49 protein-coding genes and 4 pseudogenes (1 of these 53 cut by a window edge) are annotated in these 57,472 nt (G+C 62.5%); 29 read left to right on the top strand and 24 right to left on the bottom strand.

Annotated features, from left to right (window positions below; genetic code table 11):
- Positions 1-52: the 5' end (the start) of a class I SAM-dependent methyltransferase gene (locus QZ648_RS19645; RefSeq protein WP_248595220.1), read on the bottom strand. 512 nt of this gene lie to the left of the window's left edge; only the first 52 of its 564 coding nucleotides appear in the window; it begins with the start codon at positions 50-52; the stop codon falls past the left edge of the window.
- Between the two features lie 50 nt (positions 53-102).
- On the opposite strand from QZ648_RS19645, the gene QZ648_RS19650 reads away from it, so the two are divergent.
- Positions 103-552, top strand: coding sequence for an OsmC family protein (locus QZ648_RS19650; protein WP_169065399.1), 450 nt, complete (start codon positions 103-105; stop codon positions 550-552).
- A 210-nt stretch (positions 553-762) separates the two neighbouring features.
- Positions 763-3,453, top strand: a complete 2,691-nt coding sequence (locus QZ648_RS19655) for a bifunctional acetate--CoA ligase family protein/GNAT family N-acetyltransferase (RefSeq protein WP_169065398.1) — start codon at positions 763-765, stop codon at positions 3,451-3,453.
- Between the two features lie 134 nt (positions 3,454-3,587).
- On the opposite strand, the gene QZ648_RS19660 is transcribed toward QZ648_RS19655, so the two are convergent.
- The 3 genes from QZ648_RS19660 to QZ648_RS19670 form a co-directional block, all read right to left on the bottom strand.
- On the bottom strand, positions 3,588-3,785 hold the full coding sequence (locus tag QZ648_RS19660; RefSeq protein ID WP_169065397.1) for a DUF3460 family protein: 198 nt from the start codon (positions 3,783-3,785) through the stop codon (positions 3,588-3,590).
- A 216-nt stretch (positions 3,786-4,001) separates the two neighbouring features.
- Positions 4,002-5,489, bottom strand: coding sequence for a PIG-L family deacetylase (locus QZ648_RS19665; protein WP_291998049.1), 1,488 nt, complete (start codon positions 5,487-5,489; stop codon positions 4,002-4,004).
- Between the two features lie 14 nt (positions 5,490-5,503).
- Positions 5,504-6,400, bottom strand: a complete 897-nt coding sequence (locus QZ648_RS19670) for a GNAT family N-acetyltransferase (protein WP_169065395.1) — start codon at positions 6,398-6,400, stop codon at positions 5,504-5,506.
- A gap of 274 nt (positions 6,401-6,674) precedes the next feature.
- Between QZ648_RS19670 and QZ648_RS19675 the strand changes: the two genes are divergently transcribed.
- The gene (locus tag QZ648_RS19675) at positions 6,675-7,805 is read left to right on the top strand and encodes a glycosyltransferase (protein ID WP_291998050.1); all 1,131 of its coding nucleotides are present in this window, start codon (positions 6,675-6,677) and stop codon (positions 7,803-7,805) included.
- 57 nt (positions 7,806-7,862) lie between these two features.
- Here the strand turns inward: QZ648_RS19675 and QZ648_RS19680 are convergent.
- The 3 genes and pseudogenes from QZ648_RS19680 to QZ648_RS19690 form a co-directional block, all read right to left on the bottom strand.
- Positions 7,863-8,499, bottom strand: a pseudogene (locus tag QZ648_RS19680) (CatB-related O-acetyltransferase).
- 6 nt (positions 8,500-8,505) lie between these two features.
- Entirely contained in the window at positions 8,506-9,390 is an 885-nt protein-coding gene (locus QZ648_RS19685) for a glycosyltransferase (RefSeq protein WP_169065392.1), read from the bottom strand.
- On the bottom strand, positions 9,387-10,538 hold the full coding sequence (locus tag QZ648_RS19690) for a glycosyltransferase family 4 protein (protein WP_169065418.1): 1,152 nt from the start codon (positions 10,536-10,538) through the stop codon (positions 9,387-9,389). The genes QZ648_RS19685 and QZ648_RS19690 overlap by 4 nt, the downstream gene beginning before the upstream one ends.
- A 721-nt stretch (positions 10,539-11,259) precedes the next feature.
- Between QZ648_RS19690 and QZ648_RS19695 the strand changes: the two genes are divergently transcribed.
- Positions 11,260-12,447 (top strand): O-antigen ligase family protein, encoded by a 1,188-nt coding sequence (locus QZ648_RS19695; protein ID WP_291998051.1) that lies wholly within the window; start codon positions 11,260-11,262, stop codon positions 12,445-12,447.
- Between the two features lie 120 nt (positions 12,448-12,567).
- Here QZ648_RS19695 and QZ648_RS19700 read toward each other — a convergent pair whose 3' ends face one another.
- The 7 genes from QZ648_RS19700 to QZ648_RS19730 all read right to left on the bottom strand — a co-directional run bounded on the left by QZ648_RS19700 (position 12,568) and on the right by QZ648_RS19730 (position 17,215).
- Positions 12,568-13,689, bottom strand: a complete 1,122-nt coding sequence (locus QZ648_RS19700; protein ID WP_169065390.1) for an alkene reductase — start codon at positions 13,687-13,689, stop codon at positions 12,568-12,570.
- Positions 13,690-14,060: 371 nt separating this feature from the next.
- Entirely contained in the window at positions 14,061-15,050 is a 990-nt protein-coding gene (locus tag QZ648_RS19705; protein ID WP_291998052.1) for an NAD(P)H-dependent glycerol-3-phosphate dehydrogenase, read from the bottom strand.
- Between the two features lie 4 nt (positions 15,051-15,054).
- Positions 15,055-15,570: an SH3 domain-containing protein gene (locus QZ648_RS19710; RefSeq protein WP_248595219.1), complete on the bottom strand. Its 516-nt coding sequence runs from the start codon at positions 15,568-15,570 to the stop codon at positions 15,055-15,057.
- Complete coding sequence (gene secB, locus QZ648_RS19715; RefSeq protein ID WP_169065388.1) at positions 15,527-16,021, bottom strand: protein-export chaperone SecB; 495 nt, start codon at positions 16,019-16,021, stop codon at positions 15,527-15,529. The genes QZ648_RS19710 and secB overlap by 44 nt, the downstream gene beginning before the upstream one ends.
- A 72-nt stretch (positions 16,022-16,093) precedes the next feature.
- Positions 16,094-16,345: a glutaredoxin 3 gene (gene grxC / locus QZ648_RS19720; RefSeq protein WP_169065416.1), complete on the bottom strand. Its 252-nt coding sequence runs from the start codon at positions 16,343-16,345 to the stop codon at positions 16,094-16,096.
- Between the two features lie 20 nt (positions 16,346-16,365).
- Positions 16,366-16,785 (bottom strand): rhodanese-like domain-containing protein, encoded by a 420-nt coding sequence (locus tag QZ648_RS19725; protein WP_169065387.1) that lies wholly within the window; start codon positions 16,783-16,785, stop codon positions 16,366-16,368.
- A gap of 121 nt (positions 16,786-16,906) precedes the next feature.
- The gene (locus QZ648_RS19730; protein ID WP_042335199.1) at positions 16,907-17,215 is read right to left on the bottom strand and encodes a metalloregulator ArsR/SmtB family transcription factor; all 309 of its coding nucleotides are present in this window, start codon (positions 17,213-17,215) and stop codon (positions 16,907-16,909) included.
- 201 nt (positions 17,216-17,416) lie between these two features.
- Here QZ648_RS19730 and QZ648_RS19735 point away from each other — a divergent pair, with 201 nt between their 5' ends.
- The 4 genes from QZ648_RS19735 to moeB all read left to right on the top strand — a co-directional run bounded on the left by QZ648_RS19735 (position 17,417) and on the right by moeB (position 21,868).
- Positions 17,417-19,081 (top strand): peptidoglycan DD-metalloendopeptidase family protein, encoded by a 1,665-nt coding sequence (locus tag QZ648_RS19735; RefSeq protein ID WP_291998053.1) that lies wholly within the window; start codon positions 17,417-17,419, stop codon positions 19,079-19,081.
- Between the two features lie 20 nt (positions 19,082-19,101).
- The gene (locus QZ648_RS19740) at positions 19,102-20,535 is read left to right on the top strand and encodes a S41 family peptidase (RefSeq protein WP_291998054.1); all 1,434 of its coding nucleotides are present in this window, start codon (positions 19,102-19,104) and stop codon (positions 20,533-20,535) included.
- Positions 20,536-20,560: 25 nt separating this feature from the next.
- Positions 20,561-20,986 carry a hypothetical protein gene (locus QZ648_RS19745; protein WP_169065385.1) on the top strand — a complete coding sequence of 142 codons (426 nt, stop codon included), beginning with the start codon at positions 20,561-20,563 and terminating at the stop codon, positions 20,984-20,986.
- A gap of 72 nt (positions 20,987-21,058) precedes the next feature.
- A complete protein-coding gene (gene moeB / locus QZ648_RS19750; RefSeq protein WP_169065384.1) occupies positions 21,059-21,868 on the top strand; it encodes a molybdopterin-synthase adenylyltransferase MoeB in 810 nt (269 codons plus the stop codon).
- Here the strand turns inward: moeB and ribD are convergent.
- From ribD to QZ648_RS19775, 5 genes are all read right to left on the bottom strand, one after another.
- Positions 21,810-22,916 carry a bifunctional diaminohydroxyphosphoribosylaminopyrimidine deaminase/5-amino-6-(5-phosphoribosylamino)uracil reductase RibD gene (gene ribD / locus QZ648_RS19755; protein WP_291998055.1) on the bottom strand — a complete coding sequence of 369 codons (1,107 nt, stop codon included), beginning with the start codon at positions 22,914-22,916 and terminating at the stop codon, positions 21,810-21,812. The genes moeB and ribD overlap by 59 nt on opposite strands.
- Positions 22,916-23,386 (bottom strand): transcriptional regulator NrdR, encoded by a 471-nt coding sequence (nrdR, locus tag QZ648_RS19760; RefSeq protein WP_169065383.1) that lies wholly within the window; start codon positions 23,384-23,386, stop codon positions 22,916-22,918. Before nrdR ends, ribD begins: the two co-directional genes overlap by 1 nt.
- Positions 23,383-24,642: a serine hydroxymethyltransferase gene (gene glyA / locus QZ648_RS19765; protein ID WP_291998056.1), complete on the bottom strand. Its 1,260-nt coding sequence runs from the start codon at positions 24,640-24,642 to the stop codon at positions 23,383-23,385. The genes nrdR and glyA overlap by 4 nt, the downstream gene beginning before the upstream one ends.
- Before the next feature lie 70 nt (positions 24,643-24,712).
- Positions 24,713-25,903, bottom strand: a complete 1,191-nt coding sequence (locus tag QZ648_RS19770) for a cation diffusion facilitator family transporter (RefSeq protein ID WP_291998057.1) — start codon at positions 25,901-25,903, stop codon at positions 24,713-24,715.
- 448 nt (positions 25,904-26,351) lie between these two features.
- On the bottom strand, positions 26,352-26,951 hold the full coding sequence (locus QZ648_RS19775) for a CBS domain-containing protein (protein WP_291998058.1): 600 nt from the start codon (positions 26,949-26,951) through the stop codon (positions 26,352-26,354).
- Positions 26,952-27,345: 394 nt separating this feature from the next.
- Here QZ648_RS19775 and secA point away from each other — a divergent pair, with 394 nt between their 5' ends.
- Both secA and argJ read left to right on the top strand, forming a co-directional pair.
- Positions 27,346-30,060, top strand: a complete 2,715-nt coding sequence (gene secA / locus QZ648_RS19780; RefSeq protein ID WP_169065380.1) for a preprotein translocase subunit SecA — start codon at positions 27,346-27,348, stop codon at positions 30,058-30,060.
- Positions 30,061-30,199: 139 nt separating this feature from the next.
- Positions 30,200-31,447, top strand: a complete 1,248-nt coding sequence (gene argJ / locus QZ648_RS19785; protein ID WP_169065379.1) for a bifunctional glutamate N-acetyltransferase/amino-acid acetyltransferase ArgJ — start codon at positions 30,200-30,202, stop codon at positions 31,445-31,447.
- 92 nt (positions 31,448-31,539) lie between these two features.
- Here the strand turns inward: argJ and apaG are convergent, their stop codons facing one another.
- On the bottom strand, positions 31,540-31,923 hold the full coding sequence (gene apaG, locus QZ648_RS19790; protein ID WP_169065378.1) for a Co2+/Mg2+ efflux protein ApaG: 384 nt from the start codon (positions 31,921-31,923) through the stop codon (positions 31,540-31,542).
- 150 nt (positions 31,924-32,073) lie between these two features.
- Here apaG and rpe point away from each other — a divergent pair, with 150 nt between their 5' ends.
- From rpe to QZ648_RS19855, 13 genes are all read left to right on the top strand, one after another.
- A complete protein-coding gene (gene rpe / locus QZ648_RS19795) occupies positions 32,074-32,763 on the top strand; it encodes a ribulose-phosphate 3-epimerase (protein ID WP_169065377.1) in 690 nt (229 codons plus the stop codon).
- Complete coding sequence (locus tag QZ648_RS19800; RefSeq protein ID WP_169065376.1) at positions 32,760-33,446, top strand: phosphoglycolate phosphatase; 687 nt, start codon at positions 32,760-32,762, stop codon at positions 33,444-33,446. The genes rpe and QZ648_RS19800 overlap by 4 nt, the downstream gene beginning before the upstream one ends.
- A 171-nt stretch (positions 33,447-33,617) precedes the next feature.
- Positions 33,618-35,090 carry an anthranilate synthase component I gene (gene trpE, locus QZ648_RS19805; protein ID WP_169065375.1) on the top strand — a complete coding sequence of 491 codons (1,473 nt, stop codon included), beginning with the start codon at positions 33,618-33,620 and terminating at the stop codon, positions 35,088-35,090.
- A gap of 249 nt (positions 35,091-35,339) precedes the next feature.
- Complete coding sequence (locus tag QZ648_RS19810; RefSeq protein WP_169065374.1) at positions 35,340-35,912, top strand: aminodeoxychorismate/anthranilate synthase component II; 573 nt, start codon at positions 35,340-35,342, stop codon at positions 35,910-35,912.
- Complete coding sequence (gene trpD, locus QZ648_RS19815) at positions 35,909-36,934, top strand: anthranilate phosphoribosyltransferase (RefSeq protein WP_169065373.1); 1,026 nt, start codon at positions 35,909-35,911, stop codon at positions 36,932-36,934. Before QZ648_RS19810 ends, trpD begins: the two co-directional genes overlap by 4 nt.
- A gap of 26 nt (positions 36,935-36,960) precedes the next feature.
- A complete protein-coding gene (locus QZ648_RS19820; protein ID WP_169065372.1) occupies positions 36,961-37,560 on the top strand; it encodes a Uma2 family endonuclease in 600 nt (199 codons plus the stop codon).
- Positions 37,557-38,345 carry an indole-3-glycerol phosphate synthase TrpC gene (trpC, locus tag QZ648_RS19825; protein ID WP_291998059.1) on the top strand — a complete coding sequence of 263 codons (789 nt, stop codon included), beginning with the start codon at positions 37,557-37,559 and terminating at the stop codon, positions 38,343-38,345. Before QZ648_RS19820 ends, trpC begins: the two co-directional genes overlap by 4 nt.
- 298 nt (positions 38,346-38,643) lie before the next feature.
- Complete coding sequence (locus QZ648_RS19830) at positions 38,644-39,834, top strand: porin (RefSeq protein ID WP_291998060.1); 1,191 nt, start codon at positions 38,644-38,646, stop codon at positions 39,832-39,834.
- A 373-nt stretch (positions 39,835-40,207) separates the two neighbouring features.
- On the top strand, positions 40,208-41,335 hold the full coding sequence (locus tag QZ648_RS19835; RefSeq protein WP_291998061.1) for a porin: 1,128 nt from the start codon (positions 40,208-40,210) through the stop codon (positions 41,333-41,335).
- Positions 41,336-41,510: 175 nt separating this feature from the next.
- The gene (gene rpsT / locus QZ648_RS19840) at positions 41,511-41,777 is read left to right on the top strand and encodes a 30S ribosomal protein S20 (RefSeq protein WP_169065369.1); all 267 of its coding nucleotides are present in this window, start codon (positions 41,511-41,513) and stop codon (positions 41,775-41,777) included.
- Positions 41,778-42,084: 307 nt separating this feature from the next.
- Positions 42,085-42,738, top strand: coding sequence for a protein-L-isoaspartate O-methyltransferase (locus tag QZ648_RS19845; protein WP_291998067.1), 654 nt, complete (start codon positions 42,085-42,087; stop codon positions 42,736-42,738).
- An 18-nt stretch (positions 42,739-42,756) separates the two neighbouring features.
- A complete protein-coding gene (locus QZ648_RS19850) occupies positions 42,757-43,110 on the top strand; it encodes a rhodanese-like domain-containing protein (RefSeq protein WP_291995804.1) in 354 nt (117 codons plus the stop codon).
- 17 nt (positions 43,111-43,127) lie between these two features.
- Positions 43,128-44,471, top strand: a complete 1,344-nt coding sequence (locus tag QZ648_RS19855; RefSeq protein WP_291998062.1) for a TolC family outer membrane protein — start codon at positions 43,128-43,130, stop codon at positions 44,469-44,471.
- A 39-nt stretch (positions 44,472-44,510) separates the two neighbouring features.
- Here the strand turns inward: QZ648_RS19855 and waaA are convergent, their stop codons facing one another.
- Both waaA and waaC read right to left on the bottom strand, forming a co-directional pair.
- Entirely contained in the window at positions 44,511-45,860 is a 1,350-nt protein-coding gene (gene waaA / locus QZ648_RS19860) for a lipid IV(A) 3-deoxy-D-manno-octulosonic acid transferase (protein ID WP_291995803.1), read from the bottom strand.
- The gene (gene waaC / locus QZ648_RS19865) at positions 45,860-46,813 is read right to left on the bottom strand and encodes a lipopolysaccharide heptosyltransferase I (protein WP_291995802.1); all 954 of its coding nucleotides are present in this window, start codon (positions 46,811-46,813) and stop codon (positions 45,860-45,862) included. The genes waaA and waaC overlap by 1 nt, the downstream gene beginning before the upstream one ends.
- A 235-nt stretch (positions 46,814-47,048) precedes the next feature.
- Here waaC and QZ648_RS19870 point away from each other — a divergent pair, with 235 nt between their 5' ends.
- The 4 genes and pseudogenes from QZ648_RS19870 (at position 47,049) to QZ648_RS19885 (ending at position 51,444) form a co-directional block, all read left to right on the top strand.
- A complete protein-coding gene (locus QZ648_RS19870; RefSeq protein ID WP_291995801.1) occupies positions 47,049-48,470 on the top strand; it encodes a mannose-1-phosphate guanylyltransferase/mannose-6-phosphate isomerase in 1,422 nt (473 codons plus the stop codon).
- Positions 48,471-48,569: 99 nt separating this feature from the next.
- On the top strand, positions 48,570-49,637 hold the full coding sequence (gene rfbB / locus QZ648_RS19875) for a dTDP-glucose 4,6-dehydratase (protein ID WP_169065364.1): 1,068 nt from the start codon (positions 48,570-48,572) through the stop codon (positions 49,635-49,637).
- A 10-nt stretch (positions 49,638-49,647) separates the two neighbouring features.
- Entirely contained in the window at positions 49,648-50,547 is a 900-nt protein-coding gene (rfbD, locus tag QZ648_RS19880) for a dTDP-4-dehydrorhamnose reductase (protein WP_291995800.1), read from the top strand.
- Between the two features lie 152 nt (positions 50,548-50,699).
- Positions 50,700-51,444 (top strand): annotated as a pseudogene (locus tag QZ648_RS19885) (sulfite exporter TauE/SafE family protein).
- A 39-nt stretch (positions 51,445-51,483) separates the two neighbouring features.
- Here the strand turns inward: QZ648_RS19885 and QZ648_RS19890 are convergent.
- Positions 51,484-52,263: an enoyl-CoA hydratase-related protein gene (locus QZ648_RS19890; RefSeq protein WP_291995799.1), complete on the bottom strand. Its 780-nt coding sequence runs from the start codon at positions 52,261-52,263 to the stop codon at positions 51,484-51,486.
- A complete protein-coding gene (locus QZ648_RS19895) occupies positions 52,260-52,931 on the bottom strand; it encodes a GntR family transcriptional regulator (RefSeq protein WP_291995798.1) in 672 nt (223 codons plus the stop codon). The genes QZ648_RS19890 and QZ648_RS19895 overlap by 4 nt, the downstream gene beginning before the upstream one ends.
- A gap of 209 nt (positions 52,932-53,140) precedes the next feature.
- Here QZ648_RS19895 and scpA point away from each other — a divergent pair.
- Both scpA and QZ648_RS19905 read left to right on the top strand, forming a co-directional pair.
- A pseudogene (scpA, locus tag QZ648_RS19900) lies at positions 53,141-55,157 on the top strand (methylmalonyl-CoA mutase); the annotation flags it as partial.
- Positions 55,158-56,549: 1,392 nt separating this feature from the next.
- A pseudogene (locus QZ648_RS19905) lies at positions 56,550-56,945 on the top strand (carboxyl transferase domain-containing protein); the annotation flags it as partial.
- Positions 56,946-57,472: the final 527 nt, after the last annotated feature.

Raw genomic sequence — 57,472 nt, forward strand, 5'->3', positions numbered from 1 at the left:
GCGATGAGTGGAATTGAGGAGATGGCGGCGATTCATCGGGAGAAGCTGCCATGTGCGGTCTTCCTTCCTTTATCATTAGCCAACCTTTTCGGAGAGCACAGCATGGCACAAGAAAAAGCGCCCGTGGTCGTTAGCGAAAACGGTCGGGGACCCTACCAACAGACAGTTCGCCTCGGCAGGCACACGCTGATTGCCGATGAACCTCTGGCCATGGGCGGCGAAGACGCGGGCCCTGAACCCATGGATTTCCTGCTCGCCGGCCTTGGCGCCTGCACCTCGATCACTCTGCGCATGTATGCCCAACACAAGAGTTGGCCGCTGACCGGGGTCAGCGTCGCGCTGATACACGACAAGCTCGACCTTGACAATGGCCGCGGCACGGTCGATCGCATTGCCCGCGTGATCACCCTGGAAGGCGAGCTGACAGCGGAGCAACGGCAGCGCCTGCTGGCCATCGCCAACAAGTGCCCAATGCACCGTACCCTGCAATCCGACACACGCATCGACAGTCGGCTCAGCGATCTTTGCGCGGCAGCAGCAAACGCCGCCTAGGCCGAATTCCTGGGCACTGGGAAGCAGCCGCAAACAACACGACTCGGGGGCGTAGCGGTGCTCCCCTGCATGCTCGAGGGGTGACAAATGTCGCAGCTGGGGGTCAGGGCGACCGCCATATTTCGAGACTCGACGGGCCATCTGTGGTAAATTGATGCGGTGCAACATCAACCTGTACCGCGCCTCACAAACACGAGGTGAAAGTCCCCAATGCTAGAACATCACTACCTCACTACGCTGTTTGAACCGAAATCTGTCGCGGTAATCGGCGCCTCCGACCGAGCGAACTCGGTCGGCAACGTGCTCTTCAAGAACATCCTCGATTCTGGCTACAAAGGTCGTCTGTATCCGATCAACACGAAGCACGACACGGTCCAGGGCGTGCCTGCGTACAGGTCCATCGAAGAGATCAGCGCCCGTGTCGAGCTCGCGGTCATCGTCACCCGACCGCAGACGGTGCCGAGAATCGTCGAGCAATGCGGCCGCAGCGGCGTCAAGAACGCCATCGTCATCTCGTCCGGCTTTGCCGAGGCAGGGCACTCGGGGGCTGCGCTCGAACGCAAGATGATGGAGATCGCCCGCAGCTACGGAGTCCGCCTGCTCGGCCCGAACTGCCTGGGGATCATTCGTCCGGACCTTGGCCTGAATGCCACTTTTGCCAGCGTGCACGCGCACGTCGGCAATCTGGCGCTGGTTGCGCAGTCGGGCGCCATCTGCTCGGCCGTTCTCGACTGGGCCTCCAGCAACCGCATCGGCTTTTCCAGCGTCATCTCGCTGGGGGGCACCGCCGACGTCGATTTCGGGGAGATCCTCGACTACCTGATCTATGACAACCGCAGCCATTACATCCTGCTCTACGTCGAAGGCATTCGCGACGCCCGCCGCTTCATGAGCGCGCTGCGCTCGGCGGCGCGCGTCAAGCCGATTGTCCTGCTCAAGGCCGGTCGCCACGCTGGCGGACTGGCAGCCGTCGAAACGCATTCCGGCATGGCCGCCGGCTCGGATATCGTTTTCGATGCCGCCGTGCGCCGTGCCGGCGTGGTGCGGGTGAAGAACATCGGGCAGCTGTTCTACGCCGCCAAGGCGCTGGCCTCGAAATTCCGTCCGCAAGGAAAGCGCCTGGCGATCATCACCAACGGTGGCGGACCCGGAGCCATGGCTGCCGACCGTGCCGGCGACCTCGATATCCCGCTTGCCGAGTTGTCACCAAGCACCATGCAGGTGCTCAACGCGAAAATGCCGGCGACCTGGTCGCAACGCAATCCGGTGGACATCGAAGGCGATGCGACCGCCAAGCGTTATCACGACGCGATTCTCGCCGTTGCCGAGGACAGCGAAGTCGACGGTGTTCTGGTGATGCTGTCACCGCAGGCAATGACTGACCCGATGGCAGTCGCCAAAGCCGTCATCGAAGTCGACCTGCTGACCGCCAAGCCGATTCTCACCTGCTGGATGGGCGAGGAGCAGGTCGGGGAATCACGCGCCATGCTCGAAGAAGCCGGTATCCCGTCTTTTCGCATGCCGGAAACCGCTGTCGAGCTCTACTACCATATCTCGACCTACTACTGGAACCAGAAGCTCCTCTTGCAGACCCCGGCGCCCTTGTCCAAGGACGCGCGCCCGGAAACCGAAGGTTCCAAGATGTTGATCGACGCGGTACTGCACGAACGCCGCAAGATTCTCTCGGAAATGGAATCGAAGGCGATCCTGCGCGCCTTCCGCATTCCGGTCGCGCAGACCATGGTCGCGCACACGCCAACCGAATCGCTGCTGCTGGCCGAACAGATCGGTTTCCCGATTGCCATGAAGATCGATTCGCCGGACATCGTCCACAAGAGCGAAATCGGCGGCGTGCGGCTGAACATCACCAATGCGCCGGCCGTTCGCAACGCCTATCACGACATCATCGAAACGATCAAGAAACGGCACCCGACGGCGCGCGTCAATGGCGTCTCGATCGAACCCTATCTGGCGCGCCCGCACGGTCGCGAGCTGATGATCGGCGTGTCGCGCGATCCGATTTTTGGTCCGATCATCACTTTCGGCGCCGGCGGCACCGAGGTCGAGGTTTTCAGCGACCGGGCAGTCGCCCTGCCACCGCTCAACCGCTTCCTGGCGCGTGACCTGATTGCGTCGACGCGGGTGTCGAAACTGCTCGACGAGTTCCGCAACATGCCGCCGGTCAACCTCGAAGCCCTGGAAGACGTCCTGCTGCACGTCTCGCAAATGATCTGCGAGCTGCCGTCATTGCAGGAACTCGACCTCAACCCGCTGATCGTCGACGAGAACGGCGCCATCGCCGCCGACGCGCGCATCGTGATCGACTACGCGGCGCCATCGGGCGACCGCTATTCGCATATGGCGATCCACCCCTACCCGGTGCATCTGATCCAGGACTGGGAATTGCCCGATGGCCGCATGGTCACCATCCGCCCGATCCGCCCGGAAGACGCCGAGCGCGAAAAGCAGTTCGTCATCTCGATGTCCGAGGAAAGCAAGTACTACCGTTTCATGGACACCATCCGCGAGTTGACGCAGACCATGCTGGTACGCTTCACGCAGATCGACTACGACCGCGAAATGGCCTTGATCGCGACAATCCTCGACGGTGAAGGCAAGGAAGTGCAGATCGCCGTCGCCCGCTACGTGACCAACCCGGACGGCGAATCGGTCGAGTTTGCCCTGGCCGTCGCCGATGACTGGCAAAAGCACGGCGTCGGCCGCAAGCTGATGAGCGCGCTAATCGCCTGCGCGCGCGCCAAAGGCTACCGGACGGTCGTCGGCGACGTGCTGTCGATGAACACCAAGATGTTCAGTCTGATGACCAAGCTCGGTTTCACGATTCACCCACACCCCGACGACCCGGCAGTCAAGCGCGTCATCAAGCCCCTTAACACTTAAAGGCCTGTCCGCTTCGCGGTTAGCGGGCCGGGTGCCGTCTTGGCCCCACCGTTCAAGTCGGAGCAGCGGCAAAAAGCGACCAGACCCTGTGCGGGCCTGGTCGCTTTTTGCCGCAAACTCCCTGAAGAAGCGGCCTACTGCTGTTCGAAATTGACGTCGTAGGGATAGGGGCGAGGCGGCTCGCTGGCTTCCCGGTAGGCTCGCTGCTCGTCGAGATCGGTCTTCTTGTCCCAGAAAATCGCCCGACCACGGCTTTGGTCTTCAAGCCACTCCGGGTGCTGGGCCAGCATCTCGCGCATAAACTTGGTGTGCTCGGATTCGTACAAGGCCATCTGGCCTACTCCCCATGAAAAAACAGCTTTAGGCGATTGCCGGAAAAGAACGTACCAGATTGCGCCGGATTTTCGGTCGGCTTCAAGGCGCGACACCAGGCGCATAGTCAAACTATGTAACTGTTGTCGTGACACAGAAGACGGGCGAAAAGACAAGCAAGATGGTAGGTTGTTTGACAGAAATCGCCTTAATCAGCGACATCGTCAAGTCAGGGATTATACGCTGGCTGCCGGTGGACTGTCAGCGACGCCCAGACGATCACGGCCCGCCGGGCGCCGCTGATCGAAGGGGCGAACCCAGAACAGCTCATGGCGACGAACGGCCTTGCGAAAGAACTCGTTCTCACCGCTGGCCGGCCATTGACGAGCGGCGAGCAGTTTCTGGATCGCGCGCCGCAAGCGTTTCTTGAACGGTAGCGATCCTTGCAGGTCGTGCTGCATGGCCAGTGCCATGGCCTTGTCGAGTTGCGTGGCGGCGCTCAGGCAGGGGCTCCACAGGGCATCGGGCGGTAGCGGCGACAGCACTGGCGGCAGGGCGACGCCCTGCCCCGCCGGACCCATTGGCCAGCGGTCGTTGTCGTGCAGGTGATTGGCGTAGAGGAGGCTGGTTGCGGGCTTCCAGGACGAGCGCTCGACCGCCAGCAGCAGCGCCTGCGCGCCGGCCACGTGGTCGGCGTGCGGATCCAGCTCGGGGTGCGGCATGACGACGACTTCGGGGCGGAAGTGCTCGAGCAGGGCAACCAGATCGGCCAGCAGATTTTTCCCGCACGGCAGGCCGTCGGCATCGGCCGGCAGAGGAAACGGATTATGCGCTCGCGCCGAGCGCACATCGGCTTCAGCCGACTCGCGTGAAGCCCACGCGCGCTCGGGTTCGGAAAGCATCGCCGGCAGTTGCAGGCAGTAGTAGCCCAACTGCACGCATCGGCTCTGCGGGACACCTCCCCAGAGGGGCACGGCCAGGCTGTCCCAGGTCCGCAAGCGCCCTTTCAGGCGTGCCGCGGCAGCCGCTTCCAGATCCAGGCAGCGATAGCGGTCGGCTTCGATCTCGCCCTGGGTCAGGGTGACGATGCTGAGCTCGGGGCCCTGGCCAGTCTGGGCGGCCCCGGCAGCACGGCTATAGAGGCCAAAAGCCGCCAGTTCGGCGTCGTCGGCGTGTGGCGCGATGAGCATCATTCGCCGTTGCGCGTAGTCGGGGTTGCCCAGCACGTAGAGGGTGGCGGTCGCCGGCAGGCGGCAGAAGCGGCCACAGATCGACAACTCGCCGCTGGCCAGTGCCGCTGCTTGCCCGGACAGGTTCAGATAGCGCCGCCCTCTGACGCCGCGCTCAAAATCCTGCCGGTCGTCGCCGAGGACAACCTGTGGGTCCAGACAGTGACCGAGCAGGGTACTGCGTAGGTGCAGCCCGAGAAGCAGCGTCTCGCCGGCCGCCAGCGGTACGCTCAACTGCACTCGCCCGTCACTCAGGGAGACGGTCTGCTGCGCCGTTTCGGCCGGGAAAGCATATTGGTAGTCGTCCTGCGGCGAATAGAACAGGTGGTCGGCAAACCAGGCTTCGTGCGCCACCCAGGCGCACAGCGACAAGAGCGGCAGCAGCCACCAGGCAAGGAAGAAACCAAGGGCGACGAGGAGTATCAGGGCTGCCAGCAGAAAGAGGCGCTTGCGCTGGCGATAGCGCTTCAACAGTTGCTGTTTTCTTGCAGTCATGGGCCTGCTGCTTCCTAAATTCGATAGGCCGGCACGCGGTGGCACCAGCGATCCTTGTACTCGCGATCAGCACGACCAAAGGAAAAGCGCAAAGGCTTGCCGAGCGCGCGCGCGTCTGCCCAGGCGCTCTGCGTATTGATGAAACTGAGCACGCTTCCGGGACTGAAGTCACGCGTTTCGGGATCGACACCGCCATTGATGTATTCGAGCGAAATCCACGCCGGAGCTTCGACGCGATAGAGAATCTGCACGGCAATGGGCTGCTCTTGGCGAAAAAGGATGGCCCCGGTCATGAATTCGCGCAGCAGCGCGAACACTTCAGCCAGATGCGCATGCCCCCTGGCCGCGAAACCCCAGCGGCGCCGGAAGAGATCGGCATACATGCTGGCCTGCTCGCGCGGCGAGAAGTCCAGCATCTGGCGCACCTGCCCGCCTGCCTCTTCGAGCAGGCGCAGCTCGCGCCGCTGGTTGTAGCGAAACTTCTTCGAGTAGTCCTCGGGAGCACGCGCCAGCGCCAAGCCTTCCGGCTGCGCCTTGAGTTCGCTGATCCGTCCGGCGTTGAGCTCGGATACGTAACGCATGCGCTGGCGTACCGGCACACAGGCCTGCGCGTCGATCGGCAAGATCACTTCGGCATTGCCCAGATCGAACAGCTCGCGCTGACCGCGTGTTTTCAGCACCTCCTTCGACAACGCGAGGTAGCGCCCCCAGCAGGGAATCGCCGCCAGCAACTCCTCGCCGGAGAAATAACCGAGGTAGCGCACCGGGATCCCCGCCAGCGCCGAGAGGCGCTCGACGACCAGCGGATGGGTGAACATGCTGCCGCCGCAGCGCTGCCAGGCGGCGGCATAAGCGGCGGCATCGATTGCTGTCCAGCCGCGCTCGCGCCAGACTCGCAGGCGATTCAACATGCGCCGGCGGAGTGTGTGCAGAAGCGGGTCATGACAGCCGGAGTCCTCGCGGTTCGCAGCGCCTGGAGGAATCTCCGGATGCTCGTGGTGGGGTGTCGTTGAACTGTGCAAACGAACCACAGCCAAGGCTGGAAGGATAAACCAATTACGACGCCGTATGCCCCGCGTTCGCGATAAGCGCAGGCTATGGCTGGCGCGATATACTTGTCGGCCTGGAGCGCACCCCAGCTCGGCGGCAAGGAGTGGCGCGTGATCAACATGGAGGACTACAACGATGTCGGCTGAACCGCGCCGCGTGCTGCAGCTTTGCCACAGCTATGGTGCGCCGTTCACGGATGTCACCTGCCAGTGGGCCAGGCTGTTCGTGGACCGGGGCTGGCGAATGACGACCGTCTACCTCACCGGCGAAGCCGACGCCGAGGTGGTGCGCAGATCAGGCGGCGACGAGGTCCTCTTTCTCGGCTTCGACTCACGGCAGGTGCGCGGCCTCAAGCTGGCTGCCCTCTGGAAACTGCGCCAGTTGCAGCACGCACAGGGTTTCTCGCTGGCCATCGCCCATCGCTTCAAGCCCATCTACGCCTGCTGCCTGGCGCTGGACATCCCGGTCATCGGCGTCCATCACGCCTATGGCGACTACCGGCGCCTGGGACGGCGCCTGTTTGCCGGTGCCTTCACCACCCGACTGGCCTTGCTGGGAGTCTCCGATGCGGTGCGCGACGACCTTCGCTCCTGCCTGCCGCGCTGGCCGGCAGAGCGCATAGGGACGCAGTACAACCACGTCGAACTGGCGGCACTACAGGCTCGGCAGCAGCCCCGGGACGAGGCGCGGCGGGCGCTCGACCTGCCACACCACGCCTACGTCTTCGGCAATGTCGGCCGCCTCCACCCGGACAAGGACCAGGCAACCCTGATCCGCGCCTTCGCCGGCCTGCAATCCGCCGACGCGCCGCTGCTGGCCATCGCCGGACACGGGCGCCTGGACGATTCGCTCAAGGCGCTGGCCGCCGAACTGGGCGTCGCCGACCGCGTGCGCTTTCTCGGCCAGGTGCCGGGCATGGACCGCTACTTCCGTGCCTTCGACAGCTTTGTCCTGAGCTCGGATCACGAGCCCTTCGGGATGGTGCTGCTGGAGGCCATGGCCGCCGAAATTCCGGTCGTCGCCACCGACTGTGGCGGCGCCCGCGAAGTAGTCGCTGCCGCCGAGTGGCGTTTTCCGCTCGGCGACACCGACACTCTGTGCACCCGCATGCATGCCGTCAGGGCCTTGCAAGAGGGCGCCCGGACGGACCTTGTCATGGCACAACTGGCACACCTCGAAGCCCATTTCTCGCTGGCCGCAGCGCGGCGCCAGTTCTGGGAGCAAGCCTGCATGCAGACCTGGAGCGAACACGATGCCAAGCTCTGAAATCCGGCGACAAAGCAGCTCGGTAGCCGGTTTTCCGGCGGACCGCAAACGCCGCAGTCAGTTAACTGCCTGCCGTAGCTCACGTTGCCGTGCGTAGTCCAGAAAGGCCTCGATCTGCTCGCTACAGAGCAAGCAGCTAAGGCTGCGTACTTCCTGCTCGGGCCAATCCCACCAAGCGGCCGCCAGCAGCGCCTGCCGCGTCGCCTCCGGAAAGCGCCAGCGAATCTGCCGCGCCGGGTTTCCCGCCACCACGGAATAGGGCGCCACGTCTTGGCTAACCACCGCACCAGCAGCGACCACCGCGCCATGCCCGATGGTGACGCCGGACAGGATGATGGAGTTGCTGCACAACCAAACGTCGCTGCCGATAAGCACATCGCCACGCGTTATCGCATATCCGCGAATCCCGGCGGCCTCGGGGATCATCGCCGGAAACGGGTAGAGACTGACCCAATCCGTACGATGATGGCCGCCCAGGAAGATTTCCACATTCTCGGCTATCGACGTGTAGCTGCCCAGCTTGAGCGTCGCGCCTTCTTGCCAGTCATGGACGACGGGGATACCGTAGGGTCCCCAGACCAATTTGATACTGCGGATAGAGCGCCCGGAACTTCGCTGGTCCACGATAGAACTTGGCTAAGCGGCGTATCGACTTGTTGGCGCGCCGCTTCAGGAATCTTGCCCAAAAGCCCATTTCGACTCAGCCCTTCGCCCATGGCAATAGGTAAAGCCTCACCAGGCCCCGCCAGGTTTTCTTCGACCAACGCTTGAAGGGAATCTGCGCCAACAGTTCACGGGCCAAGCCACGATCACGATTGGAGCACTTGAGAAACATCGAGTTGAGAAAACGGTAGCGGACCCAATCGTATTGCGGATGCTCGCCAAACACGGCATAGGTCTTGAGAATGCTATCGACCATGAAGCGGTGATTTTTGTACGAGTTGCTGGCGTGTTTACGATAACGCGCAAGCACTTCGCCAAGGCAATCGATGTAGTAGCCCGCATGGGTGATCTTCAACTCGATCAATAGATCTTCCAGCCGAATTTCAGGGTCGAAACCTCCGACTTTCAGCAAGGCCTCCTTGCGGAACATCAAAGTAGGCGCTGGCGGGTAGGGTTTGCGCTCCATGAACACGTCTTCGAAATCCAGCCGGCGAAAGGGCACGTTGCGACGCTGCCGCTTTTCCGGATACGCTCGTCCAGCGGCATCGATCAGTTCGATATTACCCGCACAGATCCCGACTTCCGGCTTGTCCCGCAGATAGGCGACCTGCTTGGCCAAGCGCTCGGCAAGCATGATGTCATCCGAACCGAAGGACACGATCAGACTGCCCTGGGCTTGCTTGATGGCCGTATTGAGGGTGTGCGTCAAACCCTGGTTCGTTTGCTCCATAAAGAAAAAACCATGCTCGGCCTGCAAACGCCGGATGCGCTCGACACTATCATCAGTGGAGCCATCATCGATAACCAGTAACTCCACATAGGGATAGGTCTGTTCCAGCACGCTGCGGATGCTCGCCTCGATATAGGGACCATGGTTATAGGAGGCGATGATGACGGTGACTAGTTCGTGATTTCTGTTCATGACGGTCGGTTAAGCTGGGCCAGCGACTCATCGACGAGTCGCAAGTACTGTTGACGGAAGCTTTCGATATCGTGGCTGGCGCATAAATAGGCGTAGGCTCGCTCGCCCCTTTCCTGAAGCTCTTGATCACTCAGCCGCAGATAATCAGCCAATGCACTGGTCAACGCATTGACGTCTCCTGGCGGCACGGCAAGACCGCCTGCGCCCTGGATCAACGGCAGCATGGCAGGCACACTGGAGGCAATCACCGGCAAGTGCCCGCTCATGCCTTCAAGCAAGGCCAGCCCCAGGCCTTCGGCGAGGGAAGGCATCGTCCAGATATCGAAGGCACGAATATATTGCAAGGCATCGGCGCGAAAGCCGAGCAGGTGAACTCGCCCCTGCAAGCCGAGCCTGTCAACCTCCGCCAGCAATCGCGGCTCTTCGCGCCCTCTTCCGATGATCGCGAGCGTCGCTCGCGGATAGATATCCTTCAACCGGGCGAAAGCCTGGAGTAGGTAAACATGCCCCTTGACGGGAACCAGACGGCCGCAGGTACCCAGCAGACGCACCTGTTGGTCGATCCCCAACAAGCGGCGCGCCTCATCGCGAGGAAGCTGCAGACCCTCTGCCTGCGCGATATCAATGGCATTGGTTATGGCCACAGTATTCTGCTGGGTAAAGCCGCATTTGCAGTCGAGCAAGTATTGCTTGACTGCCGGCGAGACGCCAACGAAGCGCCAGGCGCGGTCAATTAGAGACCTGGCCTGCAGGCGCCGGTAGTAGCGCCCGTACTCGCCAAAGCCATGGGAAATACCGATGCACAACGGCACTCGCAGCCAGCGGTTCAACTGCAAGAGCATGTTGACCGGCTTGAAGCGGTTGCAGATCACCACATCGAAGCTTTCTGCCCGGCAGAAACGATAGAGCTGCCACATGGCCTGCAAGCGCAAGCCCTTCAGTTGCGGGTCGGAAAACTCGAAATAGACCGAGCGATCTGCCCGACTCACTGGCTCGCCCTGCTGCGGCTTACCGCGAAGGAACGCGGCCACAATCTCGTAGCGTTCAGCCGGCAAGGCCTTGACAATCTGTTCGGCGAGGTCGGCGAAATCGTGCGCCTTGACGTTGTAGTCGGGCTGCAGCTGCAAGACCTTGATTCGCTTACTTATCATTATTTACGCTCGAAACCTTGGTCACTGATTGAGTAAGCGGAGATCCCAGAAAACCTCGTGGCTGCCTGCAGCCGATCGGCCGGAAGCTTTTCCGATTAGGATCTCTTTCAGACCATAAAGTGGCCATCCGGAAGCTCGCTAACCGCAGTTTGGGGCCTCTCGGACTCGCGTGCCATGGTGCCATGACCTCGTTCTTGAACGACCTCGGTGCGGCGATGATCGCCTCGTGCGCCATGGCGCGGGATCAAGCCGGTTCCATACGTTGGTTTCGTCGGCCCATGCTCCTCCAGGATGAGGAGGAACTACCGAACCATTGCCATGCCCGGTGGCCGGGCAGCGCCTCGTTTTACTATTCGCTAAGAATAGTACGATTCAATCACCGCGAACAGGTCCGCCCACCGTATGATCCTGTCACTCTCGGCAAGAAACCGCTTCCCCGTGGGCACCGCTGCCTGCCTTCAAACTGACGTTTGAGAGAACTGATCTACTTCCGCGGGCTCGCGCGAGCATGACAGCCCAACTATACCATAGGTATATGTCGGGCTGGGCCATCGTTTCTCTGGTGCAGAGCCGCATTCGTGAAAAGCCTTCGAGCAGGGTTGAAAGCAGCGCGAAACCCTGTCCGTGCCTGGAATTCACAGCTTCCACGCGGCCTGCCACAGGACAGCAGCCGACTCATTGAAAAATTCGACGCAATCGTTCTTAAGGATATAGAAAGATGCCACCCTTGGTGCTGACACGCTCACAACAAGCCTTTTCTTTCATCTGCAATTGGCTACTCCCCTTAGGTTACGTGACCTTGCTGGTAGGCTTGGTCGTGCTGCCTGATCGCAGCATCTACCACAAGTTCTTCTACGCACTGATTGTAGCTCCCGCCGCGATTGCGCTGCTCTTGCGACCAGCAACGCTAAGGGTGTTGTTGCGCGAACCCATCGTCATTCTTTTCCTGGCCTTCGCTACTTGGGCGCTGCTCAGCGTCACCTGGTCAGGCGCCGACACCTCAATCGGCAGCATGCTGAAAAAGCCTCTGTACGTTCTACTGCTATTTGCCGCTTGCTCTTTGCTAAGCCTTCAAGCCAGTAAGCGACTAGAACAGAGCACACTTGTCAGCGCCTTGCTGATGATTCCGCTGACGATGTACTCGCTGGGCACATTCGCCATTGCTTGGACCCCTGGCGAGAGACTGGTTGGTCCAGGCGCATTGGACAACCCTCTGCTTAGCTCACATATTTTCGGTTTCTTTTGCACCCTTTGGCTCGCTTTGGGCATCACCTTGCCGCGACGCCAGGCCTGCCTGGCGATCGCTCTGGCCATGATTTTCGGAGGCGCTCTGCTAGCAACAGGTTCGCGCTCTCCGCTCATCGCCACGGCATTGGTCTTCGCTTGGCTAGCCGTCGCCTGCTGGAACAAGCGTTCGATCATACTCGTAGCGGCGGGCCTATCAGCCTTGCTGGCTTTGCTCCTGCTGCATCCCGATGCACTCCTGAGTCGCGGCACTTCCTATCGCCTTGAAATCTGGCAGCAGGCCCTGGCAAAGATCAGCCAGCACCCTTGGCTGGGCTTCGGGGTCGGCGCCTCCCTGGCCATTGACATCAAGGATTTCGCAGTGCCGTTCAGTGAACCACATAGTTTCGCTCTTGGCATTCTGTACTACACGGGCATCATCGGCTTGTCTCTGTGGCTGGCCCTCAACGCGGTGGCTCTCAGTCTTTGCTGGCGCCAAAGACACCGTCTGGGCTTCCTGGTTGGCGGCGCGCTCCTGATCTATGGTGCTGGCGCTGGACTGGCGGAAGGTGGCTGGATCCTGTCCAGACCAAAAGAGCACTGGTTTTTGACGTGGATCCCGCTAGCGCTGATCGCAGCCTTCAACATCGCCGCTCGCCAAGCCGAAGAGACGCGGAGGTGACTGACGCGTGGTTGCAGAACGAACTCAGCGCCGTGTCGGCTGGTGCAATAGTCCTCAATAACCATCAGCGGCAATCAAGAGTTCTGCGCTTTGAGAGCACGCCCCGCCCACCGTCGACGCTCACGCCGCAGTAACGGCGGCGGCATCGAGTGACGGGTAGTCGATGTAGCCTTTCGCCCCTCCCTTGTAGATCGTCGTCGAGTTCCAGGGCGCCAGGGGCGCCCCGATGCGCAAACGCTGGACGAGATCCGGGTTGGCGATGAAGTGCCTGCCGAAGGCGATCAGATCGCCACTCCCGGCACGCAACGCCGCTTCTGCGCGTTCGTGATCGAAGCCTCCGCAAAGAATCATCGTGCCCGGAAAGCAGGCGCGAAGGTGCGGCAGAAGATCGCCCTGTCGATCGTGGATCCAGCTTCCTTCCTGGTCATAGACGTGCAGATGCCCGACCCGCAAGAGCTTCAGCCGCGTTGCGAGATAGCCATAGCTGACCAGGGGATCCGGATCGGGCTGCATCTCGTGCGCGGTACCCAGTGGCGAGATACGCACACCGACGCGTGCGCTGCCGATCGCCGCCGCGACGGCTTGCACCGTCTCCAGCAGGAAGCGCCAGCGATTGGACAGCGAGCCACCGTACTCGTCGGCACGGTCGTTCACGTAGGGGCAGCGGAACTGATCGAACAAATAGCCGTTCGCGGCGTGAATCTCGACGCCGTCGAAGCCCGCGGCGACGGCATTGTGGGCAGCGCGAACGAAGTCGGCGATGATCAGCCGCACCTCCTCGGTCGCCAATCCGCGCGGCGCCTCGCAGGGCACCATCACCGGCTCGGCGCCGCCGTTAAGGATCGGCACCCGGTCACTGTGCAGGCCGATTCCAGTCGGCCCAACCGGCGGGGAGCGGTCCGCGCGCAAGCTGCTATGGCCGACGCGCCCGACGTGCCAGAGTTGCAGATAGATGCGGCCACCGGCATGGTGCACCGCTTTGGTCACCTTGCGCCAACCGGCGACCTGCGCGCCGCTGTAAATTCCAGGCGTGCGGGCGCAACCACGAGCCTGCGGCGAAACCGGCGTCCCCTCGGCAATGATCAAGCCGGCGGAGGCGCGCTGGGAATAGTATCTGGCGGTCATCGCTGGCGGCGCGAGCTGCCAGTCGGTCGCACGGTTACGGTTCATTGGCGCCATGACGACGCGGTTCGCCAACAGCTGACCGCCGAGCGAATGACGAGAAAACAGTTTTCTAAACATCGTTTGCCTACCTCCGTTGATGGCTGGGCATATCGGCAACAAAGCAATTCTCGTGCCGTCAACCATCATTTCTACTACAAATTATTCAGGGTGATACGTCAGCAGTGCTGGTTCGCCACTGCGGCGAGTGCAGCATGGGGGCTACAGGTTTCGAATTTGTGGCAGCGGCAAGCGCTGCCCGGGAGACGCGCCAGCAGCCGGCGCACCACACACGCTGGACACGCAGAAAAATGCTGTGACTCCGGCACCGGGAGAGCGCGACCCACGCTCAAGAGCGCCCTGTGGCACGCGACCAGGGAGAAAGTTTCGTCAACTCCGAGAACTTCTGGCGCCGCTTCCGGCCGCGTGACGCTGGCTACGCAGGCAGCCGGCTAGCTCCCCTCGCACTTCGGATCGCGGCTGAGCAGTTTGTCGACCACCGATGCGGCCGGTTCATCGCGATAGAGGATGGCGTAAACCGCCTGCGTGATCGGCATCTCTATCGCCAGTTGGCTCGCCAGGCGAGCCACTTCGCGCGTCGTGCTGACGCCCTCGGCAACGTGACCGAGGTCGTGGAGTATCTGCGACAGCGTCTTGCCGGCGGCGAGTTCGAGGCCCACCCGCCGATTGCGCGACAAAGCGCCGGTACAGGTAAGGATCAGATCACCCATCCCGGCCAGCCCCATGAAAGTCTGCGCCTGTCCGCCGAGAGCCACGCCAAAGCGCGCTATTTCCGCGAGTCCACGCGTAATCAGGGCGGCGCGAGCATTGAGACCGAGGCCGAGACCATCACAGACGCCGGTGGCGATGGCCATGATGTTTTTCACCGCTCCGCCGATTTCAACACCGGGCAAATCGTCGTTGGCATAGATGCGAAAGCGGGAGCTATGCAAGGCCAAAGCCGTCTGCTGGCCGAAAACGATGTCGTTGGCCGCCAGGGTCACCGCCGTCGGCAGGCCGCGCACCACCTCGTCGGCAAAGCTCGGGCCCGACAAGGCTCCGCACAAGCGCTGCGGGCCGAGAACTTCGGCGACGATCTGGTGCGGAAGCAAGGCCGTTTCGGCTTCCAGGCCCTTGCACGCCCAGATCAGCGGGCTGGCCACAGCGGCATCACGCAAGCAACAAAGCGTTGCTCGTAGACCAGCGATCGGCGTCGCTATTAACAATAGGTCGGCATCGCCCACGGCCGCCTCAAAATCCTCCCCAATACCCAAGGCCTCGGGAAAGCGGTGGCCTGGAAGATAGCGCGTGTTTTCGCGCTTGTCGCGCAGGCTGCGCCGCACTTCCAACTCGCGCGCCCACAGCGTCACAGCATGCTGATCACTGAAAGCAGCAGCCAACGCGCTACCCCAGGCGCCAGCGCCCAGTACCGTCAACTTCATGTGTTCACAGACCCCAGATCTGATCGGCGCGGACGTAGCCTGACGCTCCGTCGCGATGGCGAACCTTGACCCAGCCGCCGGCTACGCCTTCGAGGTAATCGAGGGCGACATTCTTCTCGGCTTCGAAGACCATGGCCGCGGCTTCGTCGGCGCTTTGCCGGATTTGCGCACGTGGCGCGGTTACAACCACCGAATGTCGCATAGCGAGGTGCTTGCTCTCGATCCAGGCCATGCTGCCCTCTGAATCGCGTACCTTCGCCCAGCCTTCGAGGTGGACGACCAGTTCGACCGGTGTATCGCGCTGGATGACGAAGAGCTTTTTGCCTCGTGGCGAAGGAGCGTCGTAGAGTACCGCTGCCGTGGCGACGGTGCGAAACTCGACCGCCAAGGCCGGCGCTGCAAGGCCTACCGCGAGCAACACGGTCAGCGATCGCTTCATCGCCGAGACCTTCTCGCTTCTGGCGACCGCTTGCTCCTTACTGAATGGTCGCGTCGCCAGGCTCAGTAGCCTGCGGCGCATTTTTCGCCGCCTCCTCCTGCTGGCTCTGGAGGCGAGACATGTAAAGCGCCTCGAAATTGACCGGCTGCAGCATGACTGGCGCAAAACCGGCGCGGGTCACGGCGTCGGAAACGACTTCGCGAGAATAGGGGTAGAGAATATTGGGGCAGGCAATCGACAGCAAGGGCTCCATATTTTCGCTCGGCACGTTCTGAACACGGAAGATTCCCGCCTGGCCGACTTCGACGAGAAAGACAGTCTTCTCGCCGATCTTGGACGTCACTGTGGCCGTCAAAGTGACCTCAAAAAGCCCTTCGCCGATACCCTGCGCCTTGGTCTGCAACTGGATGTTGATCGTCGGCGTCTCGCGGTCGAGATAGATCTGAGGCGCATTCGGCACTTCGACCGAGAGATCCTTGACGTAGATCTTCTCAATGGCAAAGACGGGGTTCGGGGTTTCTTGTTCGGTCATGGTTCTTTTGCGCCTATGGTTGGGGATTGAAAACAATTGTGGGGAAGTTCACGCTCACTCGGTGAGCCGCTGTCAGGCAGCGTCACCCGCCAGCAGGGGTAACAACTTGCCCGCTCGATCGAAAGCAAGGAGATCGTCGAAACCGCCGACGTGCGTCTCACCGATGTAGATCTGCGGAACGGTACGCCTGGCGGTCCGCTCGAGCATCTCGCTACGGCGCTGGGGATCAAGATCGATGCGGATCTTGTCGATCGTGGCGACGCCTCTGGCGAGCAGCAGTTGCTCGGCACGAACGCAAAAGGGGCAAACGCCGGTGGAATACATCAACACCCGCTGCGCGCCGCTCACTTCCGCGAACCCTTTTTCAGCGGCAGGCCGGCTTCGGCCCACGCGGCAACGCCCCCCTCCAGGGAATGCAGCCTGGAGAAACCGAGCTTGGCCAGCTTGGCGCAGGCGGCAGATGAGCGGGCGCCAGATTGACAGATCAGAATCACCGGCGTGTCCTTGAACTGTGCCAGTTCCTCGATACGTTCATCGAGCGATCCGACAGGAATATTGCGCGCGTCGACCGGGTGCCCGGTAACGTACTCATTCGCTTCACGGATGTCCAGCAACTGCGCATTCTCGCGGTTGATCAACATCGTTGCCTGGGTTGTGGTCACCGATCGCGAGCCGCCCGGTCGATACACCGTAAGTACGAGTAGCAGCGTGCCGCTGACCACAGCGACAGCCACCAGAAGAAGGTTCTGCTGAATGAATTCCAATCGAAACTCCAGAAATTGACGCGAAAAATTGCGAAAAACCAGACCACATCCGGAACAAGGCCCTAGCCCACCCACGCCCCAGGACCGACGCGCAGCGCGCACGCACCCTTACGGCGCTTGCCTAATCGCCGCAGAACACCTCGCGCATCATGCCAATCAACTGCAGGGTGCGCGCGTCGCCAACGCGATAGTAAACGCGGTTGGCGTCCTTGCGCGCCAGCAGAACGCCCTTTTCGCGCAGAATGGCAAGATGCTGGGAAATGTTGCTTTGCGAAGTACCTACGGCGTCGACGATCTCTTGTACACAGGCATCCTGATCGCCGATCACACACAGGATCTTGAGGCGCAAGGGATGCGATATCGATTTGAGCGCACGTGCCGCCTGTTCGATATGCTCCTGCTTGTCGATGATGCTGGTCCGGATAGGCACGTTACGCCAGAGTCGCCGTTTATCATATAATCGCCGATTATAGAACAAAACCCCCCGCCAAGGTGGGCTCCGCACGCCTTGCACGTGAGCGTAGAATACCGTGCTTGCCGGCCTCTCGAAGTGCTGGTCCAGCGGTCTAGCGGCCCCACCCTCCCAGCCCTCTCCAGCCAATCCACGTTTCTGCCAGGCGTGCGCCGTTCATTGACCGAAACCACCGCCATTACTTTCGACGCCGCAACGCCGGACCACACTGCGGCCAAGGCCTGCCTTGCCGTGCTGCGGCCTGGGGTGCGTGCCAACACACCGCTTTCGGCAGCAGGAGCTCGAGCGGCCCGCGGCGAGTACGGGCGCCGGCTGGCCCTGGCCTTGCTCGCCAGCGCACTGCTGGCAGCAACTTCCGCCGCTGCCAGCGACAAGGATGGGGTGGATTCCGATGCGCCCTCAACAAGTGCCGTCGCCGAAAAACAGGGTGACCTGAAGTCCTTGCGCAGCCAGATCGAAGCCCTGCGCCGGGAGATGGTCGCGGCCGAAAGCTCACGCAAGGAATCGGCGGATCAGCTCAAGGACGTCGACCGAGCGATTTCATCGACCCAGCGCGATCTGCACCTGCTGAAGGAGCAGATCGGCACGCGGCAGAGTACCCTCAAGGACCTTGACGGACAGTCGAAAGCGCTCGAACAGGAGCTCAGCCTGCAGCAGCAACAGCTCGAAAAGCTGCTCTACCGGCAGTACCTGCGTGGCAACCCGGATGCGCTGCAACTGTTTCTCAATGGGGACGACCCCTATCAGCTGGCGCGCGATCTGTACTATCTGGAAGCGATTGGGCGAGCACGCAGCCAACTCCTGCTGGAGATCGAGTCCGGCCTGCAGCGTCAGAAAGCGCTCGCCACCGAAACCCGGGAACAGGCGGCACAACTGGCTGCCGCGCAAGATAAACAGGGCGACGAACACACCAAGCTGCTGGCGCAGCGGGCGCAACGCAAGACGACACTGGACGCCCTGTCGGCACAGATTGCGACGCAGCGGCACGAAATTGGCAAGCTTCAAGGTGACGAGCAGGGCCTGACAAAGCTCATCGATCGCTTGTCGAAAATCATCGCGGCCAGAGCGGCCGAAGCACGCCGGGAAGCGCAGCGCAAGGAAGAGCAACGCCGGCAAGCAGAGCGCCGCGACGCGGAAAGACGAGAAGCCGAGCGCGAGGCAGCCGAACGACGCGCACGAGCCCTGGCGCAACAGGAACTCGCGCGCCAGGAGGCGCAACGCACAGCCCGGCAACAGCAGCCGGCCCAGCCGGACGCTGGCACGGGCAAGGAACAAGCGTTGGCGAGCAAACCGCCGCGCCCCGAAACACCTCGAGAGTTGGCGCCGACGCCCCCTCCGCCCCCCCCTCCCGCGGCTGCCCGGGCAATTCCCCCGCCAGCGCGCCAGCAGGCGCCACGTGAAGCCTCGCCAACCGAAGCTTTCGTGGGCAACCTGGCACAAATGAAGGGCTCTCTGCCCCTGCCAACCAGGGGCTCGGTGACCAATAGCTTTGGTAGCGCACGCCAGGAAGGCAGTACCTGGAAGGGACTGTTCATCCGTGCGGCGACAGGCAGCGAAGTGCGCAGTATCGCCGCTGGCCGCGTCGTCTTTGCCGAATGGATGCGCGGTTTCGGCAATCTGCTGATCGTCGACCACGGCCGCGATTACCTGTCGGTCTACGCCAATAACGATTCCCTGCTGAAACAGGTCGGCGACGATGTCCGCGGCAGCGAGAGCATAGCCACGGTCGGCAACACCGGTGGCAACCCGGAATCCGGTTTATACTTTGAAATCCGCCATGACGGGAAGCCGCTTGACCCGCTGGCATGGGTCAAGCGCAAATGAGGCACGCACGGAGTGAAAGAATGAGTATGTGGAAACAGGCCGGGCTGCTTTGCGCCGGAGTTCTTGGTGGCGTTCTGATCACTCTCCAGTTTTCGGCGCTGGCCGAAAAGGAGACTCGCACGAGTCTGCCTGTGGAAGAGTTGCGCACCTTCGCGGAGGTCTTCAATGCCATCAAGAAGGGCTATGTCGAACCGGTCGGCGACAAGGCGCTGATCACGCACGCGATCAGCGGCATGCTCTCCAACCTGGACCCGCACTCGACCTACCTCGATGCCGACGCCTTCAAGGACTTGCAGGTCGGTACGCAAGGCGAGTTCGGCGGTATCGGTATCGAAGTCGGCATGGAAGACGGCCTGGTCAAGGTGGTGTCACCGATCGAGGACACTCCCGCAGATCGCGCCGGCGTGAAACCGGGAGACCTTATTTTCAAGATCGACGATACGCTGGTCAAAGGGCTGACCCTCACCGAAGCGGTCAAGCGCATGCGCGGCAAGCCGCAGTCGCAGATCAGACTGTCGATCCTGCGCAAAGGCGAGAGCAAACCGATAGAAGTCGCGCTGACCCGCGAAGTAATCAAGGTGCAGAGCGTCAAGTCGAAACGGCTCGACGACGGCTACGGCTATCTACGCGTCACCTCTTTCCAGGAAAATACCGGTGCGGCGGTGGTCAAGCACCTCCAGGACCTGGCCAAACCTGGACCCATGAAGGGGCTGGTTCTCGACCTGCGCAACGATCCGGGCGGCCTGTTGAATAGTGCCGTAGGCGTATCGGCGGCCTTCCTGCCGCCGGATTCCTTGATTACCTCGACCGATGGACGTGCCCCCGACGCCAAGCACGAGTTCCACGCCTCGCCGGCAGACTATCTGCGCGGCAGCCGCAACGATTACATCAAGCGGCTGCCTGCCGAAGCGCGCACAGTACCGATGGTGGTGCTGGTCAATGGTGGCTCGGCTTCGGCGTCCGAAATCGTCGCCGGCGCGCTGCAGGATTACAAACGTGCGATCGTCATGGGAACGACCAGCTTCGGCAAGGGCTCGGTGCAGACCGTTCTGCCCCTGCCCGGAAACACCGCCATCAAGCTGACGACGGCACGCTACTTCACGCCTTTGGGGCGTTCGATCCAGGCCAAAGGCATCAGCCCCGACATTGTCGTCGAGGAAACGGCCAATGGCGGCTCGCGGCAGCGCTTGCGCGAAGCCAACCTTGATCACCACCTCGAAAACAACACCCAGCCGGGGACCGAGGCCGCGAAGCCGGAAGTGCCCGCCAAACCGTCAGGCAAGGCGCCGCTACCCGCGCAGCCGAAGCCCGACGAAGCGAAGGACAGCGACCAGGACGAAGGCGACGAGACGGCCGAGCTGCCGAACCGCGAACTGGCTTCGAAAAAGGACTACCAGCTGACCCAGGCGCTGAATTTGCTCAAGGGTATGCAGATCATCCGCAGCAAACCCTGAACCTTTCTCTCGGGGGGAGGCGCACGTGAAACGACCGGCCGCGACGAGCTACAAGACAGCACCGATCCGCAAGGAACGCAATATCCTGTTTGCCAAGTTCCCCCCGGACCAGGTGCCCGAGGCCTCCGAATTCCTCGCCCAGATCGAGCAGCTGGAGGTCGAGCGACGTGAGCAGCAGCGCGCTGTTGGCGTCGCCTACGATCTTCACCAGCACTCCCTGGAAGAGCTCGAAGCCAGCCTTGAGGACAAGGGCTACCACCTCGACAATACCTTGATGAGCAAAATGATGCGGGCGCTGATCTACTACGTCGAGGAAACGCAGCTACATAACCTCGAAGCGCCTGAGCGACCGCGGAAACACTCGCAGTCGCAAGCCTACACGCACGCCTGGGAACGCCACCCACACGGGGATCATGACGATACGCCGCCCGAGTGGCGCGAGTACAAGTAATCGCCGCATTCAGAACGCTCAGAGCAGTCAGAACATGCGCCGCACTTGCAGGAAGAGGCCAGGGCCCGCCCGATGAACGACGAGCAGTTGCTTCGCTATAGCCGCCACATCCTGCTCGACGAGATCGGCATCGAAGGACAGCAACGCCTGGTCAACGCCAAGGCGCTGATTGTCGGTGCTGGCGGCCTGGGCTCTCCGGCCGCCCTCTATCTCGCCGCCGCCGGCCTGGGCCACATTACCCTCGCCGACGGCGACCAGGTTGACCTCACCAATCTGCAGCGCCAGATCCTGCATACTCAGGAGCGCATCGGCCAGCCCAAAGCCTGCTCAGGACGGGTCGCGCTGGCGCACATCAATCCCGAAGTGCAGGTCAAGGCGATCAACAGCCGTCTTGCTGGCGAAGCGCTGGCGGCGCGGGTCGCCGACGCCGACGTGGTGCTCGATTGCTGCGACAACTTCGCCACCCGCCACGCCGTCAATCGGGAGTGCGTCCGACAGCGCACGCCACTGGTTTCCGGCGCGGCGATCCGTTTCGCCGGCCAACTCGCGGTCTTCGACAGTCGCCACCCGGACACGCCCTGCTATAGCTGCCTGTTCCCGGAAGGCGACGACGTCGAGGAGGAGCGCTGCGCGGTGATGGGTGTCTTCGCACCGCTCACTGGCATCATTGGTGCCATGCAGGCGGCCGAAGCACTGAAACTGATCGCCGGCGCCGGCGACGTCATCCTTGGCCGTCTGTGGCTGCTCGACGGCTTGTCAATGGAATGGCGCAGCGTGAACTTCAGCAAGGATCCCCAGTGTTCGGTCTGTGCGTCCGACAGCGTCAGGCAAAGCGTGCCAGCAGGCGCAGGTCCGGGCCGACCAGGCGCAGGTCGCGAATGAGCAGTCTGCGCTTGCCGGCCAAAGACTCCAGCGCCGGCAGATCGAACATCCCGCGCGCCGCGTCGCCGACCAGACAGGGTGCCAGGTAGAGCAGAAGTTCATCGACCAAGCCGGCACCGAGTAGCGAGCCGCCGAGGCGGAACCCTGCTTCGGCGTGCACTTCGTTGATGCCGCGGCAGGCAAGTTCAGCGAGCAAGGCGAGCAGATCGACCCGCCCGTCCGGCCCAGGCAGGAGCAGCACCTCGGCGCCGACTTGCCGGAGAGCCGCGATCCGCGCGACATCGCCAATGGCCGCAGCAACCAGGACGGCACCGCCGCGTAGCAGTCTGGCGTCCAGCGGCAGTTCAAGCCGGCTATCGACGACCACTTTCAGCGGCTGGCGTAAATCGCTGCGCAGCCCTTCCAGCCCACGCACATTGAGCTGTGGGTCATCGTGACGGACCGTGCCAATGCCGGTAAGCATGGCGCAGGCGCGCGCGCGCCAGCGATGCCCGTCCTGACGGGCGTCCGCACCGGTCAGCCACTGGCTGGCGCCGTTGTGCAGTGCGGTCTTGCCGTCGAGACTGGCGGCGACCTTCATGCGCAACCAGGGTCGCGCACGGGTCATGCGAGCGACGAAACCAATGTTGAGTTCCCGAGCTTCGGCGGCCAGCAAGCCCTCCTCGGCAAGCACCCCGGCAGCGCGCAGGCCAGCCAACCCCTGCCCGGCGACGAGTGGATTGGGATCGGACATGGCGGCAACGACGCGGCGCACACCCGCCGCCAACAGCGCGTCGGTGCACGGCGGCGTGCGACCCTGATGACTGCAGGGCTCAAGCGTCACGTAGACGGTCGCCCCGCGCGCACGTTCAGCGGCAGCGCGCAGAGCATGCACTTCGGCGTGCTCCTCGCCGGCGCGCAAATGCCAGCCTTCGCCGACGACCTGGCCATTACTGACGATGACGCAACCGACACGCGGATTGGGGGTCGTGGACTGCAGACCCAACTCGGCCAGGCGCAGCGCCCGCGCCATCATTTCGTGATCGGCGGCGCTGAAACCCTGCGCCATCAGCGACCGAGTTTCTGTGGCGAGCGAGAGACTTCGCGAATCAGCTTGGAGAACTCGTCTACGTCCTCGAAATTACGATAGACCGAAGCGAAGCGAACGTAGGCCACCTTGTCGAGTTTCTTCAATTCGAGCATAACCATTTCGCCGACTTTCTCCGAAGCCAGTTCACGCTCACCGAGGGCCAGCAGTTTCCCCTCGATGCGCGCAATCGCCGCCTCGACCGCCTCGGTGCCGACCGGTCTCTTGCGCAAGGCCAGGCGGAGACTGGCGGCCAGCTTCTCGGCGTCGAAATTGACTCGCGAGCCGTTCTTCTTGATCACCTGCGGCATGCGCAACTCGGCACGCTCGTAAGTCGTGAACCGCTTGTCGCATTTCAGACAACGCCGGCGGCGGCGGACGAGGTCACCATCGTCATTGATACGGGTATCAGCGACGGTTGTTTCGTCAGCACCGCAGAACGGGCACTTCATCCGGCCGTCCCGCCATAGACCGGGAACTTCTTGCACAGCGCCGCACCGTCGGCGCGCACTCTGGCCAGCACCTTTTCGTCACCAGGCGCATCGAGCACGTCGGCGATCATGTGGCCAACCAGCTCGGATTCGATCTCGGTGAAACCACGCGTGGTCATCGCCGGCGAACCGATGCGAATACCGGAAGTCACGAAGGGCTTCTGCGGATCGTTCGGGATGGCGTTCTTGTTGACCGTGATGTGTGCCGCACCCAGGGCTGCCTCGGCTTCCTTGCCAGTGATGTTCTTGGCCCGCAGGTCAACCAGGAAGACGTGCGACTCGGTACGGCCCGAGACGATACGCATGCCACGCTCTTCCGACAGTACCCGCGACAGAACCCGGGCGTTGGCCAGCACCTGCTCCTGGTATTTGGCAAAGCTGGGCTTCAGCGCCTCTTTGAAAGCCACCGCCTTGGCAGCGATCACATGCATCAGCGGGCCCCCCTGCAAACCCGGGAAAACCGCCGAGTTGATCGCTTTTTCGTGCTCGGCCTTCATCAGAATGACGCCGCCGCGCGGGCCACGCAGGGTCTTGTGCGTGGTCGAAGTCACCACATCGGCGTGCGGAACCGGATTCGGATAGCAATCGGCGGCGATCAGACCGGCGTAATGCGCCATGTCGACCATGAAGATCGCACCAATTTCCCTGGCTACACGGGAAAAGCGCTCGAAATCGATGCGCAGCGAGTAGGCCGAGGCACCGGCGATCAGGATCCGCGGCTTGTGCTCGCGAGCCAGCGCTTCCATCTTCGCGTAATCGATGGCTTCATGCTTGTCGAGGCCGTAGGCCACGACGTTGAACCACTTGCCGGACATATTCAGCGGCATGCCGTGCGTCAGGTGACCACCTTCGGCCAGGCTCATGCCCATGATCGTATCGCCCGGCTTGGCGAAAGCCATCAGAACCGCCTGATTGGCCTGCGACCCGGAATTCGGCTGGACGTTGGCGGCTTCGGCAGAGAACAGCTTTTTCAGGCGCGCGATCGCCAGTTGCTCGGCGACATCGACGTGCTCGCAGCCGCCGTAGTAGCGCTTGCCCGGATAGCCTTCGGCGTATTTGTTGGTCAACTGCGAGCCCTGCGCGGCCATCACCGCGTGACTGACGTAGTTCTCCGAAGCGATCAGCTCGATATGCGCTTCCTGACGCCGATTCTCGTTTTCGATCGCCTGCCAGATTTCGGGATCCACTTTCGCCAGTGTGTCGTTAGCCGAAAACATCGTACGCCTCTCAAGCCTTGAAAAAGAAGGGGATTATAGCATGCGCCAGAGCTCTGACCGGGGCCGGAAATCAGCCGCGGCGGACGGGAACAACGCGTTGGCGGTAGTTGATAGACAGCGCGCCGAGCAAAGGATGCTCGCGCAGACGCTCGGCGAACTCACGCTCCGCCGTGCTCACCACGGCCGCGTCTACAAGTGCCTCGTACGGCAGAAATACCTCGGCTTCGACACGGCCATTGAGGTAGTGCAGGACCACACGCTGCGGTTTCGGCAGGTTCGCCAGCACCGGCGCCAGGAAACCCATCAACTCGCTGCGGTCGGGCATGCGCTGGCTCTTGCCGTCGTGGTCCTCGTCGTCTTCGACATCGACATGTACCAGCACGTCGGAGACCGTGGGGTGACTATCGAGCACCCGCTTGCGCGTCGCCTCGGCAATGCGATGCCCCTCCGAGACGCTGATCCTCGGATTGACGCAGACATGCGCATCGACTAGCGAGCGGTGCGCCATGCGCCGAGTGCGCAATTCATGCAGGCTGCCCACTCCCTGGGTGTCGATGATCACCTGGCGAATACTGGCGACCTCCTCGACCGACAGCCCGGTGTCGATCAGTTCCTGCAGCGCCTCCCAGGAAAACACCACCCCCATGCGCACGATCATGAAACCGACGATCACCGCGGCCACGGAATCGGCAAAGACGAAGCCCAGCAGATTGCCGCCAATCCCGACCGCCACCACCAGCGAGGAAGCGGCGTCCGAACGCGCGTGCCAGGCATTGGCGATCAGCATCGGCGAGCGCAGGCGTTGACCGACATGCCGCATGTAGCGAAACAGGCCTTCTTTGGCGACCAGCGCAAGAAGCGCCGTCCACAGCGCCAGCGGCGCCACTGGCGGCAGGCTGGCGAGGTCCTGCAACTTGACGCCGGCGCTCCAGATGATGGCGCCACCGGTGGCCGCGAGAATCGCCCCCAGGCCAAACGACGCCGCGGTCTCGATGCGCGCGTGACCGTAAGGGTGACTCTCGTCAGCCGGATCCTTGCTGTGATGGGCGGCGAAAAGCACCAGGAAGTCGCAAACGAGATCGGACAGCGAATGCATGCCATCGGCGACCAGCGCTTGCGAGTTGGCGACGATACCGGCGACGACCTGCGCCGCCGTCAGCAGCACGTTGACCACCACGCTGATCCACGTGCAGCGCTGGGTCAGCGCATACCGTCCCGGGTCATCGAAGGAAATTTCCGGGCTTGCCTTAGTGTTGCTCATGCTTTGGGTCACTCTGTAAGGAAGGGTTTGTCATATTTTATCGCCATCACCAGGAAAGGGATCGGTCGACAGTCCTGCAAGCTTCGCCCTTGCCCCGCGCGTCGAGGCAGCGACAGGACGCCGGGCGGTGAGCGGTGTCTAGCCGTCGCCCATTGATGGCTCCTTCGTGGCATGAACGACAGACTACCGACGCCTGCTTACGCCTGCCTTAGCGATTTTCGCCTTCTTTGCTGCCGCGCCACTACATCACGCGGCAGCAGCCGTGCCAGTGGGCGACCGCCGATTACTGGGTCAACGCGAGATACGCAAGCTCTGTCACACCGGTCGGCAGGTCGCCCTGATCAGCACGGAGCACAAATCCGGCATAGGGCTCTTGGCGGACACCCGGCGATCCGCCGTGGCCCGCCCTGTCGACTGCGAGCCTGCGGCCTGAGAGAACTGAGCCCGCTCAGCGCCCCAGCGAGTTCACCACTTGCGAAAAAGTGTGTGCGACTTCTTCTGTTGTCGACTCACCGCCCAGCTGACGCTCGATCTGATGCAGGAAGAAGGCACCGCAGAGGATATGGTTGTCGCTTTCGTCGTGCTCGACGACCAGACAGCTGGGTGTACCCAGTTGCTTGAGCGTGGCCACGACCTGGCCGACCTTTGCCCCTTCAAGATCCCGCAGATGCACGACCTCGGCGTCGTCGTGCTTGTTGATCATTACGTTGCCGACCACCAACTCGCCAGGGCGAATTCCCATCGCATGCGCTGTCGCCAGCGGCCGGTGTCCCTTGGTGCAGGCCTCGGTGACAATGCCCAGCAACTGCCGCTGCTCGTCGCCGACCAGCAAATAGTGCACGTCGCACAAGGTCATCAGCCGGTTGGCCTCGTCAAGTGCGGCGTCGCGCGCAATGGTGGCCGGCGCAAAGCGACGAAAATCGGTCATCACTGCAAGTGCCGGGGAATCAGCGCCAACCCGCGCCCCGACGACAGCCTTCGGCAGGTAACACGGAACACCTCTCCTGAGCCGGGTCCAGGATAGAGGCTTGAAATGACTATCTAACATGTCGTGACTCCCAGTGGGTGACGGTAGGAGAATTAAAGCACCTGCCTTTCCTTCATGGCAAGTGCAATTCGGCTGCCTCGGCCGCTCGCCGACGTTGAGCGCCACGGCCGACGCAGCAGGGGCCAGCGCCCTCGCTAACGTCAGACGCCCCCTCTCAATGCCGTAACGGAGCGACGCCAGACGAAGCCAGAATTGCGTCCAGCGAGTCTTGAAGGTAGTATCCATACCGCACGCCGTACGCTTGACTTAGTCCTGTCAGCCCGATTTTGCCGCGCTGCAATCCCGGTTGCTCCCGTCTGGCTCTCCATCGCTCGCCATTTCTGGCGATGGCAATGTACCGCTGCCTGGCAGGGGTCCTTACACTAACTTCGCAGCTTCCTTTACCGTTCCCAGAATGATTCCCGGCCTACTCAAAAAGATTTTCGGCAGCCGCAATGATCGGCTGATCAAGCAGTATTCGCGGGCTGTCCGCAAGATCAACGCGCTCGAGGAAGGTATCAGTGCGTTGTCCGATGAAGAGCTGCGCGGCAAGACGGTCGAATTCAAGGAACGCGTGGCCAAGGGCGAGACGCTGGACGCGCTCCTTCCGGAAGCCTTCGCGGTCGTGCGCGAAGCCGGCAAACGGGCCCTCGGCATGCGGCACTTCGACGTGCAACTGATCGGCGGCATGGTCCTGCACGACGGCAAGATTGCCGAAATGCGCACCGGCGAAGGCAAGACTCTGGTCGCCACGCTGGCTGCCTACCTGAATGCCCTGGCCGGCAAGGGCGTCCACATCGTGACGGTCAACGACTATCTGGCCAACCGCGACGCGGAATGGATGGGACGCCTGCATCGCTTTCTGGGTCTTTCGGTCGGCGTCAACCTGTCGCAGATGCAGCACGAAGACAAACAGGCCGCCTACGCTGCGGACATCACCTACGGCACCAATAACGAGTTCGGCTTCGACTACCTGCGCGACAACATGGTCTACACGACCGGCGAACGCGTACAACGCAAGCTCAGCTTCGCGATTGTCGACGAAGTCGACTCGATCCTGATCGATGAAGCGCGCACGCCGCTGATCATTTCGGGACAAGCCGAAGACCACACCGATCTTTACGTACGCATGAACGCGATCGCGCCGATGCTCGAGCGCTGCAAGGAAGAAAATGGTCCCGGCGACTACTGGGTCGACGAGAAAGGTCATCAGATCCTGATGACCGAGGCCGGTCACGAGCACGCCGAAGAGATGCTCGCTGCTGCCGGCCTGCTTCCCGACGGCGGCAGTCTCTACGACGCCAGCAATATCCTGATGATTCACCACCTCTACGCCGCCTTGCGCGCACACAACCTGTTCCTCAAGGATCAGCAGTACGTGGTGCAGAACGGCGAGGTGATCATCGTCGACGAGTTCACCGGTCGCCTGATGTCCGGCCGCCGCTGGTCCGAGGGCCTGCACCAGGCGGTCGAGGCCAAGGAAGGCGTGAAGATCCAGAACGAGAATCAGACGCTGGCGTCGATTACCTTCCAGAACTACTTCCGCATGTACAGCAAGCTGTCGGGGATGACCGGCACAGCCGACACCGAGGCCTATGAGTTTCAGCAGATCTATGGCCTGGAAACGGTGGTCATCCCGCCCAACAAGCCGATGCGGCGGACCGACAACAACGATCAAGTCTTCCGTACCGCGCAGGAGAAACATGCGGCCATCGTCGCCGATATCCGCAGCTGTCGCGAGCGCGGACAGCCGGTACTGGTCGGCACGACGTCGATCGAGAATTCCGAATTGCTCTCGGCGCTGCTCGACCACGAGAAACTGCCGCACCAGGTACTCAACGCCAAGCAACACGCGCGTGAGGCCGAGATCGTCATCCAAGCCGGCCGCCCGGGCATCATCACCATCGCCACCAACATGGCTGGTCGCGGCACCGACATCGTTCTCGGTGGCAGCATCGAAAAGCAGATCAGCGAGATCCGCGACGGCGAAAACCTCGCTGCCGACGAGCGCGATCAGCGCATCGCCGAAATCCGTGGCGAGTGGCAGGTGCTGCACGACCAGGTGGTGGCGTCCGGAGGATTGCACATCATCGGCTCGGAACGACACGAGTCGCGCCGCATCGACAACCAGCTGCGCGGCCGTTCCGGCCGCCAGGGCGACCCGGGCTCCTCACGCTTTTACCTGGCCCTTGACGATTCCTTGCTGCGCATCTTTGCCGGTGATCGCCTGAAAGCGATCATGGAGCGACTGAAGATGCCCGAAGGCGAGCCGATCGAGCATCCGCTGGTCTCACGCTCACTGGAATCGGCACAACGCAAGGTCGAAGCGCGCAACTTCGACATTCGCAAACAGCTGCTCGAGTACGACGACGTCTCCAACGATCAACGCAAGGTCATCTACGCGCAGCGCAACGACTTGCTCGAGAGCGAAGACATCTCGGAAACGGTCACCGCGATGCGTGCGGCGGTGTTGCAGGAGAATTTCCGGCGGCACGTACCGACCGACAGCGTCGATGAGCAATGGGACCTGCCCGGGCTGGAAAACACGCTCGCCGCCGACCTGCAGCTAGCGCTGCCGATTGTCGCCTGGTCAAGCGACGAGCCCAACTTACGCGACGAAGAAATGCTCGAGCGAATGCTCGACGCGGCGACGGCCAGCTATTCCGCCAAGGTCGATCTGGTCGGCGCCGAGATGTTTCACCAGTTCGAACGCAACGTCATGCTGCAGAGCCTGGACACACACTGGCGCGAGCACCTGGCAGCACTTGATCACCTGCGCCAGGGAATTCATCTGCGTGGCTACGCACAGAAAAACCCCAAACAAGAGTACAAGCGCGAAGCCTTCGAACTTTTTGAGAGCTTGCTCGACAGCGTACGCGCCGACGTGACACGAATCTTGATGACCGTTCAGATTCGCCCGCAGGATGTCGAGGAAAGCGCTCCGCATGCCGAAGTACAGAACGTCCAGTATCAGCACCTCGGCTACGACGAAGCGCAGGGGAGCGACGATCAAGGACCTCCGGCGGCAGCCATGAAACCGCTGCAGGCCGGGCCAAAAGTCGGCCGTAACGACCCCTGCCCCTGCGGCTCTGGCAAGAAGTACAAAGTCTGTCACGGCAAGTTGTCGTAAGCGCCGCTGCCACCACAAAACCCAATTGCATGGCGGCGAGAATAACCGCCCACGTGCGCCGCTGGCGCCCGCTGCCGAAGCCGTAGCCTGCGCTTACCGCCGCACACTGTCTCTGCCCTACCCCGTTCGCGAGGTTGCAATGCCCGTCAATTATCGTACCCCCGCCGCCGCAGATCTCTGGCCGGTTGCCGGCGTTCGTCTCGGCGTCGCCGCGGCGGCCATCCGCAAGCCTGATCGGCATGACCTGACCGTGCTGGCTCTCGACCCCGGCTGTCGCGTCGCCGGCGTATTTACCAGCAACCGCTTTTGCGCCGCACCGGTGCACGTCTGCCGCCGCCATCTGGAACTCGGCAGCGATGCGCGCGCGCTACTCATCAATACCGGCGTCGCCAACGCCGGCACCGGCGAGCAAGGCTTGCGGGCGGCAGCCGAAACCTGCGCGGCCCTCAGCCAGCTGCTGGCTATCGATGACCGCCAGGTGCTGCCTTTCTCGACCGGCGTGATCCTCGAACCGCTGCCCGTCGAGCGCCTGATTGCCGGCCTGCCAGCCTGTATCGCCGACCTGCGCGCCGACCACTGGCATACGGCGGCACACGCCATCATGACCACCGACACCGTCGCCAAAGCCGCCTCGCGGCGCTTCGAGATCGACGGCAAGCGCATCACCATCACCGGCATCAGCAAGGGCGCCGGCATGATCCGGCCGAACATGGCGACCATGCTCGGCTTCATCGCCACCGATGCCGGCGTCGCCGCGCCGCTGCTAGAGCAACTGCTGCGCGAAGCTGCCGACGAGTCGTTCAACTGCATCAGCGTCGACGGCGACACCTCGACCAATGACTCCTTCATCCTGATCGCCACCGGCCAGAGCGGCATCGAAATCGCGGACGCGTCGACAGCGGCCTACGCGCAACTGCGCGAAGCGCTAATCGCCGTCGCCATGGAACTGGCCCAGGCGATCATTCGCGACGGCGAAGGGGCCAGCAAATTCATCACCGTCGCCGTCGAAGGTGGCCGCGACCGCCAGGAATGCAAGCGCGTCGGCTACGCCGTCGCCCATTCACCGCTGGTCAAGACGGCTTTCTTTGCGTCCGATCCCAATCTGGGGCGCATCCTGGCGGCCATCGGCTACGCCGAAATCGACGCCCTCGACCCGCTCGACGTCGACCGGGTCAGGGTCTGGCTGGCGAGTGGCGGCAGCGAGATTCTGGTTGCCGAAAAAGGCGGCCGTGCCGCTTCGTATCGCGAAGAGGACGGTGCGCGCATCATGGGCGAGGCCGAAATCAGTGTCCGCGTCGACCTGGGACGCGGCAGCGCGCGTGCCGCGGTGTATACCTGCGACCTTTCCTACGAATACGTGCGGATCAACGCCGACTACCGCAGTTGACCGCCCCCTCGCATCGGTCTGAACCCGCTGGCGGCCAATGCCGCTGCCGACGCCGCTCAACAGGACCTGCGCTGGCCCCGCCGGTACAAACGTCAGTGCAAAACACGCGGCACGGCGAGGGTGAACTCGCGGATTTCCGCGTCGAACTGCTTGCCGTCTACGGCCGTTAACTGGTAACTGCCGCGCATCGTGCCGACAGGCGTTTCGAGTTGGCAACCGCTGGTATATTCGAACTTCTCGCCCGGCTGCAGCAGCGGCTGCCGGCCGACGACGCCGAGGCCGCGCACCTCCTGCACCTCGCCGGCGGCATCGGTGATGATCCAGTGCCGCGAAATCAATTGCGCAGGCACGGTTCCGACGTTCTCGATGGTAATCGCATAGGCAAAGACATAGCTGTCGTTGGCCGGATCCGACTGCTCGGCGATATATTTCGGGACCGCGCTGACTGCGACCTCGTATTTCTTGCTTTCGGCCATGTTTGCTCAATGTTGGGACGATCAGAACCGGCATTGCACACCAAAGCGCGCACGCTGACAAGTCCGACGACCAGGCCCGACACGGCGCGCGGCCGAAGGAAGCCGTTTCGCGCTAAAATATGCCCTCATCTTTCCCGCGGGTTTTTGTCCATGCACGTCATAGCGCCCAGCATTCTTTCCGCCGATTTCGCCAGGCTTGGCGAGGAAGTGATCAACGTCCTTGCCGCCGGCGCCGACTGGATTCACTTCGATGTCATGGACAACCACTACGTACCCAACCTGACCATCGGCCCGCTGATCTGCGCGGCGATCCGCCCGCTGACCAAGGCACCGATCGACGTGCACCTGATGGTCAAACCCGTCGACCGCATCATTCCCGACTTTGCCAAGGCCGGCGCCAACCTCATCACTTTTCACCCCGAAGCCAGCGAGCATGTCGACCGCTCACTGGCGCTGATTCGTGAATGCGGCTGCCAGGCCGGCCTGGTGTTCAATCCGGCGACGCCGCTGGACGTCATGGACTACGTCATGGACAAGCTGGATATCGTCCTGCTGATGAGCGTCAACCCCGGCTTCGGCGGACAGAAGTTCATCCCCGCGACGCTGGCCAAACTGCGCGCCGCACGCGCGCGCATCGACGCCTACGAACGCGAAAGTGGGCGCCACATCCGCCTTGAGGTCGATGGCGGGGTGAAGGTGGACAACATTGCCGAGATTGCCGCCGCCGGCGCCGACGCTTTCGTCGCCGGTTCGGCAGTCTTCGGCGCTGGCAGCGACAGCGACGCCAATCGTTACGACACGGTCATCGCGGCGCTGCGCGCGCAACTGGCGACCGCATGATCTCAGGTCCACTCGCCGTGCGCGCCGTGCTCTTCGATCTGGACGGCACGCTGATCGATACCGTCCTCGATCTGCACGCCGCAGCCAACGCCATGCTCGGCGACCTCGGTCGCCCGGAAATTGCTGTGGCAGCGGTTCGCAGCTACGTCGGGCGCGGCATTCCCAATCTGGTCAAGCGCGTTCTCGCCGGCAACATGGTCGCTGCCGATGACCCGGCGCCGCCGCCCAAGGCAGCGCTGGACAGTTTCCGGCACCACTACGCGATTGCCAACGGACGCCACGCGCTCCTTTTTCCGGGCGTCCGCGAAGGCCTCGAAGCCTTCCGGGACCTGGGCCTGCCGCTCGGAGTGATTACCAACAAGGCCGAAGCCTTCTCGGTTCCGCTGCTTGAGCAGGTCGGTCTGGCACCTTTTTTCCAGGTGGTCGTCAGCGGTGACGTACTGCCACGGGCTAAACCCGACCCGATGCCGGTGATCTGGGCCAGCGGCCGCCTCGGCGCCTCGCCCGCCGAGGTGTTGATGATCGGCGATTCGGTGCACGATTTTCACGCCGGACGCTCGGCTGGCTGCCATGTCTTTCTGGTCCCCTACGGCTACAACGAAGGGCGCGGGGTGAGCGATCTCGCTTGCGATGCTATAGTTTCGACCCTCGCCGAAGCGGCCCAGCGCGTCAGTCACGCATGAACACCATCGACCACAAATTGCATTCGCCGCCTGCCAGTCGGGCAGAGGCCTGGCCCTGGCGCCCCTGGCGCCGGTAGACAGGCCGGCAGCGTCGCCGCTGCCCCCCCGCCCCGCGGCGTGCATCGAGCCTGGTGCACACCTCTTCCAGCAGTGTTTTCTTGTGGAGTTCCCATGACTGCAGCGTATTTCAATCGGCTGGCCGCCGAAGGCTACAACCGTATCCCGGTGACGCTGGAAACTTTTGCCGATCTCGACACCCCCTTGTCGATCTACCTCAAACTGGCCAACCAGCCCTACACCTACCTGCTTGAATCGGTGCAAGGCGGCGAGCGCTTCGGCCGTTACTCGATCATCGGCCTGGCCAGTCCGACGCGAATCGTGGTCAACGCGCATCAGGTACTGGTGCTCAACGGCAATCGCATCGCCGAACGCGAAGACGACACCAACCCGCTCGACTTCATTGCCAAATACATGCAGCGCTTTCGCGCCGCACCGACCACCGGCCTGCCACGCTTCTGCGGGGGCCTGGTCGGGTGCTTCGGCTACGATACCGTGCGCTATATCGAGACGCGCCTGACGCGCTCGCAGAAGCCCGACGACCTCGGCATTCCCGACATCGTCCTCCTGCTCTCCGAAGAGATCGCCGTGGTCGACAACGTCTCGGGCAAGCTGACGCTGGTGGTCTACGCCGAACCGGGCGTTCCCGGCGCTTACCAGAAGGCCCAGGCAAGACTGCGGGAACTGCTGGCCAAGCTGCGCGAACCGGTGCGCATTCCCGCCGAAAAGCCGCAGCCCTCGCAGCCGGCGACCTCAATGTTTGGTGAAGCGCAGTTCAAGAAGGCGGTGCTCAAAGCCAAGCGCTATATCACCGAAGGCGACATCATGCAGGTCGTCCTCTCGCAACGCATGAGCAAACCACTGACCGCCAGCCCGATGGCCCTGTATCGCTCGCTGCGCTCGCTCAATCCCTCGCCGTACATGTTCTATTTCGACTTCGAGGACTTCCACGTCGTTGGCGCCTCGCCGGAGATCCTGGTTCGCCTCGAGGGCGACACGGTGACCGTGCGGCCGATCGCCGGTACCCGTCGGCGCGGTGTTTCCTTCGCCGAAGATCAGGCCCTCGCCGACGAGTTGCTGGCCGACGAAAAGGAACGTGCCGAGCATGTGCAGCTCCTCGACCTCGGCCGCAACGACGCCGGCCGCGTCGCCCGTGTCGGCAGCATCAAGCTCACCGAAAACATGATCGTCGAGCGCTACTCGCACGTGATGCATATCGTCTCGAATGTGGAAGCCCGACTGCGCCCCGAGCTGAACGCCTTCGATGTCCTCAAGGCCACTTTCCCGGCGGGAACTGTCTCCGGCGCTGCCAAGGTGCGGGCGATGGAGATCATCGACGAGCTGGAACCGGTCAAGCGCGGCATCTATGCCGGTGCCGTCGGGCACATGGGTTTCAACGGCGACATGGATCTGGCCATCGCCATCCGTACCGCCATCGTCAAGGACGGCCAGCTGCACGTGCAGGCCGGTGCCGGCATCGTCGCCGATTCCGACCCGGCTTCCGAATGGCAGGAAACCCAGAACAAGGCACAGGCCGTGCTGCGCGCCGCAGAACTCGCCGAACACGGCCTCGACACACGCTTGTGAATAGGGAGAGGCCGCGCGACAACCGGGTGCGAGGACGCGATTGACACCTGGACAGTTCCGCGGCTGGAGCGGGCTCAACCCGAATTGAATCGTGCCGGCAGCAGCGGCGCGCAAGAAAAACAGATATGCGACAATCTCCCCGTCTCCGGCCAGAGCTTTCGACCTTCCCACTCCGCAACGAGCAGCGGACGGGTATCGATAAGCAGCATCGCCGAGCGCGCTCAACGCAATCAATAGGATAGGCCGCAAATGCTCCTGATGATCGACAACTACGATTCCTTTACCTACAACCTCGTCCAGTATTTTGGCGAGTTGGGTCAGGAGGTCAGGGTGTTCCGCAACGATGCCATTTCGATCCCGGAGATTGCTCGTCTCGACCCGGCGCTACTGGTCATTTCTCCGGGTCCGTGCACGCCAGCACAAGCCGGCATCTCGCTGGCGACGATTCGCGAGTTTGCCGGCAGGATTCCACTGCTCGGCGTATGCCTCGGTCACCAGGCGATCGGTGAAGCTTTCGGCGGTCGCGTGGTTCACGCGCACAGGTTGATGCATGGCAAGGTCTCGCCGGTCGAGCACACCAATCAGGGCGTATTTCGCGGGCTGCCGAACCCACTGACCTGTACGCGCTACCACTCGCTGGCCGTCGAGCGCCACTCCCTGCCGGACTGCCTGGAGATTACCGCCTGGACCGATGACGGCGAGATCATGGGCTTGCGTCACCGTAGCCTGGCCGTCGAAGGCGTTCAGTTCCATCCGGAATCGATCCTGACCGAGCGCGGTCACGACCTGTTGAAAAACTTCCTCGAGGAGCACAGCAAATGAAAGCACAGGAAGCACTGGCGCGAGTCGTCGAACACCGCGAGATCTTTCACGACGAAATGGTCTCTCTGATGCGCCAGATCATGAGTGGTGAAGTGACGCCGGTAATGATCGCGGCGATCATTACCGGTCTGCGCGTCAAGAAGGAAACCATCGGCGAGATTTCGGCCGCGGCGCAGGTGATGCGGGAATTGTCGACCAAGGTCGTGCCCGGCAATCGCGCGCACCTGGTCGATACCTGCGGCACCGGCGGCGACGGCGCGCAGACCTTCAACATTTCAACGGCGGCGATGTTCGTCGCCGCGGCGGCCGGCGCCCGGGTCGCCAAGCACGGCGGCCGCTCGGTCTCGTCGCAGTCCGGCAGCGCCGACGTCCTCGAAGCGCTCGGCGTCAATATCAACCTCAGCCCGGCGCAGGTCGGACAATGCATCGACGAAGTCGGCATCGGTTTCATGTTCGCCCCCAATCACCACAGCGCAATGAAGCACGCGGCGCCGGTCCGCCGCGAGTTGGGCGTGCGCACCCTGTTCAACATTCTCGGCCCGCTGACCAACCCGGCCGGCGCCGACAATCAGGTACTCGGTGTTTTTCATCCCGACCTGGTGGGAATCCAGGTGCGTGTCCTGCAACGACTCGGCAGTTCGCGCGCGCTGACCGTTTTCGGCCGCGAAGGTCTCGACGAGATCTCGATCGCCGGTGAAACATTGGTCGGCGAACTGAAAGACGGCCGTATCGACGAGTACAGCATCCACCCGGAGCAGTTCAATCTGTCGGTGCAGGATCCCGGCGCCTTGCGTGTCGCCAACGTCGAAGAGTCGAAAGCGATGCTGCTCGCCACCCTGCAGAACAAGAGCGGCGCGGCGCGTGACATCGTCGCCCTGAATGCCGGCGCGAGCATCTACGTCAGCGGCCTCAGCGAGACGCTGGCCGACGGCGTCGAGCGCGCTTTCGAAGCCATCGCCGCGGGCGCCGCCCTCGCCAGGCTCGACGAATTCGTCGCCTTCACGCGCGACTTCTCGGCCTGATCAGCGACCTGGCAGAGGAGACCGGCATGGCCATCCCGCAAACTGAAAAGCACTTCGATGCGGCCGCTTACCTGGCCTGGGAAGACGCACAGATCGAGCGTCACGAATACGTCGCCGGCGAGGTCTTCGCCATGGTCGGCGTGCGCCAGTCGCACAATGTGGCCACGCTGAACCTGGCCAGCGCTCTGCGCCAGGCACTCAAAGCCACTCCGTGTCGAGTTTTCGTCGAAGCGGTCAAGGCCCGCGTCGAAGCCGCCGATTGCTTTTTCTATCCAGACGTACTGGTCACCTGCGACCCGCGCGACCGCTTGACGCCTGACTATGTCAGCCATCCCCTGCTGGTCGCCGAAATCCTTTCCGAGTCGACCGCGGCCTTCGACCGCGGCGGCAAGTTCGCCGCCTATCGCAAACTCGACAGCCTGCAGGACTACGTACTGATCGACCTGGCGGTGCAACACGTCGAAGTCTTCCGTCGCGACGCGGAGAATCACTGGGTGCTGCATGACTATGGCCCTGGCGAAACGGTCGAACTGGCTTCCCTGGCGCTGCAGTTGCCGCTTGACCAGATCCTCGAAGACACCGCCGAAGAAGGCGCCACACAGAGCACGGAGAGCGCACCGCGATGAGCGACATCCTGAAGCGAATTCTTGCCGTCAAACATGACGAGGTCGCGACGGCGCAGGCCGCCACCCCTCTGGCTGAGCTGCGTGCCGCCGCCGAGAAACAGCCCCCAACACGCGACTTCGTCGCCAGCCTGCGCAGCAGAATTGCCGCCGCGCAGCCGGCGGTGATCGCCGAAATAAAGAAAGCCAGCCCCTCCCGCGGCGTCCTGCGTGCCGATTTCCACCCCGCCGAGATCGCCGCCAGTTATCAACGCCACGGCGCAGCCTGTCTATCGGTGCTCACTGACAGCCAGTTTTTCCAGGGCTCGCCCGCCTATCTGCAAGCGGCGCGTTCAGCCTGCGCGCTGCCGGTATTGCGCAAGGACTTTCTGGTCGATGCGTATCAGCTCTTCGCAGCGCGCGCGATGGGCGCCGACGCGATCCTGCTGATCGCTGCGGCGCTGGACCTGCCCACCATGCTCGACTTCGAGGCCATCGCCGACAGCCTGGGGATGGCCGTGCTCGTCGAAGTACACAATAGCCAGGAACTGGAAGTCGCCCTGCAACTCGCCACGCCCTTGATCGGCATCAACAATCGCAACCTGCGCAGCTTCGAAGTCAATCTGCAGACGACTCTCGATTTGTTGCCAGCGATCCCGGAAGATCGCCTGGTGGTCACCGAAAGCGGCATTCTTGCCAATCGCGACGTCGCCTTGATGCGCGACCACGGGGTCCACGCCTTCCTCGTCGGCGAAGCCTTCATGCGCGCCAGCGAACCCGGAGAAGCCCTCGCTGCACTGTTTTCCTGATCCATTCAGGAATCCCCGGAGGCTTCCCGAGCAGGGCGCTGGCCATCAGAATTCGCAGCGCGCCAGCGAAACCGAAACGTGCGAAAGAGCTCGCTCCGAAGAGCTGCACCCAAGGAATCGCCAGGCTTGTTGCAAAAACCCAACACTCTTTTCCCAACAAGCCACTAAAGCACTCGGGGAACTTGCCGCGCTTATCGGCGTTTGCCACAATCACTCCAACTTCTCGTCTTTACCGAGAGGTCCAGTTTGATGAAGCACCAGTTGGATTCATTGATCGCAAACTTAGAGGAGATTCACCATGCAAAAGAAAATCATCGCGCTGGCCGTTGCCAGCCTGGCCTCGGGCGCCGCTCTTGCCCAGACCAACGTCACCATTTACGGTATTGCTGACGCCGGCTATGTCTACTCCAGCGGCGGCTCGAATAACATCCTCAACACCAACAATGGCAACAAGACCTTCAGCGGCGTCCAGTCCGGCATCCTGGGCGGTTCGCGGATCGGCTTCCGCGGCACGGAGGCCCTCGGCAACGGTCTGAGCGCCATCTTCACTCTCGAGTACTCGCTGACCATCGACGACAACACCGGCGTCGGCACCAGCAACGGCAACGGCGGCCTCAACGCTCGTCAACAGTTCGTTGGCCTGCAAAGCGACAAGCTCGGTACCGTCGCCCTCGGCCGTCAGTATGCCCCTGGCTATGTGGCAACGGTCAATAACGATGTGCTCGCCGGTTCGAGCCTCGGTTCGCAGTCCATCCTGAGCTCGCAGGCCGGCAACACCATCACCCCGAACTCGGCAGCGCGCTGGAACAACGCCGCCACCTACACCTCGCCCAACTGGAGCGGCTTCACCGCCAAAGCGATCTACGCTTTCGGCGAGAGCGAGACCCTCGCCAAGGACGGTAAGGACTCGAACGCCAACCTGCGCGTCTACGATAGCAATCTTTCCAGCACTGACAACGGCAGATTCGGTCTTGGCGGCAACTACTCCAACGGAGCGTTGAACATTGACCTGGTCTACCAGCAGCGTTACAGCGTCGTTCCGACCGCGGACTCGGCCATGGCCGTCCCGAACCTCTGGGGCAACGACATCAACGAAGGCTACATCGGCGCCTCCTATGACTTCAAGGCCGCCAAGGTCTCGGCCAGCTATCAGCAGCAGAACGACAAGAACGTCGCCAACAACGACAACACCGTCTGGTCCCTTGGCGTAAAGGTCCCGGTGATGGCTGCCAGCAATGTACTCCTGACCTATGGTCAGCTCGAGATGGATGCAGGCCCACGTGGTTCCAGAGTTGACGGCAAGAGCAACACCGCAACTCTCGCCTGGACGACCGCCATGTCCAAGCGCACCACCCTGTACGCCGGCTATGTCTGGGTCGACAACGACAAGATGAGCCTGCCGATCCGCTTCTCTGGCGTTCCTGCCGGTGTTGGCCAGGTCAACGAGACCAACAACACCTTCGCCGCTGGTGTTAACCACACGTTCTAATTCGACTTCGGTCAGTTAGTTTGAGAAACGGGCGCTTCGGCGCCCGTTTTTTTCGCCCGCGTTCGGGTACAGCCGCTCGTCGATCCTTACAACGCCTGTCGCGGAGCAGTTCCGCGGACAAATGCTGAACGACGGACGGGGAGCGCCTTGCGCCAAGCTCCCATGGCCGGCAGCAAAGCGTATTTCGGCGACCCACCTGTGACAAAAATGCAACAACCGCCGTCAGGGCGCCGAAATGGTGGCCAGCACGCTTGCTCGTAGTCTGGCCGTCTGCGATGATCGTTGCCAGCACATCGCAAAATTCTCTTGCCAATGAATCAATCTGGCGGAGCAGATTTAATCTTGGCGTTTCTGGAAAATAAGGAGATTCATCATGCAAAGGAAAATTATCGCACTGGCTGTTGCCAGCCTGGCTTCGGGCGCCGCCCTCGCGCAGACCAACGTCACCGTGTACGGCGTCGTGGATGCCGGCTACCTTTACTCATCGGGCAACCAGCCGGGTGGGGGTTCCAACACCTTCAGCGGCCTTTCTTCCGGCATCAGTGCTGGCAACCGTATCGGCTTCAAGGGCTCGGAAGCGCTGGGCAATGGCCTGAGCGCTGTGTTCACGCTTGAGTACGGCCTGGACATCGATAGCAACCAAGGCATCGGTACCGGCGGCCTCAACGCCCGCCAGCAATTCGTCGGCCTCGCCAGCGACAAGCTCGGCACCGTCGCTCTCGGTCGTCAATATGCCCCGGGCTTCAACGCCTCGGCACGCAACTCGGCCCTCGACGCAACCGACCTGGCCATCCAGTCGAACCTTAGCGTTCTGTCCGGCATGTCGATCACTCCGAACAGCCCCGCGCGCTTCAACAATGCCATCACCTATACCAGCAACAACTACTCCGGCCTTAGCTTCAGCGCGATCTACGGATTCGGTGAAGAAGGTGTCGAGAACAGCACGAGCGACGGGGGCAAGTATGGTGTTGGCGCCAACTACGCCAATGGTCCGATCAACGTCGACCTGGTATACCAGGGCCGCCAGGACGTCGTGATTCCCGCGACCGACACCACACCCAAGAACCCTACGGGCAAGGACATCAACGAGTGGTATCTCGGCGGTAGCTACGATTTCAAAGTCGTCAAGCTGTTCGCCAGCTATCAGGAGCTGTATAGCCAGACCACCCAGGCGACGCCCACTTTTAAAGGGAGCGATCTCTGGACGGTAGGCATCAATGCACCGATCGGTGCCGGCACGGCCTCCCTGAGCTACGGCGAACTGTCATTGGATAACACGAAGATGAAGGACGGCAGCAGCTGGGGAGCGGGCACCATGTACAGCTACCCGCTGTCGAAGCGGACCTCTGTATATGCCGCATACAGCTACTTCAGCAACGACAAGTACTCGCTGCCCATGCAGACGCAATTGGCGCCAATCACCGGCGGTGGCCAGATCGGCATCGGCGCGGTCGGCGAGAGCAACTATGCCATCGGTGCGGGCATGACGCACAGCTTCTAGGTTCTTTGGGTCGCAGAAGGAACGGGCGCCTGGCGCCCGTTTTTTTGCTTCCCGGCTACGCCTCCTTATCAGGATCCTGACATCCAGGGCTCGGCCCCTTGCGTCGCCGTGCCTGACTCTGTACAATCCTCGCCTTTCAAGTTCTTCATCAGCTTTTTCATAGGGACAAACATTCATGGCCAATAGCGCACAAGCTCGCAAGCGAGCCCGCCAAGGCGTCAAACAACGCATCCACAACGCCGGCCTGCGCTCGACGCTGCGGACCGCCGTGAAGCGCGTTCAGAAAGCGATCATCGCTGGCGACAAAACGGCGGCTCAGAGTATTTTCCAGGAATCAGTCGCGGTGATTGACCGCATCGCTGACAAGAATATCATTCACAAGAACAAGGCCGCTCGGCAGAAGAGCCGCCTCTCGGCTCAGATCAAGGGCCTGGCCGCTTAGTCCAGCGGCAGGGCAGCAGAAATAGCGGAAGCGGCACCTCAGGGTGCCGTTTTTTTTTGCCTGCGAGTCCGCTGCTGCTGCCTTCTTGATGCGACTTTCGGCGACCCAGAACGTCGCGCGAAACCACGCGGCAGGCGGAATCTATAGCTTCCATACGGCGTGCAACACGACACTGGCGCCCAGCCGTGCGCGACAAAGGCTTCGCCGCGACCGTCGGCAGATACCGGGGTATAATCTCGCTGCAGATCGAATATTAGATCGCACTAATATTGCAATTGTGATGGGGAATGCTATGACAGCGGTGACGATGGATATGGAACAGGCTCGCTTCAACATGATCGAGCAGCAGATCCGCCCCTGGGAGGTGCTGGATCCGGAAGTACTGGCAGTTCTTGATGCGGTCAAGCGTGAACACTTCGTGCCAGCGGCCCACCAGATGCTGGCGTTTGCCGACATCGAAATGCCCATCGGCAATGGCCAGACCATGCTGCAACCGAAGATTGAGGCACGCATTCTCCAGGAACTGGGCGTCAAGAACACCGATATCGTGCTTGAGGTCGGTACCGGTAGCGGCCACATGGCCGCCCTTCTGGCGACAAAGGCGGAGTACGTTTATAGCGTCGAGATCGATCCGCTCCTGGCCGAAACCGCCAAGCGCAATCTGCAACAGGCGGGCGTCGCCAACGTCAGCGTCGACACTGGCGACGCCTCCGAGGGCTGGTCTGCGCACGGCCCCTATGACGTGATTGTCATCTCCGGCTCCCTCTCCGAGCTACCCGAAGCTTTCCTGCAACAATTGAAGATCGGTGGCCGTCTAACGGCGTTCATCGGTGAAGCACCGGCGATGCAGGCCCGCTTGACGACGCACAGCGACGAGAATGCCTTCAACACCATCAATCTTTTCGAGACCGTCGTCGCACCACTACGAACGGCAAAGCCGCGCCAGCGCTTCGTTTTCTGACACCCGGGCGACGACGCGATGCAGCAGCTCTCGGCGACCGAGTTGGCCGAATGGTTGGCAGCCAGCAGTGCGGCCCCGGAAAGTGGTGCTGGCGGCTGGCGACAACGACCGCTGCTGCTCGATGTCCGGGAACCCTGGGAGTTCGAGCTGTGCCACCTTGACGGCTCTCGCCTGCTGCCAATGCAGAGCCTGGCCGCGCGCATCGATGAACTACCGATAGATGCCGATATCGTCGTCATCTGCCATCACGGCGTGCGTAGTCGACAGGTCGGCGGCTTTCTGGAGCGACAGGGCTTCAGTTCAATCTACAACCTCAGCGGCGGCGTCGACGCCTGGGCGAATGACGTCGATCCGGCAATGCACAAATATTGAAAGCGAGTTCAGAAAAGATGCCTGTAAAACCCCGCCCCCTCAAGCTCGGCCTCCTGCTGGCGGCTCTCCTTTCTGCAGCTCCCGGATACGCCACCGACCTGCTGCAGCTGTATCACGATGCCCTGAGCTACGACGCGCAGTACGCGGCTGCACGCGCCACCGCGGCTGCCGGACGCGAGAAAGAGCCGCAAGCACTGGCCGGTTTGCTGCCAACCATTGCGGCGACGGGCAACACCTTCTGGAACGACACCGACTACAGGGTCAGGATCGACTCAAGCAGGGAATCGTATAGCAACAAGTACAATAGCAACACCTATGGGGTGAACCTGACGCAGCCGCTGTTCCGCTGGCAGAATTTCGTTCAGTACGACCAGTCGAAGCTGCTGGTCATGCAGAGCGAGGCCAATTTCGCGCAGGCCGGCCAGGATCTGATCCTGCGCGTCGCGCAAGCCTACTTCGATGTCCTCTTTGCCATCGAGAACCTGCGCGCGGTGCAGGCCAACAAGACAGCGATTGCACAACAACTGGCACAGGCCAAGAAGAACTTCGAGGTCGGCATCGCCACGGTCACCGATACCTACGAGTCGCAGTCGCGCTTCGACCTGGCAACCGCGCAGGAGGTTGCCGCCGAAAGCGAGCTTGCCGTCAAGCGTTATGCGCTGAGCGTGGTCGTCGGCAAGGAAACCGGCGAGTTGAACCGGCTCAAGCCGCAGGCGGTAATGCAACCGCCGCAGCCGGCAAACATGGAGCAATGGGTGACGGCTGCCGAAGAGGACAGCTTTGTCGTCCAGGCGCAAAAGGCAGCTGCCGAAGCGGCCGCCAAGGCGGTAGAGGTGAGCAGGGCGGGGCACTATCCGACTCTGGACATGGTCGCCAACGTCAACCAGAACAACGGCCCGGGCCAGTTTGGTGTCGGCTCGATCGATAACCACACCAATCAGATTGGTCTGCAGCTCAATATCCCGATTTTTCAGGGCGGTTCGGTGAACTCGAAGACTCGCGAAGCGATCGCCAGGCTTGACGCCGAAAAGGCTGCGCTCGACAATGCCCGGCGCACGTCGACGCTCAACGCACGTCAGTCCTATCTGGGGGTCGTCAATGGCCTCTCCGGCGTACGAGCCCTGGAAGCGGCACTGGTTTCCGGCCGCAGTTCGCTGGAATCGAACCGGCTCGGTTACGAGGTTGGCGTACGCATCAACATCGACGTGCTCAACGCCGAGAATCAGGTCTTCGTCACCCGCCGCGATCTGGCCAAAGCGCGTTTCGACACCCTGCTTTCCCAACTCAAACTAAAAGCCGCCGTGGGCGCGCTCGCTGAAACCGACCTGGAGCAGATCAACAGCCTTTTCGAGGCGCCATGAAGATGATGACCGTCGAGACAACCCAGATCATGAAAGCGATCACCGTTCCCCTCGTCCCCTGCCCCTTCTCCCGCAAGGGGAGAAGGGAGTTTCGTGAGTCGCTTGCGCGACTTTCACATTAAGCCCTTCGATCAGCGCCACGGTACGCGCCGTGGCGCCGCGGTGCGCCTGGCTGAACGCAGTCGCCGCGGCGCGCATGACGAGCAGGTCCGCCGGCTGCGCGAAGAGCGCGTGCGCCGCCAGCGCTGCCTGACGGGCGTCAGGCACGCGCCGGCCAGCACCACAGGCGATCGCATCCGCACTGGCCTGGGCGAAATTGAAAGTGTGCGGACCAAGGAGCAGCGGACAGCCACAGGCCGCCGCCTCGATCAGGTTCTGGCCGCCAAACGGCAACAAGCTCCCGCCCATCACAACCAGGTCCGCCAGCGCATAGTAGGCGGCCATTTCACCCATGCTGTCGCCCAGCCAGACCTGGGTCTCGCTACCCGGCAGTTCGGCTGAGCTGCGCCGGCAGAAGCTCAGGCCGCGACTGGCAAGCAGGGCGGCGACCTCGGCAAATCGTTGTGGGTGCCGGGGAACCAGCACCAGCAATAGATCGGCAACAGCCACCGTGGCCAAGGCATCGAGCAGCAGCGCTTCCTCGCCTTCCCGGCTACTGGCCAACAAGCACACCGGCCGCGGCCCCATGGCGTGCCGCCAGTCTGCGCCGAGCTGCAACTTGTCTGCGGCCGGCGTGACGTCGAATTTCAGATTCCCGCATACCGTTGGCTGGCGGGCACCAAGCTGCTGCAGGCGCTCGGCGTCGGCGGTCGTTTGCGCGGCAACGGCACTCAGCGACGCCAGCGCCGGTCGGATCAGGGTGCGCAGGCGCATATAGCCACCTAGAGAGCGCGCCGACAAGCGCCCGTTGATCAGCGCAAGCGGCAGCTGCCGCCTTCTCGCCGCGGCGATCAGGTTTGGCCACAGCTCGGTTTCCATCAGCAGCCCGATGCGCGGCTGAAAGTGATCGAGGAAACGTCCACAGGCATCGGGCAGGTCATAGGGCAGGTAAGCCTGCGTCAGGCGTTCAGGGCGAGCCGCCAGCAGCTCGCCGCCCGTTTCGCGGCCGGTCGGCGTCATATGGGTCAGCAACAGGTCATGGTCCGGATAGGCCTCCAGCAGCGCATCGATCAGCGGCACGGCCGCACGTGTCTCACCGACCGAAACGGCATGCAACCAGATCAACGGCCGCTGCCCACAGCGCAAAGTTTGCCGGTAGAGCGCGTGGCGCTCGCCAAAATGTTGTCGATACGCCGGCTGCCGACGTCCTCGCCAGAGCAGGCGCAACCAGACCAGGGGCATTGCCAGGTAGAAAAGCAGCGAATAGGCCAGAAGTGCCAGACGCGCCATCACCGCAGCGCCTGCTCGGCAACGGTCAGCACCTCGGCGGTCGACGGCGGCGCGCCACAGCGGCCGAGATTGCGCACAAAGCCACTGCCATAGACGCCGGTCAAAGCGGGATCTGTCGCTACGTAAAGGGCGATCACCGGCACCCGTAAGGCAGCCGCGAGGTGTGCCAGGCCGGTATCGACGCCGACCGCCAAATCTGCCCGTGCGATCAGGGCGGCGACCTGCGCTAACGGCAGCGGCGGCGGCACAATAGCCCCTGGCAAGGCGGCAGCGATACGCTCGGCACGCTGCCGCTCGAGCGCATTGCCGGCCGGAAGGACCGGCGTCAGGCCGCGCTCGAGCAGGGCTCGACCAAGGACGCGCCAGTTCGCCTCATCCCACAGCTTGTCGTCGCGACTGGTCGCCGTCAGCAGAATGACCAGCCGCTCTGACGACCGGCAAGCGTCGTCGATTGGCGGCGCCGAAATACCGTAGTCAAGGGCCAGGTCGACCGGATAATCGAAGGCTGCGGCGGCCAGCCAGCGGTTGCGTTCGACAGCGTGCGCATTGCGCGGGATGACAAAAGTCTCCTCATAAAAGCGCGCCGCGACCGGCTCACGCGCCGATTCGGCAGCATAGCCGTAGCGCCTGCCTTGGGCTTGCCGGGCAATCAGCGCGCTCTTCAGCAAGCCCTGCGTGTCGAGCACGGCGTCGTAGCTCGGGGCACGGATGCGGGCGCGGAAGTTGCGCACTTCGCGCCACGTGGCCAGACTGCCAAGCGTTTTCCGCCAGCGCCTGATGGCCACCGGAATGACCTGGTCGACAGCCGGGTGCAGGCGCGGAATATCGGCAAAGCCTTCCTCGACACACCAGTCGATTGCCGCTTCCGGAAAACACTGCCGCAAATCACTGAGCACCGGCAGATTGTGGATTACGTCACCAAGCGACGAGGTTTTTACCAATAGGATGCGCATCGGTGGGCCAGTTCCGGGGAAGATGGGCGGCAAGCAGGAAGAGCGCATTATAGAAGATGGCGCGCACAGCCACCCGCCTTGCGTGGCTCGGCAAACGGCAGGCCTTTGGCGAGCGCTGACCGCTCGCCGCCGCCCACTGCCGGCGTCAGCGCCTACCGGCAATCCACGGCGGCGGTATAATGCCGTCCCTCAAAGCCCCATGGCGGCAAGCCTGCACCTACTGGAGACCGTTTAAATGAACACCTCTGTCATTCGCCCGGTAATTCTCTGTGGAGGGTCGGGCACCCGTCTGTGGCCGCTGTCGCGGACGCATTACCCGAAGCAGTTTCTCCGCCTGGTCGACGACTTTTCGCTGCTGCAGAACACGCTGCGCCGCCTCGACGGGGTCTCCGGGCTGGGTGAAGCCATTGCCGTCGCCAACGAAAACCACCGCTTCCTGGTTGCCGAACAGCTTCACGAAATCGGCCAGAAGGCCGACATTCTCCTCGAACCGGCCGCACGCAACACCGCACCGGCCGTCGCCGCAGCCGCGGTGCACGCCCTCCGCACCGGCATTCACCAAGAGCCGCCGCTACTCCTCGTCCTGCCATCGGATCATGTCATCGCCAACGTGCCTGCTTTCCAGAAGGCGATCAGTGCGGCGATTCCACACGCCCGCGCGGGCGCCCTGGTCACCTTTGGCGTCGTCCCCGATCGTGCCGAAACCGGCTACGGTTACATCCGTCGCGGTGAGGTCGTCGAGGGTGGTTATGCGCTCGACCGCTTCGTCGAGAAGCCCGACGCGGAAACTGCGCAACGCTACCTTGATTCCGGCGACTACTACTGGAACAGCGGCATGTTCCTCTTCGGCGCCAACACCTACCTCGAAGCCCTCGACCGCTATGCGCCGGGAATCCGCGAGTGCGTGACTGCGGCCGTCGCCAGCGAACGCTGCGACCTGGACTTCGTGCGCCTCGATCACGCGGCTTTTCTCGCCAGCCCGTCAAAATCGATCGACTATGCCGTCATGGAGAAAACCGACCATGGCGTCGTCATTCCGCTCGATGCGGGCTGGAACGACATCGGCGCCTGGGATGCAATGGCTGCGCTTGGTCAGGCCGACGACAACGGCAACACGCAGCGCGGTGACGTACTGAGTATCGACACCCACGATTCGATCCTTCTCGCTGACGGGCAATTGCTGGCCACCGTCGGCGTCAGCGGACTGATCGTCGTTGCCACGCCAGATGCGATCCTGGTAGCCGACAAAGCGAAGGCGCAGGAAGTCAAGGCGCTGGTCGAGGCCTTGAAGCGTTCGGCGCGCAGCGAAACCGAACTGAGGCACATCGTCCATCGCCCCTGGGGAAGCTACGAGGGGCTGGCGCATGCGCCGCGCTATCAGGTCAAGCGCATCCTGGTAAAAGCCGGTGCCAGCCTCAGTCTGCAAAAACACCATCACCGTGCCGAGCACTGGGTCGTCGTCAAGGGCACGGCGCTGATCGTCCGTGGCGAAGAAACGCTGTTGCTCTCCGAAAACCAATCGACCTATATCCCGCTCGGCGTCGTCCATCGTCTGGAAAATCCGGGCAAGATCGACCTCGAAATGATCGAGGTCCAGTCCGGCAGCTATCTTGGCGAGGATGACATCGTCCGCCTGCAGGACAGCTACGGCCGCTGACCCGATGAGCGTCGCGCCGGCCGCACGCTGGCGGTGCCTGATGGCTGACTACGCTGAGCCCTCTTTGCCTCTCCACCCTCCCTCTGAAAAGGTCCGCACATGATTCTGGTCACCGGCGGCGCCGGCTTCATCGGCGCAAATTTCGTGCTCGACTGGCTGGCACAATGCGACGAGGCGCTGCTCAACCTCGACAAACTGACCTACGCGGGCAATCGCGAGAACCTCGCGTCGCTGCTCGACGACCCGCGGCATATCTTCGTGCACGGCGACATCGGCGACAGCCAGCTCGCCACCAGCCTCCTGGCGCAATACCAGCCACGGGCGATCGTCAACTTTGCTGCCGAGTCGCATGTCGATCGCTCGATCCATGGTCCCGAGGACTTCATCCAGACCAACATCGTCGGCAGCTTCCATCTCCTTGAAGCGACGCGCGCCTATTGGGGGACGCTGGCTGGCGAGGCCAAAGAGCGCTTCCGCTTTCTGCACGTGTCGACGGACGAGGTCTATGGTTCCCTGGCCAGCGATGAGCCGGCTTTCAGCGAAACGCACGCCTATGAACCGAACAGCCCCTACTCGGCAAGCAAGGCCGCGAGCGACCATCTGGTGCGCGCCTACCACCACACTTACGGGCTGCCGGTGCTGACCACCAACTGCTCGAACAACTACGGTCCCTATCATTTCCCGGAAAAACTGATCCCGCTGATGATCGTCAATGCCCTCGCCGGCAAAGCCCTGCCGGTGTATGGCGACGGCCAGCAGATTCGCGACTGGCTGTACGTCAAGGATCACTGCACGGCAATCAGGCGCGTGTTGGAAGCCGGCCGCCCAGGCGAGACCTACAACGTCGGCGGCTGGAACGAGCAGCCCAACCTCGATATCGTGCACACCGTCTGCGACCTGCTCGACGAACTTCGCCCACGTTCGGACGGCCGCCCCTACCGCGAGCAGATCACCACGGTTGCCGACCGCCCCGGCCACGACCGGCGCTACGCCATCGACGCGCGCAAGATCGAAAACGAGCTGGGCTGGAAACCGGCAGAGACTTTCGCCACCGGCATTCGCAAGACCGTCCTCTGGTACCTGGAGAATCAGCAGTGGGTACAGCACGTGCAATCCGGCGCCTACCGCGATTGGGTCGAAAAGAACTATGGCGGGCGCAAGCCATGAAAATAAAGCGATGAAAATACTGCTCTTCGGCAAGCGCGGACAGGTCGGCTGGGAATTGCAACGCAGCCTGGCTCCGCTCGGAACCGTGATCGCCCTGGATCACGAAGGCGATGGCCCACTGTGCGGCAGCTTCACTGACCTCGCCGGCCTGGCAGCCTGCGTGCGCGCGGTTGCACCGGACGTGATCGTCAATGCCGCCGCCCACACGGCGGTCGACAAGGCCGAATCGGAACCCGAACTGGCGGGAACGCTCAACGCCCTGGCTCCCGGCGTGCTCGCCGAGGAAGCCAGCCGCCTCGGCGCCTGGCTGGTGCACTACTCGACCGACTACGTATTCGCAGGCAGCGGCGAAAAGCCCTGGCAGGAATGCGACGCGACCGCGCCCCTGAGCGTCTACGGTAAAACCAAGCTCGCCGGCGAACAGGCGGTCGCCGCAGCCTGCACCAAGCACCTCATCTTTCGCACCAGTTGGGTGTACGCCGCGCGCGGCAACAACTTTGCGCGCACCATGCTGCGCCTGGCGAGCGAACGCGATCAGCTCAAGGTAATCGCCGATCAGATAGGCGCGCCGACCGGCGCCGAATTGCTGGCCGACGTGACTGCGCACGCCATTCGCAGCGCCTGGCAACAACCAGCGCTCGCCGGCCTCTACCATCTGGTGGCTGGCGGCGAGACCAGCTGGCATGGCTACGCCCGGCACGTCATCGACTTCGCCCGGCAAGCCGGCGAGGCCATCCGCGTCGCGCCGACAGCCATCGAGGCGGTGCCAAGCAGCGCCTACCCCTTGCCCGCCCCACGCCCGCACAACTCCCGCCTGGACACGCGCAAGCTGCAAGCTGCCTTCGATCTGCGCCTGCCCGACTGGCAGGTCGGCGTGAACCGCATGCTCGTCGAAGTTCTCGGGCAATGAGCCCTGCGACGTCGCTACTGGCACCGAACGGCTGTGAGGCACCGAATCGTGGGATGATGGAGCCCTCGTTGCACAGATCCTGAAGGGAGTCCGCGTTGCTCTGGTGGCTGGCATATATCGCGCTGGGTCTGTTTACCGGCTTGTTCGCCGGCATGCTCGGCATCGGCGGCGGACTGCTCATGGTCCCGACCTTGACCATGATGTTTGCCGCGCAGGCGGGATTTCCGGCGACCGAGGTCCTGCATCTGGCGCTCGGCACATCGATGGCCGCGATCCTGTTTACGTCGCTTGCCAGCCTGCGCGCCCACCACCAGCATCAGGCCGTGCTGTGGAAGGTGGTTGGCCAGATCACCCCCGGGATTCTCGCCGGCACGCTGATCGGCACACTGTTCGCCGGCAGCGTGCCGTCCAGACCTCTGGCGCTCTTCTTCATGGTCTTCGTCTGCGTGGTCGCGGTGCAGATGATCCTTGACCTGAAACCCAAGGCCTCGCGCGAGTTACCCGGCGCGTTCGGCGTCTTTGGCGTCGGCACCGGCATCGGCGCGCTGTCGGCGCTGGTCGCCATCGGCGGGGGGGTCCCTCACGGTACCCTTCCTGACCTGGTGCAACGTCCGCGTGCAGCATGCAATAGGAACGTCGGCGGCGGTCGGCTTCCCGATCGCCATCGGCGGTTCGCTGGGTTACATTTTCAACGGCTGGGAGCACCCCGGCCTGCCACCGTGGAGCGTCGGCTACGTGTACCTGCCGGCGCTGCTGTGGCTGGTGCCATCGAGCATGCTCATCGCACCCCTCGGCGCCCGCCTGGCGCACCGCTTGCCGGTGGCCACCCTGAAGCGTCTTTTCGCCGCCATCCTGATTCTCCTGGCAGCCAAGATGATGTGGGGTCTGTCCGTTTGATGTGCGGGTCGCAGGCCCCTTTCACGGCAAAGGCGGCGATCAGCGGCCTCTGAATTCCGGCTTGCGCTTCTCGATGAATGCCGACAGGCCTTCGCGATAGTCCTCGGTCGCGAGAAAGGCGAACGAAGCACGCAGTTCCTCGTCACTCAGCGGCGCACCCTGCTGCAGTCGACGCAGCCATTGCTTGTGCCAACGGGCAACCAGCGGCGCGCCGGCGCAAATGCGGCGAGCACTGGCGTAAGCCTCGTTAACCACTTCGTCCTCCGTCACCACCCGGGTAAGGAGGCCTTTGGCGAGCGCCTCATGCGCACCGAGAATGCGCCCTTCGAGCAGGATTTCCAGCAGGCATGCTGGTCCGGCCAGACGCAGCAGACTGGCCATCTCCGCGGGATACATCGAAAAACCGAGCTTGTTGATGGGCGCACCGAAACGCGACGACTGCGCGGCGATGCGCAGGTCGCACTGCGCGGCAATCTCCAGCCCACCACCGATGCATGCTCCCTGCAGCAACGCGATCGTCGGCTGACGACAGTCGGCCAGAGCTTGCAGAGCGGCGCCCGCCTGCCCATGGTAGGCCATTGCCCGCTCTACTGTGTCGCGCCTGCTGAGAAACTCGTCGATGTCGCCACCGGCGGCGAACGCTTGATCACCGTCGCCACGGACCACTACGCAGCGTATCTCTTCGTCGCCCGACAATTCAGCGACGATCTCGGCCAGGCTCTGCCACATGGCAAAGTCGATGGCGTTGAGTTTGCCCGGATTCGAAAGGGTCACTGTGGCGACCCTTTCGGCGTGCGTGCATAGAATACGCCCGCTCATGTCGGCAGTTCTTGAGTGGCGTTGCTCCTGGCCAGCGCCTGGCGTCCGGAAAGAATGTGATCGTGCATCGCGACTTGCGCGCCCGCCGCGTCGCCGGCCTTGATCGCCGCCAGGATGATCGCGTGTTCGGCGAGCGACTGCTGCACACGACCGTCGATGCTCAGCGAAAACCGGCGCGTCAGTTTGAGCACCTTGCGCAGGTCCTGGATCACCTGACGCAACCTGCGGTTTCCCGACATTTCCTGGATCTGGTAGTGAAACGCCTGATTGACCTCAAAAAAGTGCTCGATCTCCTTAGTCTCGGCAAAGTGCTGTAGTTCCGCGTGCAGCGCATCGAGCCTGGCCAGATCGTCGGGCTGTGCCCGGGTCGTCGCCTCGAGTGCGCAACGCCCTTCGAGCATGGCCATCAAGGGAAAAATGTCATCCAGGTCCTGCTCCGAGATTTCGGTGACGAAGCAGCCGCGACGTGGCCGCAAGGTCACCAGGCCTTCGGCGGCAAGGACCTTCAGCGCTTCGCGTAGCGGCGTGCGGCTGATCCCGTAATCGGTTGCCAGAGCCTGTTCGTCGATTCTGGCTCCCGGGGCTAACTGATGCGCGAAAATTCTCTGCCGTAGTCTTTCAGCGACCTCCTGGTAGAGGGCCGTCTGGGCGATTTGACTGGGATCCATCGATCTCTTTTTTTCTACTGATTCGTTCAGGGTCTCAGACGAGACCTTGCTTTCATAATTATGGATACAGTATTATTCGTCGAGCGGGGTGTCAAGTGCTAGCGATCTTTGTCTGCCATAGCGGCTCGCTTGGTCGGTATAATTCCTTGGCTCGTCGGGGCGAATTTCCCACCCCACCCCATCCCACTGATTTCGTGAAAGGTTCCGTAATGTCCAACGCGAACAATCCTGCATTAGCTGATTCATCCAACCTCGATGACTGGAAGAAGGCTGCCGCCAAAGCACTGCGCGGTGCCGAACTCGAAACGCTGAACTGGGTAACGCCCGAAGGCGTGGTCGTCAAGCCCCTCTATACCAGGAAGGATCTGGAAGGCCTGCCCTACACCGACACCCTGCCAGGCTTGGCCCCATTCGTCCGCGGCCCGCAGGCAACGATGTACACCGGCCGGCCATGGACCATCCGCCAATACGCCGGCTTCTCCACCGCTGAAGCGTCGAATGCCTTCTATCGCAAGGCGCTGGCGGCCGGCGGTCAGGGCGTCCTCGGTAGCCTTCGACCTGGCCACCCACCGCGGCTACGACTCCGACCATGCGCGCGTCACCGGCGACGTCGGCAAGGCAGGCGTGGCGATCGACTCGGTCGAAGACATGAAGATTCTGTTCGACGGCATCCCTCTCGAGAAAATCTCGGTGTCGATGACCATGAACGGTGCCGTGCTGCCGATTCTTGCCGGCTACATCGTCGCCGCCGAAGAACAGGGCGTGCCGCAGGACAAGCTCTCGGGGACCATCCAGAACGACATCCTCAAGGAGTTCATGGTCCGCAACACCTACATCTATCCGCCGCAGCCGTCGATGAAGATCATCTCCGACATCATCGGCTACACCGCGCAGCACATGCCGAAGTTCAACTCGATCTCGATTTCGGGTTACCACATGCAGGAAGCCGGCGCCACGCAGGCGCTCGAACTGGCGTTCACCATTGCCGACGGTCGCGACTACGTGCGCACGGCGATTGCTTCCGGCCTGGACGTCGACGCCTTCGCCGGCCGGCTCTCGTTCTTCTTCGCCATCGGCATGAACTTCTACCTGGAAGTGGCCAAGCTGCGCGCTGCCCGCCTGTTGTGGTGGAAAGCGATGCAGGAGTTCGAGCCAAAGAATGCGAAATCGAGCATGCTGCGCACGCACTGCCAACCTCGGGCTGGTCGCTGACCGAGCAGGATCCCTACAACAACGTCGTGCGTACGACCATCGAAGCGATGGCCGCGGTTTTTGGCGGGACGCAGTCGCTGCACACCAATGCCCTTGACGAAGCCATCGCCCTGCCAACCGAGTTCTCTTCGCGTATTGCCCGCAAACACTCAGCTGGTGATCCAGGAAGAGACGCACATCACCAACGTCATCGACCCCTGGGCCGGTTCCTACATGATGGAGAGGCTGACCCAGGATCTCGCCGACGAGGCGTGAAGATCATCGAGGAAGTCGACAGCATGGGCGGCATGACGCACGCCGTCGAATCCGGCTGGGCGAAGATGAAGATCGAGGGCTGCGCGGCCAGAGCACGCAGCGCGCATCGGACTCCCCAAGGACTCATCGTCGTCGTGACCAGTACAATCGGGCAAAGCCAGACGACCGAAATCCGCGATCGTCAACATGGCCGTCCGCTCACTCGGATCGCCCTCCTGAAGCGCTTTCGCGCCGGCCGCGATAACGAAAATCAGCCGCACTGGCCGACCTGACACGCTGCGCCGAGAGCAAGATCACCCTGCATCGACCTGTCGATCAAGGCTATGCGCCTGCGCGCCTCGGCTTGCGAATTTTCCGACCCCTGGAAGCAGTTTAGGCGTTTTCCGCCGCGCCACTCACAACTGTTCCGGTGTCTACGCTACGGCGCGGTCGTCAGAAGGGATCGCCATCTGGGAGGCGCTGAAGCCGAAATCGCCCGTTCAAACGAATACGAAGGCGGCGGCCGCCGGATCATGGGTCGCCCACTCGGCCTGATGGCACGACCGTGGGTGCCAATGTGGTGGCCCACGCCTTTGCCGACCCTCGGCTCGACATCCGCGTCGGCCCGCTCTTCCAGACCCGTGAAAAAGCGGCCGGCTGGCATCGGGAACGCGTGCATGGCAATCCGGTGTAATCGTCCCTCGCGCACGGCACAAGACGCTGTGCGGCGCTGTTCAAGGCCGCCTCCGATCAGGGAGCCACGACATCTCGGTTTTTTTGTTTGCAGCGGGGTGTCCGGCGCAGGACTATTACTTCCTGTCAATTCTGACGCCATAGGCCATTTTCCGTACCGGAACGCTTATCGCGAGGTTTCTGCTATGACCATCGTCCGAGATCCTCAAAGCTCCGCCACGCCGCCTCTGCCTGAGCACCGCACACTGCTTTGTCAGCCATGGATATGACCCCTCGTCAAACCACCATCTGGCCCGGCTGACCGGCATCTCGTCGACGGCGTCCCTCCGCCTGCCGTCGACGGGCCTGGCCAAAGCCTCACCCTCGTCGAATCGACGCGCACTGATCATATCGTCGCTCCCTACAGGTCGCTCAGCCGGCGCTGCTCCCCGCACACCACAACCGTGACTAACCCTCCGCGTCGGCATCTCCTTTCTTCAATCCGGTGCCGCAAATCAATTGTTATGCGAATCGCTCGGCCTGTTCCTATCGGCGCGGCAACGCGTCGCCCGTGCTCGCCCGTCGCCCCCCGTCGTCTCATTTCTCCGTCCGGTTTCGATCTCCGGTGACAAGACGCGCATGGAACTGCTCTCTGCCAGCGCGACGAAGCCTTCGATCCGTCCCGCTCCGTCCTCGGTTCGCTGGGCGGGGTCGCCGTACAGACACGCGAGGCCGTGCGTGCTCTGCGAAGCCCGGCGGCTTATGACGTGCCATCGTCGGACCGGGTCGGCTGTCGGTCATCCAAACGACGGTAGCCGCATGGTCGATGCGTTCGTCCTGCTGCAGTTACCCAGCCAGGGCGATTGACCGCAGGCCCTCAGTAAGGGCACTTGTCGAAAATTGCCGACCTGATCATCTTCAACAGGCCGATATCGACGCAACCGCCGCGGCTATGCCGCGCGCAGGTCCAGATCGACGCACTGAACCCATGCTGCGCACGCCACCCGAACTGGCGGCCGCCGGTTCTCACACTGCGGCGCTTGGCAATCGCGGCTTCGCCGAGTGTCTGGGCCGAAATCGGCGCTACCCATGGCTCATGAAGGCAGCGGCCGCATTCGAACAAAAGCGGTCCCTCCGGCAGCGGTGGCTGGTGTGGAGCCTGATAGATTCTCGGTCTGCGCCGCTACTTCCGCGCCACATCCGGCCATACGAGCCGGGCCCTGGCCCGTAGCTTTCCATTGATGTCAGCCGAGGGCGGACGACGCCCGGCGCCGGCTGCCGCACGGCTGCTGCCGCTTGATGAGGAATGATTTCTTGAGGGCGGTCAGGACGTCCGACTCGCAGCGTAGTTCTGATGTTTTGAGTATTTTGATTGACCCGACCGTTAGTGATTAAACCTTATGCAGACATTATTCGCCAGCTTCAGAAAAGCGTGCTGACTGCGTGTCTGGTTAGGTTTTGGCCAAACTGCATCGATAACCAGCACGCAAGGGCCAAACTGTCCGCCGCGAGCGCATCGAGCTCTTGCTCGAACCGCGGTTCCTTCTGAGATGGGACATGTTCAAGGAAACCCGTGGCACGCTTCGCATGGCCGCAACATTCGGTCCCCGGCGACGGTGTGGTACAGTGGCTGCCGGAACCATCAACGGCCGCCTGATGTTCGTCTTTTCGCAGGACTTCACCGTCTTCGGCGGTTCGCTGTCCGAAGCGCATGCTGAAAATCTCAGGTCATGGCCCACCGCGATCAAGGTGGAGCGCCGGTTATCGTCCTCAAACGACTCCGGGCGCGCACGCAATCCAGGAAGGAGTCGCTTCGACCTGGCCGGTTTGCCACAGAGTTTTCCAAGCGCAACGTTCTCGGCCTCAGGGCGTCGTTTCCGACAGAGTCTCGCCTGACATAAGGACATTGTTCGCCGGCGCGCCGTCTATAGCGCCCTCGATACCGACTTCATCTTCATGGTCAAGGACTCGTCGTACATGTTCGTCACCGGCCCCGAATGGTCCAGACGGTGGACCCTGAAGACGTCTACCGCCGAGAACATTGCGGCGCCGTCCCCACACCAGCATCCGGGGTTGCCGACCTGGCTTTCGAAAATGATGTCCGCGGCCTGATGATGCCGCGCCGCTTCATCAGCTTTCCTGCCTTCGAACAACCGTGAAGCCACCCCGCCCTGCCCTCCGCAGGATCCGCGAGCGCCTCGACTTCTCGCATCGACCCCTGTACCACATACCACAAGCCGTACAACATCAAGGAACTGTCATCAAGGGCGCCGGCTGATAGGCGACTTCTCGAACTGCAAAGCGCGAGTACTCCAGAAACATCGATCATCGCTTTGCGCGCATGGACGGCTCGACCTTCGCATCGTCGCCAACCACCGCTGGTCCTGCCGGCTTGCTGGACACTCACGAGCTCATACAAGCGG

The organism is Candidatus Accumulibacter sp. ACC012, assembly GCF_907163155.1.
Taxonomy (GTDB): domain Bacteria; phylum Pseudomonadota; class Gammaproteobacteria; order Burkholderiales; family Rhodocyclaceae; genus Accumulibacter; species Accumulibacter delftensis.

Bases quoted from the DNA above. Each gene is read 5' to 3' on its own strand.
- QZ648_RS19650 (WP_169065399.1), top strand. From the start codon at position 103: ATGGCACAAGAAAAAGCGCCCGTGGTCGTTAGCGAAAACGGTCGGGGA.
- QZ648_RS19655 (WP_169065398.1), top strand. From the start codon at position 763: ATGCTAGAACATCACTACCTCACTACGCTGTTTGAACCGAAATCTGTC.
- QZ648_RS19660 (WP_169065397.1), bottom strand. From the start codon at position 3,785: ATGGCCTTGTACGAATCCGAGCACACCAAGTTTATGCGCGAGATGCTG.
- QZ648_RS19665 (WP_291998049.1), bottom strand. From the start codon at position 5,489: ATGACTGCAAGAAAACAGCAACTGTTGAAGCGCTATCGCCAGCGCAAG.
- QZ648_RS19670 (WP_169065395.1), bottom strand. From the start codon at position 6,400: ATGTTGAATCGCCTGCGAGTCTGGCGCGAGCGCGGCTGGACAGCAATC.
- QZ648_RS19675 (WP_291998050.1), top strand. From the start codon at position 6,675: ATGTCGGCTGAACCGCGCCGCGTGCTGCAGCTTTGCCACAGCTATGGT.
- QZ648_RS19685 (WP_169065392.1), bottom strand. From the start codon at position 9,390: ATGAACAGAAATCACGAACTAGTCACCGTCATCATCGCCTCCTATAAC.
- QZ648_RS19695 (WP_291998051.1), top strand. From the start codon at position 11,260: ATGCCACCCTTGGTGCTGACACGCTCACAACAAGCCTTTTCTTTCATC.
- QZ648_RS19700 (WP_169065390.1), bottom strand. From the start codon at position 13,689: ATGTTTAGAAAACTGTTTTCTCGTCATTCGCTCGGCGGTCAGCTGTTG.
- QZ648_RS19705 (WP_291998052.1), bottom strand. From the start codon at position 15,050: ATGAAGTTGACGGTACTGGGCGCTGGCGCCTGGGGTAGCGCGTTGGCT.
- QZ648_RS19710 (WP_248595219.1), bottom strand. From the start codon at position 15,570: ATGCGCCGCAGGCTACTGAGCCTGGCGACGCGACCATTCAGTAAGGAG.
- secB (WP_169065388.1), bottom strand. From the start codon at position 16,021: ATGACCGAACAAGAAACCCCGAACCCCGTCTTTGCCATTGAGAAGATC.
- grxC (WP_169065416.1), bottom strand. From the start codon at position 16,345: ATGTATTCCACCGGCGTTTGCCCCTTTTGCGTTCGTGCCGAGCAACTG.
- QZ648_RS19740 (WP_291998054.1), top strand. From the start codon at position 19,102: ATGAGTATGTGGAAACAGGCCGGGCTGCTTTGCGCCGGAGTTCTTGGT.
- moeB (WP_169065384.1), top strand. From the start codon at position 21,059: ATGAACGACGAGCAGTTGCTTCGCTATAGCCGCCACATCCTGCTCGAC.
- ribD (WP_291998055.1), bottom strand. From the start codon at position 22,916: ATGGCGCAGGGTTTCAGCGCCGCCGATCACGAAATGATGGCGCGGGCG.
- nrdR (WP_169065383.1), bottom strand. From the start codon at position 23,386: ATGAAGTGCCCGTTCTGCGGTGCTGACGAAACAACCGTCGCTGATACC.
- glyA (WP_291998056.1), bottom strand. From the start codon at position 24,642: ATGTTTTCGGCTAACGACACACTGGCGAAAGTGGATCCCGAAATCTGG.
- QZ648_RS19770 (WP_291998057.1), bottom strand. From the start codon at position 25,903: ATGAGCAACACTAAGGCAAGCCCGGAAATTTCCTTCGATGACCCGGGA.
- QZ648_RS19775 (WP_291998058.1), bottom strand. From the start codon at position 26,951: ATGTTAGATAGTCATTTCAAGCCTCTATCCTGGACCCGGCTCAGGAGA.
- secA (WP_169065380.1), top strand. From the start codon at position 27,346: ATGATTCCCGGCCTACTCAAAAAGATTTTCGGCAGCCGCAATGATCGG.
- argJ (WP_169065379.1), top strand. From the start codon at position 30,200: ATGCCCGTCAATTATCGTACCCCCGCCGCCGCAGATCTCTGGCCGGTT.
- apaG (WP_169065378.1), bottom strand. From the start codon at position 31,923: ATGGCCGAAAGCAAGAAATACGAGGTCGCAGTCAGCGCGGTCCCGAAA.
- rpe (WP_169065377.1), top strand. From the start codon at position 32,074: ATGCACGTCATAGCGCCCAGCATTCTTTCCGCCGATTTCGCCAGGCTT.
- QZ648_RS19800 (WP_169065376.1), top strand. From the start codon at position 32,760: ATGATCTCAGGTCCACTCGCCGTGCGCGCCGTGCTCTTCGATCTGGAC.
- trpE (WP_169065375.1), top strand. From the start codon at position 33,618: ATGACTGCAGCGTATTTCAATCGGCTGGCCGCCGAAGGCTACAACCGT.
- QZ648_RS19810 (WP_169065374.1), top strand. From the start codon at position 35,340: ATGCTCCTGATGATCGACAACTACGATTCCTTTACCTACAACCTCGTC.
- trpD (WP_169065373.1), top strand. From the start codon at position 35,909: ATGAAAGCACAGGAAGCACTGGCGCGAGTCGTCGAACACCGCGAGATC.
- QZ648_RS19820 (WP_169065372.1), top strand. From the start codon at position 36,961: ATGGCCATCCCGCAAACTGAAAAGCACTTCGATGCGGCCGCTTACCTG.
- trpC (WP_291998059.1), top strand. From the start codon at position 37,557: ATGAGCGACATCCTGAAGCGAATTCTTGCCGTCAAACATGACGAGGTC.
- QZ648_RS19830 (WP_291998060.1), top strand. From the start codon at position 38,644: ATGCAAAAGAAAATCATCGCGCTGGCCGTTGCCAGCCTGGCCTCGGGC.
- QZ648_RS19835 (WP_291998061.1), top strand. From the start codon at position 40,208: ATGCAAAGGAAAATTATCGCACTGGCTGTTGCCAGCCTGGCTTCGGGC.
- rpsT (WP_169065369.1), top strand. From the start codon at position 41,511: ATGGCCAATAGCGCACAAGCTCGCAAGCGAGCCCGCCAAGGCGTCAAA.
- QZ648_RS19845 (WP_291998067.1), top strand. From the start codon at position 42,085: ATGGATATGGAACAGGCTCGCTTCAACATGATCGAGCAGCAGATCCGC.
- QZ648_RS19850 (WP_291995804.1), top strand. From the start codon at position 42,757: ATGCAGCAGCTCTCGGCGACCGAGTTGGCCGAATGGTTGGCAGCCAGC.
- QZ648_RS19855 (WP_291998062.1), top strand. From the start codon at position 43,128: ATGCCTGTAAAACCCCGCCCCCTCAAGCTCGGCCTCCTGCTGGCGGCT.
- waaA (WP_291995803.1), bottom strand. From the start codon at position 45,860: ATGGCGCGTCTGGCACTTCTGGCCTATTCGCTGCTTTTCTACCTGGCA.
- waaC (WP_291995802.1), bottom strand. From the start codon at position 46,813: ATGCGCATCCTATTGGTAAAAACCTCGTCGCTTGGTGACGTAATCCAC.
- QZ648_RS19870 (WP_291995801.1), top strand. From the start codon at position 47,049: ATGAACACCTCTGTCATTCGCCCGGTAATTCTCTGTGGAGGGTCGGGC.
- rfbB (WP_169065364.1), top strand. From the start codon at position 48,570: ATGATTCTGGTCACCGGCGGCGCCGGCTTCATCGGCGCAAATTTCGTG.
- rfbD (WP_291995800.1), top strand. From the start codon at position 49,648: ATGAAAATACTGCTCTTCGGCAAGCGCGGACAGGTCGGCTGGGAATTG.
- QZ648_RS19890 (WP_291995799.1), bottom strand. From the start codon at position 52,263: ATGAGCGGGCGTATTCTATGCACGCACGCCGAAAGGGTCGCCACAGTG.
- QZ648_RS19895 (WP_291995798.1), bottom strand. From the start codon at position 52,931: ATGGATCCCAGTCAAATCGCCCAGACGGCCCTCTACCAGGAGGTCGCT.